The sequence below is a fragment of the Heyndrickxia sp. FSL W8-0496 genome (assembly GCF_038007825.1).
Lineage (GTDB): Bacteria > Bacillota > Bacilli > Bacillales > Bacillaceae_C > Heyndrickxia > Heyndrickxia oleronia.
In genome coordinates this window covers 1,615,398-1,673,068 of sequence record NZ_JBBOXX010000001.1, presented here as the reverse complement: position 1 = coordinate 1,673,068, position 57,671 = coordinate 1,615,398, and the positions used below count along the sequence as shown (strand labels likewise).

Genomic DNA, 57,671 nt, shown 5'->3' with positions numbered 1-57,671 from the left:
TAATAACGTAAAACACTAATAGTTATTAATGTTTTTTAGTGTAGTCGCGTTCACGAGGCTTAATAAGGGATACATCTACATCCTCGTAGCTAAATTTCGGAGTATTCGTAGAAGCATCGAAATCAGCCATAGTCGTTTTTAACCATTCTTCGTCATTACGTTTTGCGAATTCCGGTTTGTAATGAGCACCACGACTTTCATTACGATTTAATGCACCAATCGTAATGACACGAGCAAGATGAAGCATATTTTTTAACTGACGTGTAAATGTCGCGCCTTGGTTACTCCATTTTGCTGTATCATTTACGTTGATGTTATTATAACGCTCCATCAATTCAAGTATTTTATCATCAGTTTTTTGAAGACGGTCATTGTAACGTACAACCGTTACATTGTCAGTCATCCATTCCCCAAGTTCTTTGTGAAGAAGATATGCATTTTCATTACCATCTAATGATAAAATATCATTCCATTTTTCTTCTTCTTTTTTAATAGCCTGATCGAAAATCGAAGAAGATAAGCTATCCGTGCTCTTTTCTAATCCATTAATATAGTTTACTGCTTCAGGACCAGCAACCATACCACCATAAATTGCAGATAGTAAGGAGTTTGCTCCTAAACGGTTACCACCATGCTGAGAATAATCACATTCACCAGCAGCAAATAAGCCTTGGATCTTTGTATGTTGTTTATAGTCAACCCATAATCCACCCATTGAATAATGGACAGCAGGGAAGATTTTCATAGGTACTTTATGTGGGTCTTCACCAACAAATTTTTCATATATTTCAATGATACCACCAAGTTTTACATCAAGCTCATGTGGATCCTTATGGGATAAATCTAGATATACCATGTTTTCCCCATTAATTCCAAGTTTCATATCTACACAGACATTAAAAATTTCGCGAGTGGCGATATCTCGAGGTACTAGGTTTCCATAAGCAGGATATTTTTCTTCAAGGAAGTACCATGGTTTCCCATCTTTATATGTCCAAACTCGTCCACCTTCCCCACGTGCTGATTCACTCATGAGACGTAATTTGTCATCACCAGGAATAGCAGTTGGATGGATCTGAATAAACTCACCATTTGCATAAGTTGCACCTTGTTGGTAAACAATAGATGCAGCTGAACCAGTATTTATAATGGAGTTTGTGGATTTTCCAAAAATGATACCAGGACCACCTGATGCAATAATAACTGCGTCTGCCTCAAAAGCTTGAATTTCCATTGATGTCAAGTTTTGAGCAACAATTCCACGACAAACTCCCTCATCATCTTGAACAATCCCTAAAAATTCCCAGCCTTCAAATTTATTTACTAGACCTGCTACTTCATGGCGGCGAACTTGTTCATCGAGCGCGTATAATAACTGTTGACCAGTCGTTGCTCCTGCGAAAGCTGTACGGTGATGTTGAGTTCCACCGAAACGACGGAAGTCTAATAAACCTTCTGGTGTACGGTTAAACATTACACCCATACGATCGAATAAATGAATAATTCCTGGCGCTGCTTCACACATCGCTTTAACCGGAGGCTGATTAGCCAAAAAATCTCCGCCGTAAACGGTATCATCAAAGTGAATCCATGGTGAATCTCCTTCACCCTTTGTATTCACTGCACCGTTAATTCCACCTTGTGCACAAACAGAGTGAGAACGTTTGACTGGCACTAATGAAAATAAATCTACTTGTTTTCCTGCCTCTGCAATTTTTACTGTTGACATCAAGCCAGCTAATCCACCGCCGACTACGATGATTTTTCCTCTACTCACTGGAAGACTCACTCCTTCTCATAACATAATTCCTAAAAGAATGTTACTTATTGCTGTTTTACTCTTATACGAAAGCGAATATTGCACGAATTCCAATTATTGATAATACGACAAATACTACTAATACAACATAACTAGCAATTTGTTGTGAACGTGGAGATTGTGTAATTCCCCAGCTAACACAGAAAGACCATAAACCATTAGAGAAGTGGAAAGTAGTTGCAATTAATCCAACTATGTAGAACCCTATCATCCATGGGTTTGAAAATACATCTTCCATTAAGTTGAAATTAAGTTCTGCATTCCCTAAAGCTGCTTGAATTCGAGTTTCATATACGTGCCATGCAAGAAAGATTAACACGATTACTCCTGAAATTCGTTGGAACAGAAACATCCAATTTCGAAAATAACCCAATTTACTCGTATTGTTTTTTGCTGTAAACGCAATGTATAATCCATAAATTGCATGGAACAGCAAAGGTAAATAAATAACAATAATTTCAAGGAAAATAAGGAATGGTAGACTTTCCATGAAGCCTACAGCATTGTTGAATGATTCTTCTCCGCCTGTTGCAAAATGGTTCACAACTAGGTGGACAATTAAGAATATTCCAATTGGCACAACTCCTAGTAATGAATGCAATCTGCGATTTAAAAACTCACGATTTCCGGCCACATTATACCCCCCTTATTAATAAAAGCGTGTGTGCATAGCAAAGTAATTCAAAAAAATTTTTTTTTGAATATCCTACGCAAAAATATAGCATTTATGTGACATATCCATTTTACTCCCGCTCTTAGTGACCGTCAAGGAAACGTATACATTATTTCGACATAAATACGAATACTTTTTTGCTGTATTAATCATATAAATCATTGATAAAGTAAATTATTGCTAGCAGCACTAATCATTTTGAATTATTTAAATAATTTTTCATTGCATTCCTTTCCAAAATTTTTATTAAACTGAAATGAAATTTTGTATATAATAATAAACATAGAGAAAGAGGGGAATAACTTGAAATCTTCTGCAGAATTAGAAATGAACACAGAAAATTTGGATCTTAGCGTTCCTGCCTTTGGATACGAATTGATTCGTGATATATTGATACCAGATATACTTGGTAAAGAAACATCCGAAATATTATATTGGTCTGGGAAACATCTCGCAAGAAAATTTCCTCTTGTATCAATGGATGAGATAATATCCTTTTTTGAAGAAGCAGGCTGGGGATCTCTTCATTTGATAAAAGAAGATAAAAAGGGAATGGAGCTTGAACTCACAAGTTCCATTATAAGCCGACAATTTGATTTAAAAACTGAAAGTTGCTTTAAATTAGAAGCAGGTTTTATCGCTGAACAAATTCAAACACAACGCAAGCTAAGAACTGAGGCATATGAGGAAATCATTAAACGTCATAGAAAAATCAAATTAATTGTTCGTTGGGATGTCAAGGATACGGATATTTAAAAGAATGAAGGGTGACCGGCAAGGTCACCCTTCATTCTTTTATTTTATTGCGACTAAATCAAGACCAAAAGCAGTATGTAATGATTCTACTGCCTTAATCATCTGTTGTTCTTCGATAACTGTAGATACTTTTATTTCAGAAGTACTTACCATTTTAATCATTATATTTTGTTCAGCTAATGTGGAAAACATCTTTGCTGCTACACCAGGATTTGAGATCATCCCAGAACCAATGATCGATACTTTTGCAAGACCAGCTTCATATTCAAAATGATCAAAACCCAATGTTTCTTGATAATCTTCTAAAATTTTACTTGTATCATGTAGATCATCATTTTTTATCGAAAATGAAAGATAAGCATCCTCTCCGTCTGTTTGATTTTGTATAATGATGTCCACGTTTATATTATTATTTGCTAATGTAGTAAAAACGGATGAAAGATTTTGAAAACTATTTTTCAAACCAAAAATAGTAATTCTTGTAATATCTCCCTCAAATGCGACTCCACGGACAACTAAACTTTTTTCCACTGTAACTTCCTCCTCAATAACTGTACCGGCTACTCTTTCTAAACTTGAACATACTTCTAATGGAATTAGATAATTTTTAGCAAATTCAACAGCCCGCGAATGCAAGACTCCTGCACCTAAATTACTAAGCTCTAGCATTTCATCATAGGAAATGGCTTCAAGCTTTCTTGCTTGTGGTATAAATCTTGGATCAGAAGTATATACACCGGTTACATCCGTATATATTACACACTTTTCTGCTTCTAATGCGGCAGCCAGAGCTACTGCAGTTGTATCTGAACCCCCTCTACCCAAAGTTGTAATTTCTCCATCCGTTGATACACCTTGAAAGCCTGCAACAATCACAATATTCCCTTCAGCCAATTGGTTAATAATCCTTTTTTGATCAATATCAATAATACGAGCGTTACTATGTACCGATTCGGTTAATATACCTGCCTGCCAACCTGTAAATGAAATCGCTGAATGACCTTTTTCTGCTAATGCCATAGAGAGCAGTGATATTGTCACCTGTTCTCCGGTCGATAATAGCATATCCATTTCCCTTTTATTTGGATAGCTTGATAGTTCCTTTGCTAGAGTAACAAGTTGATCGGTTGTTTTACCCATTGCTGAAACAACAACGACCACTTGATTTCCCATCTTTTTTTCATCTAAAATTCGATTTGCAGTGTTTTTGATACGCTCAACATTTCCAACCGAGGTTCCACCAAATTTTAGTACTACAACTCCCAATGAATCCGCCCTCTTTCCTATGATATAAACTCCTATCCCTACAAAAAAAAGCAATGAGAACGATATCTCATTGCTTGTGATGACGTAATAATAAACATTACGAAAAAACACTTTGCGAGATAGCTCTCCAAGGTGATATACCTTGACAGTTCAGTATTTCTTAAACCCTGAACCAGCGAAAACAAAGAATGAGTCTGTTTTCACTTCGGCGAAACTCCCTTTCAAAGCTTTTCAACGAATCTCATCATTCTCCAAGCCTTTACTCTTTAGTTTCGCACCTCTACCACTAAATTAGTAATAAAAGTATTAAATTTTTTATCATTATAGCATAGTGCTCTATAGTTGACTACCTTAATTGTCTAATTTTTCTTTTAGTATTACTGCAACATTTTTTGGAATACCGAGCTTTATAAAGTCATCCACTGATGCCTCTTTCATATTCTTCATCGAGCCAAAATGGCGAAGAAGTTGCTTTTTGCGTTTTGGACCAATACCTGTTATCTCATCTAAAATCGATTGAAAAGCATTCTTCCCTCTTAATTGACGATGGAATGAAATAGCGAAACGATGGACTTCGTCTTGAATTCTTTGTAGTAAGTAAAACTCTTGGCTATTTCTTGCTAGAGGTACCATCTCTAAAGGATTTCCAGCCAATAATTGTGATGTTTTATGTTTTTCATCTTTTGCAAGTCCAGCAAGCGGTATTGATAATCCTAATTCGTTTTCAAGTATATCCCGTGCTGCTTCAATTTGTCCCTTTCCACCATCAATAATAATTAAATCCGGTAAAGGTAATTCTTCTCTTAATGCCCTACTATATCTTCTTCTAATTACTTCTCTCATTGATTCGTAATCATCGGGTCCTTGTACAGTTTTAATTTTATACTTCCGATATTCTTTTTTCGCGGATTTTCCATCAATAAATACAACCATCGCTGATACAGGATTTGTACCTTGGATATTTGAATTATCGAAAGCTTCAATACGATGTGGCGTATAAATTCCCATCGCTTCACCAAGATTTTCTACTGCTTTAATGGTCCGTTCTTCATCCCTTTCAATAAGTGCAAACTTTTCGTTTAAGGCAATAGAAGCATTTTTTTCAGCCATTTTGATTAAGTCTTTCTTTTGACCTTTTTTTGGCTGCAATACTTTGGTCTCCAGTAATTGTTCACAAATCTCAATATCTACTTTCTCTGGAAGCAATATCTCTTTTGGTTTAAAGTGATTAGGCTTTAAATAGAATTGTCCTAAAAAGGTTAAAAACTCTTCTTCAGGCTCATTGTATATTGGGAACATAGAAACATCACGTTCGATAAGTTTGCCTTGTCGAATAAAAAAGACTTGAACACACATCCAGCCCTTATCAACTGAAAAACCAAAAACATCTCTGTCAGTAAAATCAGTCATCGTTATTTTTTGCTTTTCCATTGTTGTTTCTATATTTAGAATCTGGTCTCGATACTCTTTTGCTCTTTCAAATTCTAAATTTTCAGCTGCCTCTTCCATTTTTCTTGAGAGTTCAAGCTTAATTTCCTTGTAGCCACCATTTAAAAATTTAGTTATATCATCAACGATGTTTTTATAGGTATCCTCTTTCACCTCATTAATACAGGGAGCTAAACACTGTCCAAGGTGATAATATAAGCATACTCTATCTGGAAGTGTGGAACATTTTCTAAGAGGATAGATTCGATCCAGGAGTTTTTTTGTTTCATTAGCTGCCTGTACATTTGGATACGGTCCGAAATATTTTCCCTTATCACGTTTTACTTTTCTAGTTGTAATTAATTTAGGATGTCTTTCATGGGTAAGCTTAATATATGGATAACTCTTGTCATCCTTTAACATGACATTATATTTGGGATCGTGTTTTTTTATAAGATTTATTTCTAGAATAAGAGCTTCTATATTGGAGGATGTGATAATGTATTCAAAATCTTCAATTTCACTTACTAACCTTTGTGTTTTCCCGTCATGAGAACCTGTAAAATAAGAGCGAACTCGGTTCTTTAATATCTTCGCCTTCCCAACATAAATGATGGTTCCTTGACGATCTTTCATTAAGTAGCAACCAGGCTGGTCAGGAAGAAGAGCTAACTTATTTTTGATAACATCATTCATATTCTTCTACCTTTCATAAAAGTCGAAAATGCGTTTCCTCTAAAAAATCCGAGTCAATATGACCCGGATTCTTATATTATAAATGTTTATTTACTAATTCAACTAATGCTTCTTTAGGTTGATAGCCAATAACTTTATCAATTTCTTGACCATCTTTCATTAAGATTAATGTTGGGATGCTCATTACACCGTACTTACTAGCTGTTTCTTGGTTTTCATCAACATCTAATTTTACGATTTTAACTTTATCTCCCATTTCAGCATCTAATTCTTCAAGTACTGGTGCAATCATCTTACATGGCCCACACCAAGTTGCCCAGAAATCTGTTAATACTAATCCTTCAGAAGTCTCTGAAGAGAAATTTTGATCAGTAACATGAGTAATTGCCATTTGTTTAATGACCTCCTATATATAACTGTAATTCTAACGCAAGTATAACATCCTTCATATTGAGATGCTAATAATTTGTTTCTACATTAAAATTCCCACTTATTTTTTTAGTTATTCTAATGGACAGATCATTTAAAATCTAATATTTTTTAAACGCAATGAATTTAAAACAACTGAAACGGAGCTAAATGCCATAGCTGCACTTGCAAACCAAGGTGGAAGCACACCTGTAATAGCAAGAGGGATACTAATTACATTGTAAATAAATGCCCAGATAAAATTTTGCTTAATATTTCTCATTGTTTTTTTACTGATGATCATAGCATCAGCAATTTTATTTAAATCATTATTTAATATCGTAATATCACCAGATTCAATGGCTATATCTGAGCCATTTCCCATTGCCATTCCTACATTAGCACTCGTTAATGCAGGAGCATCATTTATTCCATCTCCTACCATTATTACTTTTTTGCCTTCATTTTGTAGTTTTTTTATCCAGCTTGCTTTCATTTCTGGTGTCACTTCAGCCTCAACATGCTTAATACCAACCATTTCACCAATCATTTTAACCGAGTTTTTATTATCTCCTGAAAGGATCATGATTTTCAAACCCATTTGCTTTAATCGTTGCACTGCCCTTTTTGAAGAGTTCTTTACCTCATCTGCTACAGCTATTATTCCAACAAGTTGATCATCGATTGAAATAAGCATAACAGTCTTCCCTTGTCCTTCTAACTTATTTATTTTTTCTTCTACTCCAATAAGTGTATGGTTTGTCTGAGTTTTAAAATAGGAAGGGTTAGCAATAATAATCTTCTTACTTTCGACAATTCCTTTGACCCCATGTCCGGGCAGCGTAGTCACATTTATCGCTTTAGGTAAGTTATCAGTCCTTTTTTCTGCCTCACGTACAATTGCCCTTGCAATTGGATGATTCGTATTCATTTCAAGGGCACCGACTGATTGTAGAAAAAAATTTTCCTCAATATTTTGTATAAATATATCTGTTACTACAGGGTTCCCTTTTGTAATCGTCCCTGTCTTATCAAGAACAATCATATTGTTTTTGGATAAAAGTTCAATTAGTTTACCTTCTTTAAAAAGAATACCAATTTGAGCTGCCTTCCCACTTCCCACCATAATTGATGTTGGAGTAGCTAAGCCTAAAGCACATGGACAAGAAATAATTAAAACAGCGATTGTTTTTTCTAGGGCTTCATTAACTTGTCCTGGATTTAAATATCCATACCAAAGTATGAAGGTTGCCACTGCAATTAGCACTACAATTGGAACAAATATTGCAGTGAATTTATCTGCAATATGCTGGATAGGTGGTTTAGAAATTTGGGCTTCCTCTACGATTTCAATTATTTTTGAAAGAAAAGAATCATTTTCCTTTTTAGTCGCTTTAATCTTTAATAATCCGTTTTCATTCATCGTTCCTGAATAGACTGTATTTCCTATATTTTTTTCTACCGGGAGACTTTCACCTGTCAGCATCGATTCATTGACGGTTGAAATACCTTCAATTACTTGTCCATCGATTGGAATCCTTTCACCTGGTTTCACAATTACTATATCCCCGGGAATAATTTGATGGATAAAAGTCTTTGATTCTTTTCCATTCATATATTTAATAGCTGATTTTACTTGTAATTGATTTAATTTTTTAATGGCATCCATCGTTTTTCGTTTCGATTTAGCTTCCATTAGTTTTCCTAATAAAACAAAGGTAATAATTAATACACTTGTTTCATAATGCAGCCCATTTGTTCTTGATGATGAAAAAGTCAAATAATGGCTGTAGAAATAAGCAGCTGACGTACTTAGTACCACAAGTACATCCATGTTTGCACTTCTATTTTTTATTGCGCTCAAAGCGCCTTCGTAAAAGGGTAACGCGATGAAAAACTGAACAGGGGTCGCTAATGCCAATTGAAACCATGGATTTAAAAACAACTCTGGGACAGGTATAAACGAAATGTTTAAATGTGAAAACATTGTCCAAATGAATGGTAATGCCAAAATTGCTGAGATAAAAAACTTCCAAGCAAGTCCTCTCATTTCTCTTCGCTTCGACTCTATTAAATTCTGAGCATTTTTAGAAATGACTGCTTCGTAACCAATCTTTTTAATTCTGTTAAAAATCAATAGTTTACTCGTAAGATTCGGATCATATATGATTCGTCCTTTTTCAGTGGCTAGGTTTACATTAACCTTTAATACTCCATCCATTTTTGAAATAACCTTTTCAATCCGAGCAGAGCAGGCACTGCAATGCATTCCTTTAATATCTATTTGCATTGTTTCATTCATCATTTTCACCAGCTTTAAAAACATAGTTACTATAGTTTATTGCTACAAAAATTGGACTAGAACTTATGTTTAAAAAAGAAATCAAGTGAACATGTAGGATCATTGTTTTTTGAACTATGCTTTTCGGACCTATGAGCAAATACCATACCCATCTTATGCATAAGAAACATTAATAGTCCGGCTAATTGCTGATCGAGTTGAGGAGGAATAATCGGTTTAAACAGAGTCGAATCAACACCGGTTGGCAAACATAAATTTAACATGTCATTCAATAATGGATTAGTGGAATTAGAGGGTAGAATAATCAATATTAGACAGGATGGGGTGATCAACCAAATATTTACTTTTTTATAGCTAATTGAAAAACATTCATTTTTATTTATTCTTGCTGAAATAGAAGGAATCCATAGAAAAATAGATAATAAAATCATTATGAATAAAAATATTTCATGGTATCCTTTTTCTTCAGTAAGCATACTTAAAAATGCAGGTGTATGATAGAAATAAAGAAAAAGCGCAAATAGGATAATATTTAAATAAGGATCTATTTGTAACTTCATCATCTTTCGATTAAGGAAAAGACTTTTAGGAATTCCAAGTAACAGTAGAGGCGGGAATAGGAAAAATAGAAGACTAATATGCAACATATGCGTGATAAAAGATAAATGACTAAGAGTGTATAATGGGCTCCCTACTAACAAATAAAATAAAACTATACCACAAAAAAAGAAAACATATTGTTTCTTTTGCAATCTAATTTTTCTCATAGTAAGTATATAAATACTTAATAAAAATAAACTAATTAATCCTAAGGGTATATTCCATTCAAGTGATTGCCGAATAATCAAGAAGTAGGACAAAGGACCACCCCTAACATATTGCCTTTTCTCTATTGTATTAAATGGGCTATGTCCATTATGTAGTAAATAATAAAAGCTGTTACCACATAATTTATTGCTTCTGTAAAAGTTGCAGCCTGATTTTAAGCATCTATTATAGGAAACAGGGGGATTGCTATGGCTTGTAGCTCTTTTTTCAGTGAATTAAGGGTGACTTGTCTTCAATTTTTCCTAAAATAGCAAACATATATGATAGAAAAAAACATAAAAAAACGGAGAAAGATGAACTTTTCTCCGTAAACATTCAGATTATGAGGCAGATACTTTCAATTTTTTAAATTCTTCCGTTAACATTGGAACAACTTCAAATAAATCACCGACAATTCCATAGTCTGCTACTTTAAAGATATTTGCTTCTGGATCCTTATTAATAGCAACAATAACTTTTGAGTTAGACATACCAGCTAAATGCTGAATCGCTCCCGAAATTCCACAGGCAATATAAAGATCCGGTGTAACTACCTTCCCTGTTTGACCAATTTGCAAGGAATAATCACAGTAATCCGCATCACAAGCCCCCCGAGAAGCACCGACTGCACCACCTAATACTTCCGCTAATTCTTTTAAAGGTTCAAATCCGTCAGCACTTTTCACTCCACGTCCACCAGCAATAACAACTTTTGCCTCAGACAAATCCACTCCTTCACTTGCTTTACGTACCACTTCTTTTATGATTGTACGGAGATCTTTGATTTCAACAGAGATTGAACTAATATCACCTGTTTTCGCATCTTCTTTTTCCAATGGATTTATATTGTTAGGTCGGATTGTGGCAAATAGTATCCCATCTGTAACAATTTTCTTTTCAAATGCTTTTCCGGAATAAATTGGTCGAGTAAAAACTAAATTACCGCCTGATACGTCAACATGAGTTACATCTGAAATCAAACCTGTTTCGAGTTTACTTGCGATTTTAGGTGATAAATCTTTTCCTAGTGCGGTATGCCCCATAATGATTCCTTCCGGATTTTCTGCCTCTACGACTGCCATAAAGGCTTGTGAATAACCATCAGATGAATATTGGGCTAATTTCTCATCCTCAACAATTACCACGCGATCCGCCCCATATTGTATAAGCTCTTGTCCTAAAGCGTTTACATTATTGCCTATTAACACTCCAACTAGCTCTCCACCCTCAGCAACCGTCTTCCCTGCAGCAATTGCTTCAAATGAAACATTACGTAATGAACCATCACGAACTTCCCCTAATACTAACACTTTTCTTGCCATTTCAATTCCCTCCTGTATGTGAACAAAGTTTGATAAAATGGTAATGTACGAATCTATTTAGCTTCCCAATAGGAATAAATTTTAAATAACTTTTGCCTCTTTATGAAGAAGATTTACAAGCTCTACTACTTGGTCAGCTAACTCACCTGAAAGAATTTTTCCTGCTTCTTTTTGAGATGGTAAATACACTTCAATCGTTTTTGTTTTTGCTTCTACATCATCCTCATCAAGATCGAGATCATCTAATTCAAGTTCTTCTAAAGGCTTTTTCTTCGCTTTCATTATGCCTGGTAATGATGGATAGCGTGGTTCATTCAGTCCTTGCTGTGCAGTAACTAATAATGGTAAAGATGTTTCAATAACCTCAGAATCCCCTTCAACATCACGAACAACCGATACTTTTTCACCGGTAATATCTAGTTTTGTAATGGTCGTTACATATGGGATGCCCAATAGATCTGCAACACGTGGTCCTACTTGTCCTGAACCACCATCAATCGCTACATTTCCACCAATAATTAAATCTGCATCTTTATCTTTTAAATACTCTGCTAGAATCTTAGCAGTGGAAAATTGATCCGCATGATCTAAATCATCCTCTGTATTAATTAATACTGCCTTATCAGCTCCCATTGCAAGGGCAGTTCGCAATTGTTTTTCAGCTTCTTCATTGCCTACCGATACAACAGTAACTTCTCCACCATGTTCATCGCGAACTTGGATTGCTTCTTCAACAGCATATTCATCATAAGGATTAATAATAAATTCTGCACCATCCTCATTGATTGATCCATTAGTAATCGTTATTTTTTCCTCAGTATCAAAAGTTCTTTTTAAAAGTACGAAGATATTCATGAATGTCCCTCCTAGAATTTAAAAACATTTACTCAGTTTTAAAGATTTTGAATTTTTTAGTGATAGATCAGTTTAAGAAGTAGCTTCTTATACCATCTACTAATAATATAATTAAAAGAGCAAAGCTCTTTTACTCCCCTTTAAATTGCGGTTCACGCTTTTCAATAAACGCTTGTATTCCTTCTTGTCCATCTTTCGAAGCGAAAACTTTAGCAAATAGTTCTGCTTCCCGTTTTACACCCTCGTAAAATTCTTTCGTTTTTCCATAGTTTAATAATTCGATGGCAGCTTTTAATGCAATAGGACTCTTCTTTGCAATTTTATATGCCAATTCCTTGGCTTTTACTAATAATTCATCGTCTGAATAAGCATGATTTGCTAGACCATATGCAACGGCATCTTTACCGAAAATTGGTTCACTTGTAAATAACATTTCAGCCGCTTTTGCCATCCCTACATATCTAGGAAGCCTTTGTGTTCCAGCGAACCCAGGAACTAATCCCAATTGGAGCTCTGGCAGTCCTAATTTAGCTGTAGCCGTCACCAAACGAATATGACAAGCCATAGCTAATTCAAGTCCCCCTCCTAATGCTGCCCCATGTATAGCAGCTATAATTGGTTTTTCAAACTTTTCCATTCTTTCAAATAATCGCTGTCCTTTTTCTCCTAATCTACCAAATTCATCATCTGAACCGATAGTTGTGAATTCTTTAATATCCGCACCAGCTGAAAAAAAGCGACCGTCTCCATGTAGGAGTAATACTCGGATATCACGATCAGCTTCTAATTGATCGAGAAGCTCTGATAACTCATCAATGACTGCTGAACCTAAAGCATTAGCAGGTGGTCGATTAATCGCAATGAATGCAACTTGTTCTTCTTTTGTACAGGTTAGAAACTCCATGTCCATCCTCCTACCTCTATTTTCATCATGCACCCATACCGTTGATTAGTAATTGTTGAACGGCTGGAGCTTGTGCAACTAAATCATACTTTTCTTCATTCATTACCCATGTTGTTACCGTTTCGTCAATCGTTCCAAAAATCATTTGGCGGACAAGCCTTACTTCTGTGTCTTTTCTGAATTCGCCTGTATTCATACCATGTTCAATGATTCTATCGATTAATTTTAAATACCCTTTTAAAACCTCATTAATTTTCAAGCGAAGTTCCTTATTTGATTGACGCAATTCCAATTGTGTAACAATGGCTAATTGGTGATCACTTGATAAGATTTTATAATGGCTTTCTATCATTACTAATAATTTCTCCGCCGCCGTTTGTTTTCCTGCTATTTCTTCATCAATTTTATCAATGAAATTCCCCATTTTCTCTCGAAACAAAGAGATGAGAATATCTTCCTTATTTTTAAAATAAAGATAGATTGTTCCGTCTGCAACGCCAGCTTGTTTCGCAATCTTTGAAACTTGAGCTTGATGATATCCATTTTCTGCGATTACAATGACAGCAGCATCAATAATTTGCTTGTATTTCGGTTTATTAGTCTTCATATATATAACCATCACCTTTCGAATATTCAAAGCGAGAGATGAGGGCCAAAAATAAATTGTTCCAATTATTATTAAATCACACACTCGCTATTACTCAAGTAGAAATGAATGATTATTCATTCATATTCCTATAATATAAATAATCATAGATATTGTCAAGGTTCTTCTTTTGAAAAAAGAGCCACGCTCGGGCTCCACAAAATTAGTTGATTCTAATTTCTAACCGATTACCCGTGCTTTTTACGTTCTTCGTCAATTAATGAACGCCTTAAAATTTTACCCACTGCTGTTTTTGGTAATTCCTTTCGAAATTCATAAATTCTAGGAACCTTATATGCAGCTAAATATTTTCTTGTAAATGTATTTAATTCTTCTTTCGTTACGGTAGCATTTTCTTTTAACACGATGTATGCCTTTACTGTTTCGCCCCTATATGGATCGGGTACTCCTGCAACAACTGCTTCCTGGATATCCGGATGTTCATATAAAACCTCTTCAATTTCACGAGGATAAATATTATATCCGCCAGCAATAATCATATCTTTTTTCCGATCAACAATATAAAAATAGCCATTTTCATCCATATACCCTAAATCACCCGTATATAACCAGCCATTTTTTAAAACCTGATCTGTTTCCTCTGGTCTATTCCAATATCCTTTCATTACTTGCGGACCCTTTACGGCAAGCTCACCAATTTCTCCATATGGCAATGGGGTGCCATCTTCCATAGAAAAAATAGCTGCATCCGTATCTGGCCAAGGAACACCTATGCTTCCTTTTATACGCTTTTCTTCCCAAACAAAATTTGCATGGGTTACGGGTGACGATTCCGATAAACCATAACCTTCAACAAGCTTTCCACCTGTTACTTTTTCAAATTTCTGTTGTACTTCCACTGGTAGAGCAGCAGATCCGCTAATACAAGAATTAATGGATGAAAGGTCATATTTCTGAATATCTGGATGATTTAATAAACCTATATAGATCGTTGGTGCTCCTGGAAATAAAGTAGGACGCTGTTTTTCAATTGTCTTTAAGGTAGTTTCTGCATCAAACTTTGGTAACAACACCATTTTATATCCTTGCATGATCGATAATAATAAGACCGCTGTCATACCATATACATGAAAAAAGGGTAATAGCCCAAGAACAATTTCTTCCCCTTTTTTTGCTTTATATAACCAGGCATCACACATTGTTGCATTAGCAATAAGATTTTTATGTGTAAGCATAACTCCTTTTGGAAAACCTGTTGTACCGCCTGTGTATTGCAACAGTGCTAAATCATTTTCAAAATCAAAATCAATATTTAGTGGCACTGCCTCCGTTTCTGTAAGGATTTTTTTTAGAAGATGATGATTACCTTCGTGTGACACATTAACTGTCAAACCGGTTTGCTTTTTTTGGATAAAAGGATAAATAAGATTTTTCGGGAAAGGTAAGTAGTCTTTGATAGCGGTTACAATGATGTGCTCAATTTGCGTATTTTTCATCACTTTTGAAACTCTTGGAAAAAGGATATCTAACGTCAAAATCACCTTTGCACCAGAGTCGTCCATTTGGTATTCTAATTCTCTTTCTGTATATAAGGGATTCGTTTGAACAACAATTGCACCTGCATATAATACACCAAAATAACCAATAACAGATTGAGGTCCATTCGGTAACATTATAGCTACCCTATCTCCCTTTTCTACTCCTAGCTTTTTTAAGTAGTTTGCAAATTTCAAAGCAGATTCATAGATTTCCTGAAAAGTTAACTCTTTCCCCATAAAATGAATAGCCATTTTATTTGAATAGAGCCTTGCAGCTTCAGTTAAATAAGAATGTACCGGCTTTTCCTCATACGTTAATGTAGCTGGTATCTCTTCAGGATATTGACTTAACCATGGCTTATTATCCATATGTCCCCCTCCTACCCTTAGTGTTAGAAAATTTAAACTGTTCCCTCTTTATTATAGACCATTGGTATTCAAGTGACAATTTGAAAAAGACAAATAATTCATTTCCCTAAATATAAACAGGGCTGCATCGCAGCCCTTCATAACTTATGACATAACCATATATATAATACCGACAATTAAGAAACACGCACATACAGCGAGTAAAACTTTTGCTAATGTTTCCATTTTCCCTATTCACCTGTGTCCTTCCTGTTAAGAAATACTTTCTCCAATGACAAATGATAACCCAATTGAAATGACCATGGAAATAAAACCTACTGCGCGATTATCATTTTCAATTTCAACATCAATTTTAAACTTTGGCGTTAAAAATTCATAGATAAAATAACCAATTAACAATAAAACAAAACCATAGAATCCCCAGCCGATCATAATAAAAAGTGAATCATGATGCTGAATAGAATATCTAAAAATATTGGCAATCCCAAATATTTTACCACCCGTAGCCAATGCAACAGCAATATTTCCTTTTTTTATTTCGTCCCAGTTTTTATATTTTGTAACCAGCTCGAAAATGACTAAAAAAACAATCATACATAGGATAACAACGCTGTAGTACCCTGCTGTTTGTACAAATGGGTTTTCCCAAAAATTTATCCTCATACCCTTTGACTCCTTTATTTCATAGAATTAAGCGACAGTGAAGATAATGTATATATATATCTTGTTACAAATTAATATTTACTTAAATTCAACAACAGTTATACCGCTTCCACCTTCACCTGCATCACCTAATCTTATACGTTTGACAGAACGATGTTGTTTCAAATATTCTTGAACACCATGTCGAAGGGCACCTGTTCCTTTCCCGTGAATAATTGATACACGAGGATATCCCGCAAGAAGGGCATCATCTATATATTTCTCAACCCTTAATAAAGCATTTTCATACCTTTCTCCACGTAAATCAAGTTCAAGACTGACATGATAATCCTTACCTTTCACAGTAGCAAGTGGTTTGGTTTCCACTTTTTGCTGGGATTGGATAAATTCCATATCTGATTCCTTTACTTTCATTTTCATAATCCCCATTTGAACTTGCCATTCTTTATCACTTACTTTTTCAAGCAATTGCCCTTTTTGATTAAAGCTGATAACTTTCACCTCATCACCGGGGGCAAGTACACGTTTTTTATTCGCTGTTTTCTTTACATTCGATTTTTCGAAATTTGGTACCGCATCACTTAGTCGCTTTCTCGCTTCAATCAACTCATGTTCTTTTATTGAAGCATGATTTTCTAAACGCATTTTTCTTAATTCACGAATAATTTCTTCTGCTTCTTCCTGAGCCTTTTCAACGACATTTGCTGCTTTGGATTCTGCCTTTTCATACATCCGATCACGCTGTGTGTAAAATTCAGCCATTTGCTTCTGCAAATCCTTATGGAGCTTTTCAGCATCTTTTAAATAATCTTGAGCTTCCTGTCGTTCTCTTTCAGCATCTCGTTTACTTTTTTCTAAAGAAGCAATCATATTTTCGACTTTATTCGTATCTGTTCCAATATATGATCTCGCATGATGAATAATTGATTCTGAAAGGCCTAATCTTTTGGAAATTTCAAATGCATTACTTCGTCCGGGTACACCAATTAAGAGCTTATAGGTTGGGCTTAACGTTTCAACATTAAACTCAACACTTGCATTGATGACTCCTTCTCGATTATAGCCATATGCTTTTAACTCTGGATAATGGGTAGTCGCAACTACCCTTGCTCCTCGATGATAGACCTCATCTAAAATAGATATTGCTAAAGCAGCACCTTCTTGGGGATCTGTACCTGCCCCTAATTCATCAAATAATACAAGACTTTCATGGTTTACATGTTTCAATATATCAACAATATTCACCATATGGGAGGAAAACGTGCTTAAACTTTGTTCTATAGATTGTTCATCACCTATATCTGCAAAAACATCAGTAAATACTGCAAGCTCCGACCCATCCAATGCAGGAATTTGTAATCCTGCCTGAGCCATTAGCGTACAAATACCGATCGTTTTAAGAGTTATCGTTTTACCACCTGTATTTGGACCAGTTATAAGAATGGTGGTATAGTCCTTTCCTAAACTAATATCATTAGCAACCACTTCATTAATTGGTATTAAAGGATGTCTCGCCTTATATAAATTGACAATACCATTATTATTCATTATTGGTCTAGTTGCTTTCAAAGATTTTCCAAACAGAGCCTTGGCAAAAATAAAATCAAATTCACCTAATATCATAACAGTTGTAGTTAAATCCTCTCCGACATCCGCGACATCTGCGGAAAGTTCACTCAAGATTCTTTCAATCTCTTGCTGCTCTTTCATATGGAGTTCTCTCAATTGGTTATTTAATTCAACTACAGACTGTGGTTCAATAAATAATGTTTGTCCAGAGGAAGACTGATCATGAACAATCCCCCCATAGTTAGATCGATATTCCTGCTTAACAGGAATAACGTACCGATCATTTCTAATAGTAACAATTGCATCCGATAACATCTTTGATGCATTACGGGAACGAATTAAACTCTCTAATTTTTCACGAATTCGTCCCTCATTTGATCTCAATTTTTGGCGAATTTGTCTTAATGCTTCACTAGCTCCGTCAAGAATGTCCCCATTTTCATCTATAGCATTTTTAATCTTATGTTCAAGGGGAGTGAGAATGATAATTTGTTCTGCCTTTTGTTCTAAAATTGGAATTTCAACACTATTTTCAAGTAAACCTTCAATAAATCTTTTGATTGTTCGTCCAGCATAAATCGTACTAGCTGTATGGACTAATTCCATTGGACTTAAGATTCCACCTATTTGTGCTCTTTTAATATGTGGACGAATATCATGTATACCACTTAGCGGGATATGCCCTTTTAATCGTAAAACATGTACTGCCTCATCCGTTTCTGCCTGTAACTCTAACACTTCTTCAAACGAAGATGAAGGAACAAGTTGTTTAATTTTATCTTGACCAAGTGTTGAAGAAGCATGTTCTAATAGTAGTTCTTTAATTTTATTAAATTCTAACGTTTTGAGTATCTTATCTTGCATAAAAATTGCAAGCCTCCTATATTCTAGTGGTTTAAGGATTAAAACAAACATAGATTTGCCACGATAATTTAGTCTCATCCTAGAACCATATGTTTTAGTTGTTTTTCTTTCTTAAAAAATCGAGCAATTCATCCGGTTCCATAGTATTTAATACAGATTTTTTTTGTATCCAACCTTTTCTTGCTGTACCAACGCCGTATTCCATAAATTCCAAATCCTCTTTATGATGAGCATCGGTATTGATGACTATTTTGACGCCATTTTCTTGTGCTCTTCTAACATATGTCGATGTTAAGTCCAGACGATTAGGATTTGAATTTAATTCGAGAACAGTATTTGTTTCTTTTGCCAATTCAATTAATAACTCAATATCGACATCATATCCTTGCCGACGCCCAATTAATCGTCCTGTCGGATGTGCAATGATATCAACATGTGGATTCATTAATGCTGTTTTTAAACGATCCATTATTTTCGCTTTCGGCTGATTAAAGCTAGAATGAATAGATGCAATGACTATATCTAATTCTGCTAATAATTCATCCTCATAATCGAGTGTTCCATCCGGAAGAATATCCATTTCAATCCCTGACAAAATCAATATATCATCATATTTATCATTTAAGCGCTTAATTTCTTCATTTTGCTCTCTTAGTCTCTCAGGAGTAAGGCCATTTGCTACCGTTAAATAACGGGAATGATCTGTTATAGCCATATATTTATACCCTTTTTCCCTACAAGCATTAATCATATCTTCCAATGTATGAGCACCATCAGACCATGTCGTATGCATATGCAAGTCACCTTGAATATCCTTTAGTGTAAGCAATTCTTTCTCAAAAGTATACTCATCTACTTCCTTACCGTCCTCACGAATTTCAGGTGGAATAAATGGTAAATCAAAATGATGATAAAACTCTTCTTCACTTTCAAAAGTAAGCGTTTCACCAGTTTCAATCAATTCAACACCATACTCACTGATTTTTTCTCCGCGTTGCTTAGCAAGCTGCCTCATGCGGACATTATGTTGCTTTGAACCAGTGAAATGGTGTAATGCAGTAGCAAATTCCTCTGGTTTAACGAGTCTAAAATCCACATTCACATCATGTACATCTGAAATTGTAATGGAAACCTTTGTATTTCCACTAGCAATCGCTTCCTTTGCTTCATTGAGCCTTAAAAGCTGTTCTTTTACCAGTTTAGGCTCATGGGTTGAAATAACATAATCCAAATCTTTTAAAGTTTCCTGTACTCTTCTTAAGCTCCCAGCATGAGAAAACTGGATAATTCCATCCATATGTCTTAATTCCTCATCAAGTAATCGGATATGCTTTAACATATATGCCAGAGGAAAACGAGTAGGCTTTAGACTAAAAGTCTCAATGGCTTCCAAAATTTTTTCTTCAGTCTTTTTACCAAAGCCCTTTAATGTTTGTACTTTTCCTTCTTCACAAGCAGCTTTTAAAGATTGAACATCTATAATATCTAATTCATGATATAATTTTGAAATCTTTTTTCCACCTAAGCTGGGGAGCTGTAATAAAGGAATCAGCCCTTTAGGTACTTCATTTTGTAATTCCTTAAGAACACTAGATTGTCCACTTTGTATATATTCAATAATGACTTCATTCGTCCCTTTTCCAATTCCATTAATCGAAGTGAAATCTTCAATTTCCTCAAGGCTTCTAACATCTGTTTCTAACGCTGCTGCTGCCTTTCTAAATGCTGCTATTTTAAAGGCATTCTCGCCTTTTAATTCCATATAAGTAGCAATTTGCTCTAATAACCGAACAACTTCCTTTTTATTGGCCTTCATTTCAATCCCCTTCCTATCAAGGAACTTCCTAGTATATATATTAGCAAAAAAGATTGAAAAAGGCATTTTTCCCTTGTAAGAAAAAAACTCCTCTATAAAAGAGAAGTTAGGATATATTCGTAATCCACCATTCTTCAATTTGTTTTGAAAGAAAAGGTGTATTTTTAATGATACCTTTAGCAATGAAAGATTGGTCCAAAGATGTTTGGATTGAATCTATTGGTAATAAGGCAGCAATATATAATAAAATAAAGATAATTAAATATACTTCTACAAAACCTAAAATCCCACCAGCCCATATATTCAACGGCTTAATTATTGGTAAACGAGCAACAAAATCTAGTGCAGAACCGATAATATGTAAAATGATTTTTACTGCAAAGAAAATGATGGCAAATGCAATCGCTCGATAATAAGCTGTTTCTAAATTCATTCCTTTTAAAAGCATTGCTATTGAATTATTATCATCTAACGCAGGGTATGGAATCCATAACTTTAGATGCGGAGCTAAATCTTTAAAATACATGTATGCTATAATAAAAGCAATAATAAATCCTGTAATATGGATAAGCTGAAGGATAAATCCTCTCTTTAGACCAACAAAGAATCCAATTACTAAGATTAATAGAATCACTAAATTAATCATTTTTTCATTCCTTTAATTATTGAAGTTTTTAATCAGAAGCTCGTATTGCTCCTTTAATTTAAGATATTCATTTACTGTATTGACAGCAGTTAAAACAGCAAGTTTACTTGTATCCAATGAGGGGTTATTGGAACGAATTTCACGCATTTTAGCATCAACGATTGAGGCAACTTCACGTATATGACTTGTTGACTCTGTACCAATAATGGTATATTGCTGTCCATATATTCCAACTGTTGTTCGATTTTTCTCAGTCAAATTCATTGCCCCCCTAAAAACAATCCTATTTTATATAATAGCATGAATTTACAGGGTTGGGAAGAAATTGTCCAGTAATGTCGAATAAGATATTGATAGAAAAACATTGTTCTAATAAGATTTGGAGGATTGTTCATGTCAAATACTGTAATTAAAGTTTCACCTCAAACAATTCAAGTAATGAACGAACATTATACTCATTCATTACTTGAAAAAAAACCACCAGGTGCTATTTTTACTGCAAAGCATAATGGGTGTACGATCACCGCCTATCGTTCAGGTAAAGTAATGTTTCAAGGCAATAATCATTCTGAAGAAGCAAGTAACTGGGGAAATCCAGTAGTAAAACAGGGAGACCCGATTAAATACCAAACATCAGGAAATCCTTTACCTCGGAACCTAAGTTCACTTTCAATCATTGGTTCAGATGAAGTTGGAACTGGAGATTATTTCGGTCCTATCACAGTCGTAAGCGCGTATGTTGATAAAGAACAAATACCTTTATTAAAAGAACTAGGTGTAAAGGATTCTAAAAACCTTACTGATACACAAATTATCACAATTGCTAAGGATTTACTTCATATTATTCCATACAGCTTGCTTACATTACATAATGAAAAATATAATGAATTACAATCATCCGGTATGACCCAAGGTAAAATGAAAGCAATATTACATAACCAGGCAATTAGTAAGTTATTGAAGAAAATATCTCCAATAACACCTGAAGCCATATTGATTGATCAATTTGTTGAAGCGGATACATATTACCGACACCTTAAGGGACAAAAAGAAATCATTCAAGAGAATGTATTATTTAGTACAAAAGGTGAAAGCGTGCATTTAGCTGTAGCTGCTGCCTCTATTTTAGCTAGATATGCTTTTGTTAAAGCTTTTGATGAATTAAGCAAGAAAGTCGGGATTTCTTTACCAAAAGGAGCCGGACACAAAGTTGATCAAGTAGCAGCTCAATTGATTAAACAAAATGGGAAATCAAGTTTAAAGCATTTAGCAAAACTCCATTTTGCTAATACTGAGAAAGCGATAAAGCTAATATAAGATACTCCCTGAAGCATCGTTGGTCAAAATTTTGGAAACATAGGGATATTACCATTGGAAGATATAGAAATATATTAGCAATTTGATCAAAAGCAGTTTAACTTTATAAATAGTATGGAAATTTATTTCCTAATTTTTTTAAAATAGCCTATTTTCGTAGTGGAAAGAAGGGAACTTTCAGTATATCTATTTTTATTAGTTAAAACATTAGCTAATTAACAATATGGTATTAAGAAAAAAATCCTAAAAAATGAAACCTTGTTGAATAAATTTCCGTATATATAATAGTATGTAAATATATGATAGAATACAGTAAAAAAAGGAGAAGTGAGATAATAATGCAAGAGGTATATTCGACAAGTAGTAAGCGTGACCTAATGGGTTCCGTGCTTAAGGCTTTTGCTTTATCCCTACTCGTAGCAGTTGTCGGGATGTTAATTGGAACAATGGTTCCTCCAGCACTATTTATGCCTTTAATGATCGTAGAATTCGTAATGCTATTAGCTGCATTTTTCGTTCGTAAGCGGAAAAGTGTTGGTTACGCATTTTTATTTGCCTTTACTTTTATTTCAGGTATTACAACCTATCCAATTGTTGCTTATTATGCAGCTACATCAGGAGCACAAGTACTAATATCCGCTTTCACTGGAACACTAGTTATATTTGCAGTAATGAGTTTCGTTGGTACAAAAACGAAAAAAGATTTATCGTTTTTAAGCGGATTTCTATTAACTGCCTTACTAGCTCTTGTTGTGATAGGATTAATCAATATTTTTGTTCCTTTTTCATCAACAGCACTATTTGTAGCTTCAATAATCGGAACAGTCGTATTTTCACTATACATTATGTACGATTTTAATCGTATGAAAAATATGGACTTCACTGATGAAGCAGTTCCATTATTAGCTCTTAATCTGTACTTAGATTTCATTAATTTATTCCTTAATCTATTAAGATTTTTCGGATTTCTTAGCAGGGACTAGTTCTCCATTAACTTTCACAAAAAAAAGAATCTAATTTAAGTGTTTACACTTTAATTAGATTCTTTTTTAGTCTTCAAACTTTCTCGATGACACATAGTGGTGTGTCTATATAGCATGAAATCAAAAAATTATCCCAATGTATTCCTTGGATAAGCTTAACCCCTTAACTCCGCACCTGCCTGCTGCTTCACTGCCTCGAGTACTTTGTCATGCGCCTTAACTACTTCTTCATCTGTTAATGTTCGTTCTGGATCAAAATATTTTAATGAGAAAGCAATGGATTTCTTTCCTGGCTCCATGTGCTCACCTTCATAAAGATCAAAAATAGATACCTCTTTTAATAAAGAGCCTCCTGCATGGACAATAATTTGTTGAAGAGTGCCAGCTTCTACATTGCGATCAACAACAAGTGCAATATCCCTTGTCATTGAAGGGAAACGTGGAATTGATGTATAGTGCAGTGGTTGAACTTCATTTGCAAAAATAGATGCTGTTTTTAATTCAAATACATAAGTTTCTTTTAAATCCATATCTTTTTGTACTTGAGGATGAATTTGCCCAACAAATCCAATCACTTCATCATTCCATACGATTTCTGCTGTTCTACCTGGATGCATTCCTTCGATAGCAGCCGCTCTATAAACAATTGAATGACTAACACCAAGTTTATCAAATAATCCTTCAAGAATTCCTTTAGCGACAAAGAAATCAACCGATTTTTTTTCACCTTGCCAAAGCTGAGAATGCCATATACCAGTAATTGCACCAGCTAAATGCTCAAATTCCTCTGGTTGCTCCTGATCTGTTGTTTTTAAAAATACAGAACCAACTTCATATAAAGCTACCGATTCATTTTTTCTAGCTAGATTATATGAAACAACATCTAATAAACCTGGAAGAATGCTTAAACGTAAATGGCTTCTTTCCTCACTCATTGGCATTGCTAGACGTATCGGCTCACGTTTGTCTAATGCATACATTGTTGATTTATCTTCATTAGTTAATGAATAGGTAATTGCTTGATATAATCCTGCACCTTCCAGGTATCTTTTTGCCGCACGTCGTTTACTCTGAACATCTGTTAATCCACCAGGTGTTGTTGAACCTGTAGGTAAAGTTGTTGGTAGATGATCATATCCATAAAGTCTAGCTACCTCTTCGATAAGATCCTCTTGAATCGTAATATCCCCACGTCTAGTTGGTACAGTTACTATAAAAGTTGTATCTTCTGTTTTCACTTCAAATTGAAGTCTAGTAAATATATCTAAAACTTGTGTTTCAGTAATTTCCGTTCCAAGCACTCGGTTTATTTTCTCTAATGAAATTTCAATAACTGCTGGTTCAATTTTCATTGTATTCACTTCAACTATACCTTCAAGAATTTCACCATTTGCATATTCAGCTATTAACTTCGCTGCACGCTCCGCGGCATCATGAATACGATTTGGATCAACTCCTTTTTCAAAACGAGCACTAGCTTCACTGCGTAAGCCATGATCCTTTGATGCATTACGAACAGTTTGACCATTGAAATAAGCTGATTCAAGTAAAACCGTTGTCGTTGTATCACCAACTTCTGAGTTCGCTCCACCCATCACACCAGCCATTGCCACTGGTTCTTTCCCATTCGTAATAACTAAATGATTTGCTTTTAATGTTCTCTTAGTATCATCAAGCGTAATGATCGTTTCACCTTCATGTGCAAGACGTACGATTATTTCCTTTGAACCTAGCTTATCATAGTCAAATGCATGAAGGGGTTGACCATATTCAAGTAATATATAATTCGTAATATCAACGACATTATTATGTGGGCGAATACCTGCTGCCATTAATCTAGTTTGCATCCATAATGGAGACGGCCCTATGTTAACATTTTTAATAACCTTTGCTACATATAGTGGATTTTCTTCTGGTGCTTCGACCTTAATCGATACATAGTCAGAAGCTTTTTCCACTGAAGATTCTCCCTTTGTATTTGGTAATGTCACATCAGTGCCAAGGATAGCAGCCACTTCATATGCCACACCTAACATACTTAAACAATCAGAACGGTTTGGAGTTAAGCCTAATTCTAGAATCTTATCATCTAGATTCAGTAACGCAATAGCGTCAGACCCAACTTCTACATCGCTAGGAAATACATAAATCCCTTCAGCGAAATCTTTAGGGATTAATTTTCCCTCAATCCCAAGTTCTTGTAGGGAACAGATCATACCATTAGACTCTTCACCACGAAGTTTTGACTTTTTAATCTTGAAATTACCCGGCAAAACAGCTCCAACTGTGGCAACTGCAACTTTTTGCCCTTTCGCCACGTTCTTCGCTCCACAAATGATTTGTACAGGTGCTTCCCCACCTAGATCCACTAAACATTTGTTCAATTTATCAGCATTTGGATGTTTTTCACATTCCATTACGTAGCCAACAACGACTCCTTTAATTGAAGAAGCTTTATGTTCTACTCCTTCTACCTCAATACCACTTCTAGTAATCTTTTCTGCTAATTCTTCAGCGGTAGTATCTTTTAAATCAATATATTCCTTTAACCATTTATATGAAACAAACATGTTTTTTCCTCCCTACCTTTTATTCATGTGTGGAAAATTGTTTTAAGAATCGAGTATCATTGGTGTACATATGGCGAATATCATCAATACCATATTTTAGCATTGCAATTCTCTCTGCCCCGATCCCGAAAGCAAAACCGGTATATTTATTTGCATCAAATCCTGCCATTTGTAAAACATTAGGATGAACCATCCCTGCTCCAAGCATTTCAATCCAGCCTGTTTTTTTACAAACATTACAGCCTTTTCCTCCACATGAGAAACAAGAGACATCTACCTCTACTGAAGGTTCAGTAAATGGGAAGAAACTTGGACGTAAGCGAATTTCACGCTCTTCACCAAACATTTTTTTCGCAAATAATTCTAATGTTCCCTTTAAATCACCCATTGTTATGTTTTCATCAACCACAAGTCCTTCGATTTGCATAAATTGATGAGAATGGGTTGCATCATCATTATCACGACGATAGACTTTACCTGGGCAAATAATTTTCACTGGCCCTTTGCCTTCATGCTTTTCCATTGTTCTTGCTTGGACTGGTGATGTATGTGTACGAAGAAGAAGATCTTCTGTAATGTAAAAAGAATCTTGCATATCTCGAGCAGGATGCCCTTTTGGTAAATTTAATGCCTCAAAATTATAGTAATCCTTTTCCACTTCAGGTCCTTCGGCAATTTTATAACCCATGCCAATAAAGAAATCTTCTATTTCCTCAACTACCCTTGTTAATGGATGATGATTTCCACTCTTGACAGGACGTCCAGGCAAGGTGATATCAATTGTCTCCGCGGCTAATTGTTTCTCAACTGCTTCCGTCTCTAATGATGTGTGCTTTGCTTCAATCTTTTGACTAATGGATTCCCTCACCTCATTTGCAAGAGCTCCCATTTTTGGACGTTCATCAGCAGATAACTGTCCCATTCCTCTTAAAACCTCTGTTATCGGTCCTTTTTTACCTAAATAAGCAACACGAATTTCATTTAATGCTTTCAAGTCTTCAGCTTGTTCGATTTTCGCTAATGCTTCCGTTTGCAAATCTTTTAATTTTTGCTCCATTATTTTACCTCCTCTTAATGATGAGCTGACAAAAAAGCCTAAATAGACTTTTTACCCACTCATAAAAAAACATAAAAAAACCTCATCCTACAAAGGGACGAGGTTATCATCGCGGTACCACCCTAATTAGCATCTTTTTCATGCTCATCTTCATTTCATAACGGCTTTTCACCGAGGCATCTTTACGTTATTAGCAACGGTCCCGATGCTGACTCCAGGGGTGAACTTCACTTAATTTTTCCATAAAAATGCTCTCAGTCAAAGGCATTTTCTCCCTTAATGGTGACATTAAGTTACTTTTCCCTTTCAGTGTCTTTTATTTTATGCAATTGTTTATATTATAGTATTTTATGGAATGAATATCAAATTTTATTTTAAGCCTTTAAATAATACATTAATATGCCAGCTGCTACGGCTACGTTTAATGATTCTGCTTGCCCAATGATAGGGATATATAAATTATTCTTCGTTAGGCTAAGTAAATCCATAGACACACCATGTCCTTCATTGCCAACCAATAAAGCGAATTCAGAATTAGGTTCTACTTGTTTGTAAGATACTCCATTTTCCAATGATGTTCCATACACTGGTATTTGGTTTTGATTAAATTTTTGAATCCAATCATCCAGCCTACCAAAAAGAACAGGAATATGAAAATGACTTCCTTGAGCAGAACGTAGAACTTTAGGATTGAATAAGTCCACAGTCCCTTCACCTAGGATAACAGCATCCATCCCTGCTGCATCCGCAGTTCGGATGATTGTCCCTAAATTTCCTGGATCCTGAACGGCATCGATTAATAAATAGGATTTTCCCTTTAATGTTTGAAAGCTCGGTTGCTTCATCTTACATATTGCAAATACACCTTGTGTTGTTTCAGTATCTGATATTGCTTTACCAATTTCCGAAGTAATTTTAGTCAATGATAATTGCTGAATATCCCAAGTTACTGGAATCTCAACATCTTCACTTAATATAATTTCAATGATATTATTTTTATCTTTTAAAGCCTCTTCAACAAGATGAAATCCTTCTACTAAATAGGTCTGTGTTTTTTCACGCTCTTTTTTAGTTAATAATTTTTTCCATTGCTTTACTTGTTGATTTTTTATTGACTCAATAAACTTCACCTTTTGTACTCCCTTTCCATTTCTCAATATCTCATTATAACCTAATATTTATACATATAACATTGGTTTAAGTGACATCCTAACAATGATTAATTTGAAAAAAGGAGTGTATTACATGAATTTAAATCTCCGTAATGCAATCATTCATAATGTTTCTGGTAACAATCAGGAACAACTTAAAGATACCATTGTGGATGCAATTCAAAGAGGCGAGGAAAAAATGCTTCCAGGCTTAGGAGTATTATTTGAAGTCATTTGGAATCATGCAGATGACCAAGAAAAGCATATGATGCTAGAAACATTAGAAGAAGGATTGAAGGGGTAAACTTCAATGTAAAGGACTGTCCTAAGACAGTCCTTCTCTTTATATAAAAAAATTCAGTTTCTTATTAGGTCAAAACACTTAAGGATCTTATTCAAATGTTAATTTATTTACTGTTTCACGGTCTAAGCGTTTGATCACCTCAGTAATGAGCTTCACAGCATTTTCATAGTCATCTCGATGCAACATAGCTGCATGAGAATGAATATAACGTGTAGCAATTGTAATTGCAAGTGATGGTACACCATTAGCTGTTAAGTGGATAGATCCCGCGTCTGTTCCTCCACCAGCAATTGAATCAAATTGATATGGAATATCTAATTCTTCAGCAACCCCTACAACTAAATCTCGTAAGCCTTTATGGGAGACCATTGAAGCATCATAAAGAATAATTTGTGGTCCTTTCCCCATTTTACTTAAAGCTTCTTTTTCAGTAATTCCTGGTGTATCTCCAGCAATTCCTACATCAACACCGAAGCCGATATCAGGTTCAATTTTCGCTGCAGCTGTTTTCGCTCCACGAAGTCCGACTTCCTCTTGAACATTTCCTACTCCGTAAACAATGTTAGGGTGCTTTTCATTTTTTAAATTCTTTAAAACATCAATTGCAATAGCACAGCCAATACGGTTATCCCAAGCTTTCGCTAATAGCATTTTTTCATTGTTCATCACAGTGAACTCGAAGTACGGTACAACCATATCACCAGGAAGCACGCCCCACTCCATTGCCTCTTCTCTGCTTGATGCACCGATATCAATAAACATATCTTTTATTTCATAAGGCTTTTTACGAGCTTCGGGAGATAAAATATGTGGTGGCTTGGAACCAATGACCCCAGTTAAATCACCCTTTTTCGTCACAATTGTAACTCGCTGAGCAAGCATGACTTGTGACCACCAGCCACCTACCGTTTGGAAGCGTAAGAAGCCCTTATCATCAATTTGTGTGACCATAAAGCCAACTTCATCTAAATGACCGGCAACCATAATTTTCGGACCATTTGCATCGCCAATTTTTTGGGCAATTAAACTGCCTAAACCATCATACTCAATTTCATCTGCATAAGATTCAATGTATTTTTTCATTACCTCTCTAGGTTCATGTTCATTGCCCGGAATACCTTTTGCATCAGTTAGGTCTTTCAGCATTATTAGTGTTTCATCAAGCTTTGCCATTTGTCTGACCTCCAATAATAGTGTATATGTACAGCTATTATTATAATAGATATAATCAAAAAAATACAAAAATTAAATTTCATAAAAAAATATTAAAAAAATGAATCCTTTTCCAAACTTAATCGTATGCATTGAAAAGATTACAATATTGGAGGCTAAAACCATGCTTTGGTTCGTAAGACTAGCAATTTTCTTTTTAATCCTTTACCTTATCGTTAAAATGATAAAATATCTTTTTAATCCAAAGCGGAAATTGGAGTTAGCACATGAAGAAAAACGGTATTTCTTTTTTGATGACTCAGAAAATATTCGAAAAAACTTTCTCATTACTTACAATGGCGTTCTATTTGAGGGAGAAAAGTATTTAGGAACAACAGACCAATCCTTTGAGGTTATTTCAATTTTTGTATGGCCTCATAATGTAAATGCATTAAACGGATTAACCTATCAAGACTTTCTTTTTTTAGAAAAGGAAATCACCTTAAGGTATCCTAATGCTACTATTGATTGGAAAAGTCCAATTAAAGAACTAGTAACAAAAAACAAAAACTGCTGATAGGATCAGCAGTTTTTTTTATGCTTCAGGGAAAAATTCCCTCCATTTAATTACGACCACTTTTTCTCGTAAAATAAAAAATAGGATGGATAATGCAAAGAGAATGATAATAATAATTGTAGGGGTAAAGCGTGAGATAAATTGGCCAAATACGGTATAAAAAACGACTAGTGGGATATTTGAAAGAACAGAGCCCTTTAAGTAGCCTCTAAAGTCTGGGTGTCTTTCAAGTAAACAAATATTTAATAAATGATAATGAAAGAATGGTATTAGTCGTAAAACTGCAATTTGTCCTGTAGTTAATTTTGCGTGATGACCAAAACATTTTAATTTTATTTTCAATAGCTTTTCATATGTTTTTGGCATTCTCTTAATACAGGCATAAAACATAGCAGACAAAAGTAATAATCCAATTAAAGAGTATATAATTCCTAGCATACTGCCAAATAATATTCCCCCAGCCATGCAAACCACTGCTACAGGGATAAATAAAAACTGCCGAAGTAAATGAAATAGAATAAACATAAAGGGTGCCAATACGATGCTACCCTCCACAAAAGAGAATAGCATTAATAATCTCTCATCCATCTTATTTCACCCCACCACTGTTGATTTACTCAAGATGCTGTACTCTATTTAAACATATTTAATAAAATCAGTGGTTATGACTATCTTAAGAGAATTATAAAAATAACAAGATCAACAATTGCAAGGAATGGAAAACCCACTTTAAATAGAAGATGACTTGTTTTATGATGAAATACATTCATGGCAATTGTCATTCCAATAGCTCCTCCAATGACAGCCAATCCCCAAAGAGTTTTTTCTTGAATTCTCCATTTATGTGCTTTGGCTAATTTTTTATCCCTGCCCATAACGATAAATCCAATAACATTTACAATAAAGCTGTAGCCTATTAATAGTCCTTTTAACATTTTTCATCCCTCATAAATAAGAAAAGTCACCCTCATTCAAAACAAGGATGACTAAATTCTAAAAAAATTATTTTGCAAATTGAGATTTTGCTTGGTTAGCAAGTTCTGTAAATGCTTTTTCATCATGAATAGCTAAATCAGCAAGCATTTTACGGTTTACTTCGATACCAGCAAGCTTTAATCCATGCATTAAACGGCTGTAAGAAAGACCGTTCATACGTGCAGCTGCATTAATACGAGTAATCCAAAGCTTACGGAAGTCGCGTTTTTTCTGACGACGGTCACGGTAAGCATACATATAAGATTTCATTACTTGCTCATTGGCAGTTTTATATAATGTATGTTTTGAACCAAAATAACCTTTTGCTAATTTAAGAACTTTTTTACGACGTCTGCGGCTAACAATTCCGCCTTTTACACGTGGCATATTATTTCCCTCCTATATAAATCGCTCATTACTTAAGATTGTCAAGCATATGACGAATACGTTTAAAATCACCTTTTGATACAAGTGTTGCTTTACGAAGTTTACGTTTTTGTTTCGTTACTTTATTTGCAAATAAATGGCTTCTGTAAGCATGAGAACGTTTTAGTTTGCCAGAACCTGTTCTTTTGAAACGCTTTGCTGAGCCGCGGTGAGTTTTCATTTTTGGCATAGGATATTTCCTCCTTCAGACATTACTTTTCAGTTTTTGGTGCTAATACTAAGAACATACTACGACCGTCCATTTTTGGCTTAGATTCTATTGTGCCAAGGTCATCACATTCATTTGCAAAACGATCAAGAACTTTTTGACCAATTTCTTTATGTGTAATGGCACGACCTTTGAAACGAATAGAAGCTTTTACTTTATCGCCCTTTTCAAGAAACTTACGTGCATTGCGAAGCTTAGTATTGAAGTCATGTTCATCAATCGTAGGGCTCAAACGAACCTCTTTTAAATTGATGACTTTTTGGTTTTTACGTGCTTCTTTTTCTTTCTTTTGTTGTTCAAATCGATATTTACCATAGTCCATAATTTTGGCTACTGGCGGTTTTGCATTTGGAGCAACTAGAACAAGATCAAGATTCACTCGTGATGCGATCTCTATTGCTTCGTTTCGAGATTTAACACCTAGCTGTTCGCCATTTTGACCAATAAGACGAACTTCTCGGGCACGAATGCCATCATTAACCATCATATCTTTGCTAATAATTAGCCACCTCCAAGGTTTTTTGCGAGGATCAGATTTTCTGATCGCATAAAGCAACTTTAGTCGAATACATGATTTGGGTTAAGAATTCCTGCCTGATCTCATTTGAACACAATTTTTATCGTTAACATAGGTTTCATAAACAAGAAAAGTGCAGGCCGTAAAAAGGACCCGCACTTTACATTCGCATGAATAGTTAGAATGTGATGAATTTCGAAACCTGCCAACTGCAAACTTGCGTCAATCAGGCGAGAAGCGGGTGCTTCTTCTTTTCCTCAAATAAATATTCAATTTACCTTAGATAATATATCATACATCATAATTTGATGTCAAATGGCTTTTAATCATTAGAATTTCTTTTTGCAACATCATCTATATTAGCAAAATCCTAACTAATCTGCAATAGTTTTTTTAAGATAAGAAAATATAGCATGTACTACCAAAGTCAGTCCAGCTTTGACGAGCTCCAGTGCATAACTAACACTAGACTTTTTTTATTTTACAACTTCTTTTTTTAAATCTGCGACAAATTGTTCAAAAGATACTGTTTCAGATTTTTGTTCGCCATACTTACGTACATTAACGGCATTGTCGCTTACCTCATTATCTCCAACGACAAGCATGTATGGAATTTTTTGCATTTGATGCTCACGAATTTTATAACCAATTTTTTCATCCCGTGAGTCTAATTCAACCCTAAATCCTTCAGCACGAAGTTTTTCCTCGACTTGTTTCGCATAATCAATATGAACTTCAGGTGATACTGGGATAACTACAGCTTGTACAGGAGCTAACCAAGTAGGGAAAGCACCTTTGTATTCTTCGATTAAATAAGCGACAAAGCGTTCCATTGTTGATACAACTCCACGATGGATAACGACTGGACGATGCGGTTTCCCATCCTCACCTACATATGTTAAATCAAAGCGTTCAGGTAATAAGAAATCAAGTTGAACTGTAGAAAGAGTTTCGTCTTTTCCTAATGCTGTACGAACTTGAACATCTAATTTTGGACCATAGAAAGCTGCTTCACCATCTGCTTCAAAGTATTCAAGTCCTAATCCATCCATCGCTTCTTTTAACATGCTTTGTGCTTTATTCCACATCTCATCATCATCAAAGTACTTTTCTTTATCTTCCGGATCACGATAGGATAAACGGAAGGAATAGTCAGTGATATCAAAATCTTTGTAGACGGCAATAATTAATTCAACTACACGTTGGAATTCCTCTTTTATTTGGTCAGGACGTACAAATATATGTGCATCATTCAAAGTCATTCCGCGAACACGTTGTAATCCTGAAAGTGCACCTGACATTTCATAACGGTGCATTGTACCTAGCTCAGCAATTCGAATTGGCAATTCTCGATAACTATGAATGCCATTTTTATAAATCATCATATGGTGCGGACAGTTCATTGGACGAAGAACTAATTGTTCATTATCCATCTCCATTACAGGGAACATATCTTCTTGGTAATGATCCCAGTGTCCACTTGTTTTATATAAGTCAACACTACCCATAATTGGTGTATACACATGATTATAGCCAAGACGTTCTTCCTTATCGACAATATAACGCTCAACAATACGACGGATTGTTGCTCCCTTTGGTAGCCACATTGGAAGACCTTGTCCCACTTTTTGGGAAGTTGTAAATAAATTTAATTCTTTCCCGATTTTACGATGATCTCTTTCCTTCGCTTCTTCTAGAAATTTTAAATGCTGTTCTAAGTCCTCTTTTTTAAAGAAGGCTGTTCCATATACACGTTGAAGCATTTTATTATCGCTATTGCCGCGCCAGTATGCTCCCGCAATGCTTAATAATTTAAATTCTTTAATTTTACCTGTAGAAGGAACATGTACTCCACGACATAGATCAAAGAATTCACCTTGTTCGTAAATCGTTACTTTTTCATCCGCAGGAATTGCATCAATGAGTTCTTGCTTATATTCATCACCAGCAAAAAGTTCTTTTGCTTCATCACGAGAAACTTCCTTTCGTACAATTTCAAGATTTTCGCTAATAATTTTCTTCATTTCTTTTTCTATTTTCGGTAAATCCTCAGGTGTGATAGATACTTCAAGGTCCATATCATAATAAAATCCACCTTCGATAACTGGCCCTACTCCTAATTTCACATTTCCAAAAATTCTCCGAACAGCTTGTGCCATTAAATGAGCTGTACTATGACGTAGTACCTCTAATGCATCTTTATGGTCGGGTGTAACGATTTCAATAGATCCATCAAACGTAATTGGTGTACGAAGATCAATTAATTTTTCATTCACTTTCCCTGCAATTGCTTTTTTCTTTAATCCAGGACTAATAGATGCTGCAATATCTTCAGTAGTTGTTCCATTAGGAAATTCCTTTACAGCACCATCTGGAAAAGTCATTTTAATCACTTCTGACATTCTGTACCACTCCTTCATTAATGCGTGAGTACCTTATTTGGTACTACAGCAGATTATATTATGTAGACTCTTTTTGCGTTTTTACTACATTTTTTAGTTGTAATCAATAGCATTCATTATACTCACTTGCTACAAAACTTTTTAAAGAGCCAAAAAATAAAAAAACTCGTTCCCTATGAAAGGGACGAGTTATATACACGTGGTTCCACCCTAAGTTTTCATATCAACGTGATGATATGACTTCGGATCATTATAACGGAATGTGTCCGTCAACTACTAATAGTCTAAACGTTCGCAGTTGAAGTTTAGAGGTGGTAAGTACTCAATTCGTGTTGGAAAGCTTTCACCATTTCTTTCCTCTCTGGGAACCGTAAAGGAATACTCTTGTCCTCATCAATACATTTAACTATTTTGATTGAATATGTACGTAATTATAGATGGTTCACCCGAGAAAATCAAGAGGTGTGTCAATAAATTTTTTAGTGATTAATAGGATACATGTTTTTTTCTTTCCAAAATTGTTCTTTCTCTAAAAGGATAACTCTTTCTTCAAAAATATTTTGAATGGTTCGGATCAATCCATTATCTGCAGAATCAGCGTATAAATATATATTTTTGGGCGCAATGGACAGTAAAGGAGCAATTGTAACAGAATCAATATAGACCGGATGATTCGTCATTAATCTTCTATCAATCATTTCTGAAATCTGCTCTTTTGATAATTCCTGATATTCTTTACTATAAAACTTCCCATACTCACCAAAATAAATACGAACAGTGTCCATACATGCCTTACGATTAGCCAAATAATCTCTTAACATTTGAATAAATACTTGATACTCTTGTTCCATTTTATATTCATCTATCGCCATTTCAACATATTGAATCAATTGTTCAAAATATTTTTTTAAGCGAAACTTGATTAATGAGTCAAAAGAAATCGATTTATGATCATCAAATAAAGAGAGAATTGCCTCTCGTATCATCACTTCATCATTCATTACACCAACCATTTTCATAAGTTCTGGACGTTCGCCATCAAACATTTCCGTTACAATGTCCAAAATATTATCTTGTTCGGACTCCTCTTTATAATAAAAATACTCTTTGAGAATATCTCGAGCCCAATCCATTCGTTTTTTTATTAGAATAAATTGAATAAATCCAGATTGTATTTCTTGTATTGGAACCTGATGATTATCAATCGTTAAAATATATTGCTTTTGATTTTGGAAAGTTGTTTCATAAAATGTTATCGTTTGATTTTTCTTGATAAAATATTCATGTAGCCAAATTGCATCAGATAATTCTTTAAAAACAAAATCCAAGCATATCCCCCCTCTACATGGAATCATCCATGATATATATATATGGGATGCTTGGACGATTTAGAAGTAGTAGTTACTTAAATGTATCTAGACTAGTGTCGCATATTGGGTCCATCTACACGTATTGGAATCGATAAGTATTTAATTCTTTCCATGATTCGGGCAGCTTTTATTTTTTCTTCTTCTCCTCTTTGAGAATAAGTAAGATGATGTTGTAGTTCCCCATAATCAAAATTGGATGAAAAAAAGGTAGGTAAGTTTTCTTGCATACGAAATTGCATAATCGATCCTAATATTTCGTCACGTGTCCAACTTGTCATTACTTCTGCACCAATATCATCCAGCATTAATAGAGGGGCTTTTTTTACAACCTCTAGTTTTTCATTTGTAGAATGATCACTTAATGATTGCTTCATCTCTCGGAAAAACTCTGGCACATAAACAATCAAGGAGGAAATTTGTTTATTTTCCGCTAAATGATTAGCAATAGCCCCTAATAAATAGGATTTCCCAACACCAAATTTCCCATAAAGATAGAGCCCCTTCATTTTTTTACCTAGTTCATATTCTCGAGCAAATCGCTCTGCATACTCATATGCCGTTAACCGTCCATCCGATTCCAATGAAAAATCACCAAATGAAGCTTGTAATATTTCCTTTGGTACATAAATGCTTTGAATTAATTCTCTTGATTTCTTTCTTTCGTCAGCTATTCGTTTCTTTTTACATGGACGATAGTGGAGATCAATCGAGTCTCTTCGCAAAATAATTTCTGGTTCAAAACCTTTCATCATATTTACACAAGAATCTAAACTAGGACAGTCCCTACAATCCTTTGATTGATCCTTATACTCATATAGCTTCATTAAACTTTTTTCAATCATTGATGTAGTAATCTCATCTTGGTGCTTTCTAAGAAACTCACGTATATCCGGGTGATTGATCACTTCTCTTTTTATATCATTCATTTGTTGTTGAAAACGACTATTCATAGTAAATCTCTTTAATGTATCATTTATATTTTCCATCTATACTTCACCTCCGATTTTTATATTGATTTTGAATTGATTCTAATCTTCGGCGCTTTTCCTCCATCGACTCTTTCTCTTTCAGTTGATTTTTTTCTTCGGTCTGATTATTTTCTTCATTAAACCAATCAGGTAATTTTTCTTTGCGAATCGGTTGTTTTCTTTGTGTTTTTTGATCCTTGTTTTTAGCCCATTGCTGATACTGTCGGTGCTCATTTTTTGCAAGATCCATTGCCTCTTTCACCGTCTTGACTTTTTTTCTTGCCCAATGAGAGGCTATTTTTTCTATATAATTTTTAGTGAGTTTCATATCTGTCTTAAGCATAACATAATGAATTAATACATTGACAACTCCTGGAGGAAGCTGCTGTTGAAACATTATCTCTTCGATTGCAACAAGGTCGCCTTTGGAAGGTTCTGCACCGTCCGAAATATCAATTAATAATTGACGCGGCGAGGTTGTTTCCAAATAATGGACTAATTGTTCTTCCTGTGTCATCGTATCATTTACACCAGCTTGACGTTGCAATCCCGGTTGAATTCGGTCAACTAATTGCGGGATCCCATCTGCATGTTCCAGTTGATACCAATCTCTCGCTGCTTTTCTCAAATCATTAATATCAATTTCCTGTTCTGCATTTAATGAACTCAGTAATAAACTTTTCATCTCAATCGCGTTAATACTATATAAGAATGCAAGGTTGGATATTGCTTCCTTCACTTGACGAGTGATAGCTTTCCTTGGAATTAGATATTCATTTAATCCAGCAAACAATAATTCAAAATCAAAATTCGCTACCTCTATTTGTATTTTACTCGTTTCATTTCTTGAGATATATTGACTATTGTTTTCAATAAGACTTGCGTTTTGAGCATCCATATCCTGGATAAAAGGATCATTATTCGTAGTAAATACATCCTGAAATGATCGAGTAATTTCTTTATGTGAATCTCTGTCAATCACATGGTCCGAGAAAAACTTTTTCATACGTTGAAAATGACTATGCCCTAATTGTCTATATAAAAAAACATTTAACATCCCATCCGTAAAAAATTGTTCAGGGGATAAGGGTGGCTGGAGCTCATAAATAAAACCCCGTTCTTCCCCATCTTTTTTCATATATGTTTTCAATAGTCCGATTCCCTCAAGCTTTAAACGGGCTTCATAGATCTCTCTCAAATTTAATCCTAAAAAATTCATTAAATGATAATGTGTCCAATCATCCGACCATATCCTATTGATTTCAATTTCGTTCCAAAGAGTCGAATACAAGCTATAACAATTAGTTCCAATTAATGGTTGATAAAGAAACGAGATGACCTTCCGATCATATTCATGTAGGATTCCATTTGAAGTTACCTGGTACCGATCAACAGGCTGTACCTCATTCCACATCTGATTCATGTCTACACTTCCTCAAAACACATTGATTTGAAAAGGTGACCCTAAGTGTAAAACACTCATTAGTTGGGTCACCCTCCATTTGCTAATCTTTTTTTATTAGTTCTTTCAATTCCTCAAGAAAAACATTGATATCCTTAAACTGCCTATAAACCGAAGCAAACCGGACATATGCAACCTCATCTACTTTTGCTAACTTGTCCATAACCAGTTCACCAATTAACTCCGAGTTAACCTCAGAATATCCTTGATTTCTTAAGTGCTGCTCTATATCTAACGTTATTTTTTCTAATTCCGCAAGAGCCACAGGTCTTTTTTCACAAGCTTTTATTAAACCTCGTAATATTTTATCACGACTAAACTCCTCGCGTACCCCTTCCTTTTTCACGACGATAAGAGGAGATTCTTCGACCTTTTCGAATGTTGTAAAACGATAGTTACATATTTCGCATTCTCTTCTTCTCCGTATAGAGCGGCCTTCATCAATAGGGCGTGAATCAACTACGCGAGTTCCATTATGTGAGCATGACGGACATTTCATATGATCAACTCCGTTCAAAGATCATTAATATCTTCATGATATAGAAAACTTGTGAAAATCACAAGAAAAAAAACGAGGTGTATGTCGATACACCTCGTTGCTCTTTTTTTATATTATTTTTTCATACATTTACTTGTTCTTTGCTAATTTGTACGGCTCCCATGCCACGAGGTAATTCAATCGTTTCCCTCTTTTCAGCATGTAAACTTTCTGCTATATAATCTGCGGCAATATTTGGATCTAAATTCCCGCATGTGTAAACATCAATACTAGCATATCCATGTTCGGGAAAGCTGTGAATAGTTAAATGTGACTCAGAAATAATAACTACACCGCTCACACCTTGTGGAGCAAATTTATGAAAAGCCACCTCGCGAATTTCAGCACCAGATTTTAATGCTGCATCAACAAACGTTTTTTCAATAAAATCCATATTGTTTAACTTTTCAAAATCGCAACCCCATAATTCAGAAATTACATGACGACCCATAGTTTCCATTGATCGTTCCCCCTTCAAACTTAATATTTTTGCCGTTAAAAAACATTGTGAAAAGCACAAATGTAACTACCACGGGGGAAAGTTAGTCCAAAGAGGTCCTAACCCTTTAAGTAGCCACAAATATTAAATTTTTAACTTCACGAAAAATAGTATACTTTGTTTAAATTCTTTTTGCAATAGAATGATAAAAAAAGCTTGCTATCCATGGATAGCAAGCTCATATATTTTATCCTATGTTTACTTTTGACTTTGTATTCATTTCTTTGGCAACAAATTTAGTTAAATCTACAACTCGACAGGAATATCCCCACTCATTATCATACCATGCAAGAACTTTCACTTTTCGTCCATCCATCACTATGGTCGATAAACCATCAATAATAGTTGAATGTGGATTCGTATTAAAATCAACTGATACTAGTGGCTCTGTCGTAAATTCTAGGATTCCATGCAAGGAGCCTGAGGCAGCTGTCATAAACGCCTCATTTACCTCTTCAACTGTTACTTCTTTCTTCAAATCTACAACTAAATCAACTAAGGATACATTTGGAGTTGGTACCCTTAAAGCCATTCCGTGAAGCTTCCCCTTCAGTTCTGGTAGAACGAGGGCTAACGCTTTAGCAGCACCTGTTGTTGTAGGTATAATGGATTGCGCACATGCACGGGCACGACGTAAATCTTTATGCGGATTATCTATATTATTTTGGTCATTCGTATAGGCATGGACAGTAGTCATTAATCCGTTTTCAATGCCAAATTGCTCATTTAATACTTTGGCGACTGGTGCTAAGCAGTTTGTTGTACATGATGCATTTGAAATGATGTCATGTTCATCAATTTTTAATGCGCTTTCATTTACTCCCATGACAATAGTTACATCTTCATTTTTCCCAGGGGCAGTTAAGATCACTTTTTTGGCACCGGCTTGTAAATGAAGTTCAGCCTTTTCTCGTGAATTAAATTTACCAGTTGCCTCAATTACAATATCTATATTCATATCTTTCCACGGAAGTTCTCCTGGATTCCGTTGATTTAGGAGTTTAATGCGATGTCCATTAACAATTAATGCTTCTTCAGTTGACAGAATATCTGCCTCAAATTTCCCATGTGTTGTATCATACTTAATTAAATGTGCTAAGCTTTCTGCAGGATAACTTGCATTGATCGCTACTATATCTAATTCATTCTCTAATATCGCTTTTCGGAATACCATTCGTCCAATTCGACCAAATCCATTAATTGCTATTCTTGTTTTCATCAATGTTAGCCTCCAATATTAAAGTTATACTCATTAAGTGGATTTTCTAAAAATAGTATAACACATTAATCGAATTATGTAAGTACAAATATGTTTCTATTTATAAATTCCAAATAAAAATAGGGAGATTCCTAATATTTATAGGAATCTCCCTTATTTGTGTTATTCTATTTACCTTATAAATTTAAGGTTTAAGGAACCATTTTGTAATGATTTCATTTAATTGTTGTTCTGTCTCATCAATCGTTCCATTATTATTAATTACAGCATCAGATTTCTCAATTTTTTCTTCAAGTGGCATTTGTGATTGAATTCTTGCCATCGCCTCTGTCTCCGTGAATTGATTTCTATCCATCAGTCTTTGTAATTGGATGGATTGCTCAACATAGACAAGGATCGTTTGATCTACCATATAACCGAGATTACTTTCAAACAATAATGGAATGTCCATAATAACCGTCTCTTTCCCCTGTTTAAGAGCTGTTTCTTTTTCTTTTTGCATGTATTCTCTAACAGCGGGATGAACAATTTGATTTAGCATTAGCCGTTTTTCTTCATCATGAAAAACAATGGTTCCTAGTTTTTTTCTGTCCAGATTCTGATCTTGTTGTAAAATCTCTGGACCAAAAGCTTCAACTATTTGTTTATAGGCATCTTCACCAATTTCAACAACTTTTCTAGCAGCAATATCTGCATCCACAATAGCAAAGCCTTTTCTTCTTAATAAGTTAGAAACTGTACTTTTTCCACTCGCAATACCACCGGTTAGTCCTATAATCTTTGCCATATTTATAACCTCACTAAAATTTAAATACTCCGATTAATATTAGTAATACACCCGGTAAAAAAGAAATTTTTTGCATCCAATTAAGATGGGAGAACATTTTTCCTAATTTTAATCCACCTGTTACAAATAAAAAGCTCATTAACGCAACTAGAATACTTAAGTAGGTTGGAGAATATCCAAGCATAGCTGCTCCAATTCCAGCTCCAAAGGCATCTAAAGACAAAGCAAATCCAAGCATAAACGCTTCAATTCCATTTATGGCTCCAGAATTGTCAAAATCCGCACTCGTTGGCTTTTTTAATATATTTATGACTACACCGAGTGAACGAATTTCAACATTTAATACTACTTTTTCATCCTCTTTTGTTGATACCTTTTCTGGCTTAAAAAATTGATACAAGACCCAAATGCCAATCAAAATTAATATGATTCCACCCAATCGATTGGCGAGATTAGGATCGATAAACGACTGTAGAATCCTCCCAAAGACACATGCAATTCCCAATGAAAGTCCGGAACAAATCGCTATAATCAATATAGATTTTATCGGGATTTTCATTTTTCTTAAACCATAAGTAAAACCTGCACTAAAATTATCTAAACTAACAGCAAAAGCCATTAAAAAGAGTGATAACTGAAAGCCCATGATAAAGCTCCTTCCTGTTCTCACATCACTAACTATAATATATGGAAGGAGCTTATCAGATGTTAAAATTTAATTAAGGCTTATTCTTTTGACAGTTTGGACAAAAATGAGTTCCTCGACCCGCGGTGACAATTTTCTCTATAGGGGTTCCGCATCGTTTACACTCTTCCCCTTTACGCCCATATGCGAGTAATTGCAATTGGAACATACCAATTTCTCCTTGGGAATTTACATAGGAACGAATGGTACTCCCACCTTTTTCTACAGCTTCAGATAAGGTAGCGATAATTTCTTGATGAAGATTTGTTAATTCATCGCTATTCAAGGTGTTGGCCTTTCGTTCAGGATGTATCTTTGCTCTAAACAATGCTTCATCCACATAAATATTGCCAAGTCCTGTAACAATTGTTTGGTCTAAAAGTACAGGTTTTATCTTTCGTTCAGTTTTCTTAAGCTTTCCCTGCAAATATTGGTTAGTAAATGCGCTTGAAAACGGTTCAGGACCTAATTGTGATAATGGAAGGTCGTTGTTTTCTTCACCCTTCAAAAATAAATGCATTGTCCCAAATTTTCGGACATCGCGATAACGCAGCTCTGTTCCATCGGTAAAATGAAATATGACATGTGTATGCTTATCATATGGTTCGTCAGTATTAAATAAACCATATTTTCCTTCCATACGTAGATGGGAAACGAGAGCGTAAGTATTTAGATTAATAATTAGAAACTTCCCTCTTCGATTAATATCTGTAATTGTTTCCCCGATCAATGCATCCTTAAATTGTTCAACCTCAACCGGCTTTTTTACGATTTTAGGCCAATGCACCTGTACATTATCAATCGTTTTCCCTACTACAAGATTCTGTAATGTTCTTCTAATCGTTTCTACTTCCGGTAATTCAGGCATCATAAATCTCCTCTTTTATTACTTATTTTGCATCAAACCAAGTAGGACCGTATGCATAGTCAACCTTAAGAGGTACAACTAATTGAACTGCATTTTCCATCACTTCAGGTACAATTTTTTTTAAAATATCAATTTCATTACTAGGAGCTTCAAAAATCAATTCATCGTGTACCTGTAAAAGAAGACGCGCTTGTAGGTTTTCTTGTTTTAATCTAGCCGCCATATCAATCATTGCTTTCTTAATAATATCAGCGGCACTTCCTTGAATCGGTGTATTCATTGCAGTTCTCTCGGCAAAGCTACGAATATTAAAGTTTCTGCTAGTTATTTCAGGTATATATCTTCTTCTTTTTAGAATTGTTGAAACATAACCCTTTTGTTTTGCATCCTGAACAATATCCGTCATAAAATCTTTTACCCCAGGATAACTCGCAAAATAGCGTTCAATAAAATTCCCTGCTTCCTTCCTTGTAATACCTAAATTTTGTGATAACCCATAATCACTAATTCCATAAACTATTCCAAAGTTAACTGCTTTTGCTTGCCGACGCATATTATTGGTTACTTCATCTTTTTTCACATGGAATACATCCATCGCTGTCTTCGTATGAATATCCATATCTTCGTTAAAAGCTTCGATAAGCTTTTTATCAAAAGCAATATGAGCTAATACACGCAACTCTACTTGTGAGTAATCAGCAGAGAAAATGAACCAATCCTCTTCAGTTGGGATAAAGGCTTGTCTTAATTTACGTCCCTCCTCTAGTCGAATGGGGATATTTTGAAGATTAGGGTCAACCGAGCTTAGTCTTCCTGTTTGAGCAAGAACTTGATTATATCTTGTATGAATCCTACTATTGTCTAAATGAACAACTTTTAATAAACCTTCAATATAGGTTGATTGTAATTTACCTAATTGACGATAGTGGAGGATTTCCTTAACAATCTCATGTTCAGATTCAAGCTTTTCAAGTACATCTGCAGATGTTGAATAACCCGTTTTAGTTTTCTTATACACAGGTAATCCTAGTTTTTCAAATAATATAACACCTAATTGCTTTGGAGAATTAATATTAAATGACTCACCAGCTAATTCGAACACTTTTTCTTCTATTGATTGTAAACGTTCAGTCAATTCTTCCCCCATCTGTTTTAAACGGTCAATATTCACCATAATTCCAGTTGATTCCATATCTGCTAAAATAAATGAAAGAGGTAGCTCAAGCTCTGTAAAGAGTTCTAGCTGATCATTTTTCTCAAGCTCCTCTAAGCAAGAAATAACCAAGCTAGCAATTCCAACAGCCTTTCTCACTACATGGTCAGCAAGGATGTTCTCTTCTGGAACTTTTCGCTTCACCCCTTTACCGAACACCTCTTCATCACTATGAACTATGTTATACCCGTGACGTTTCGCAACGGATGCAAAATCTTCCACAGTTTCCGAAGGATTGAGTAAATAAGAAGCAATTAATAAGTCAAAATCTATTCCTTTCAGCTCCACACCAAAACGTCTTAAAGCAACAACTGCAGCTTTTCCATCATATACAAATTTTTTCTTTGTTTCGTCTTGCGCCCATGTTTTAAATGCACTAGAATTCAAAGCAGTCTTTACCGGTAAATAAAATACTCCATTTTCATTACAAATACTTAGACCAATTATTTCACCCGTATGATAATTCTCTTCAAAGATTTCCAAATAAAGAGCACTCTCGTTCGTAAACAGTTCATCTGTGATTTCTTCAATTATTTGATATTCGAGCTTGTCGAACTCTTCCTTTTGATCAGGGTTATGTTTGACATCTAATTTATCTATTAATGAATTAAAACCTAGCTCTTTGAAAAGAGTAACTAGTTTTTCATCATTACTATTTTCATATGCTGTTTCATCCACTGATATAGTTACAGGAGCTTCACGAGTAATTGTTGCAAGCTTTTTACTCATGATTGCTTGTTCTTGATATTCCTCGATTTTTTCTTTTAATTTCTTCCCACTAACTTGATCAATAGATTGTAATAAGTTTTCTACTGTTTCATATTCCTTTAATAGTTTAATGGCTGTTTTCTCTCCGACTCCAGGAATTCCAGGAATATTATCCGATGAATCACCCATTAATCCCTTCATATCAATAATTTGCTCTGGAGTTAAACCATATTTTTCTTTAATGTGCTCTGGTGTATACTCCTCTATTTCTGTGATCCCTTTTTTAGTAATGCATACTGTTGTATGTTCTGAGCTTAGCTGTGTTAAATCCTTATCTCCAGATATTACCTTCACTTCAAAACCATCTTTTTCAGCCTGAAGAGAGAGTGTCCCAATAATATCATCAGCTTCATAGTTTTCTAATTCATACCTTTTAATCCCATAGGCATCTAGTAGCTCTCTAATAAATGGAAATTGTTCCGAAAGCTCAGGTGGTGTTTTCTGCCTCGTTCCTTTATATTCTTTAAATGTGTTATGACGAAAAGTCGTCTTCCCTGCGTCAAAAGCCACTAATAAATGAGAAGGCTTTTCTTCATTCAAAATTTTCATTAGCATCGTTGTAAAACCGTAAATGGCATTGGTATGGATCCCTTTATCATTGTTTAATAATGGTAAGGCAAAAAATGCCCGATAGGCGATACTATTTCCATCAATTAATATTAGCTTTTTTTCCAATCGTTTCCCCTCCAGATTTATCGTATCCGAGTAGTTACCTTACCCCATTTTATCATGTACACGCCTGAAAAGGAAAATGGCCAGCATCGTTGCTGACCATATCAGTCTATTATTTTGTATAGCCCATTAATAATTTTGCATATGGTGAATCTGATGGGAGAATGATCATTGTTTGGTCACCAATTGTCTTTTTGTATGATTCTAATGTTCTAAAAAGATGGTAAAACTCTTTATCTTTCGAGAAAGCTTCATTATAGATTTTAGCTGCCTCTCCTTCTCCTTCGGATCGGATTACTTCTGCATCCGCTTGAGCTTTTGAAAGCATTTCTTTTACTACTTTATCCGTTTTGGCCTCGATCGTATTTTTCTCAGCATCACCCTTAGACAAATATTCTTGTGCCTTCGTTTCTCTTTCAGAAATCATTCGAGTATAAACGGATTGCTCATTTTCCTCAGGTAAGTCGGTTCTTTTTGTCCGAACATCAGTTACGACGATGCCGTAGTTATCCTTAGCTAAAAGATCGTTAACCATATCAGTAACCTTATCATTTAAACTTCCTCTCGATGATACTTCATCATTAATAATTTCTTCATAATTTAAGTTTCCTAATTCGGCACGGACAACTGAATAAATAAACTCTTCCATTCTATTTTCAGCATTATCAACATTTCTAGCATTCGTAATCATTTTTTTAGGGTCTACTATTTTCCAAATAGCATAATTATCTATAATCATTCGTTTCTTATCTTTTGTATTAATTTCTGCTTTCGAGACATCATAGGTCATTTGATATTTTGGAAGTGTTGTCACACTTTGAATAAATGGCAGCTTAAAGCCCAATCCTGGTTCACTTTTGATTTTTACCACTTCACCAAATTGCCGGATGACCTTATATTCTCCCTCTTTAACAATAAAGATATTTGATAGGATTAGCCCGAAAATAATGATTAAAATAATAAAAAATATCCCAATCTTTGTATACTTTCTCCAGTTCATTTCCCCAAGCTTTGTCTCTTTCATATTAATGACGTTATCATCCTTCATTATTTTGGTCGCCTCCCTCTTCTTTCTTTTCTGTTATTGGTGTTTCTTTTTCTAACGGAGGGATCGGCAGGTATTTCATCGTATTCCCGTCATCATTCATAATGTAGATTTCTGCCCCAGGAAGAACCTGCTCAAGAGTTTCAATGACTAGGCGCTCTTTAGTAATTTCAGGATTTTTTTTGTATTCATTATAAAGTTTATTGAATACTGCAACATCCCCACGAGCTATTTGAATTCTGGATGCTTTTTCCCCTTCGGCTCTAGATATTAGTGCTTCCTTCTCTCCTTCTGCTTCATTCATTCGCTTATTTTCGTATTTCTTTGCTTCATTAATTTTCGTATTCATTGTTTCTCTCGCATCCGTGACATCTGTAAAGGCTTTTCGGACATCTGTATTCGGGAGCTCAACATCCTGTAATTTTACCGCCATTATTGAAATACCAATGTCATATTTTTCAATTAATGAAGTCAATAATTCACGGACACCTGCCTCTATTTCAGCTTTCCCAGATGTAAGTGCATCATCAATTTTCGAGCTTCCTATAATACTTCTCAAAGAAGATGATGTAGCGTTATATAAAATTTGATTCGGCTGCTCAGAATTAAATAGATATTTCTCCGGATTAGTTATTTTCCATTGTACAACTAAATCAGCCATGAGGATGTTTTCATCCCCAGTAATCATTTTTGTTTCATCAGGGTAATCTTTCACCTTATTTTTCTTTTGATCATAACCAAATTGCAAACTAAAAGTCTCTCGTGAAAGCTTTTCAACCGATTGGACTGGCCAAGGTAACTTAAAATGGAGTCCTGGTTCCTGGATAGCTTCCTCTGCTTTACCAAATGTTAGTATCACTGCTTGCTCTGATTCATCCACAGTATACCAAGAAGAAACAAGCACAATCCCAAGGATAATGATTGCTATAATGAATCCTGTAATTGTATAAATTCTTTTTAAACTCAATCAAACCACCCTTTCTCCCCCTATTTATCTATCTTTATGTACGTATTTATTTGTAAAAGGTTCCGAAAAAAATAAAAACGATCCGATTATTGGATCGTTTCAAAAATTATCTAATACTTTTTCATTTAATGTTTCTATTCTATGTGGTGGACATACAGTTAAAAAACCTTGAATAACTGTTTCGTTTGCATCATTGGTTGCTTGAATTTGAATATCTATCAAATGTTTATCTGGATGTACATCTACTACTTCGAATAGGAAATGAATCGAGCTATAATGATAGATAGGTTTTAAAAATTCTAATTTCTGAGTAACCACATGTGACCCCGGACCTGGTAAATACTTGGATATAGCCGACGTAATCATACCTGTTAGCATGATTGTTGGTACAATTGGCTTTTCGAATGGAGTTTGGGCAGCATAATCATGTTGTATGTATAATGGATTTGCATCATTTGTCAATCCTAAATATAGAAGGAGGTCCTTATCCTCAACTGTTTCAGTTAAGGTTAATTTTTCTCCAATAGATATTTCTTCAATTTTTCTCCCAATCTTTCTCCTTTTTCCTAAAAGCATTACAACATCCCCCTTTGTTTTTGAAAACGATTACATTTATTATATCATAATATTTAATAAGTACTTCGATAGAAAAAGGGATTTTTCAAAAGAATCAAATCCTTTCGAAAAATCCCTTTTTCTATTTATTTAAGCTAATACATTCATTACATTTTTAACAGATTCAGCCGATTTATCAAGCGCAGCTTTTTCCTCTGCTGTCAATTCTAGTTCGATTATTTTTTCAATACCATTAGCACCTAGTACCGTTGGAACTCCAAGATAGATCCCATCATATCCATATTCACCTTCTAAATAAGCGATGGAAGGCAGAACCCTACGTTGATCTTTTACAAGTGCCTCAACCATTTCCACTAAAGAAGCTGCAGGTGCATAATAAGCACTACCATTACCTAGTAAGTTTACAATTTCTCCACCACCAGTACGTGTACGTGCAACAATAGCATCTAACCGCTCCTTTGGGATTAATGTTTCCAAAGGAATGCCGCCAGCATAAGAATAGCGCACTAACGGTACCATATCATCCCCATGGCCACCAAGAACAAATCCTGTTATATCCTTTACGGATAAATTCAATTCCTGTGCAACAAATGTACGGAAGCGAGCAGTATCAAGTACACCTGATTGACCGATTACACGGTTTTTAGGGAATCCGGACTCTTTGAATACTGTGTATGTCATTGCATCAACTGGATTGGTTAATACGATAATGAAGCAGTTTGGAGAATACTTAACCACTTCCTGTGTTACACTTTTCATTACTTTTTGGTTTGTTTGTACTAAGTCATCACGACTCATACCTGGTTTACGAGCAATACCTGCTGTAATGACAACTACATCAGAATCTTTTGTATCTGCATAATTAGACGTTCCGATAATATTAGCATCAAACCCTTGAACAGGACCAGCTTCTAACATATCAAGTGCCTTCCCTTTTGTAGGATTTTCTGCTTGAGGAATATCAACAAGTACAATATCTCCAAGCTCTTTTTGTGCTAAAAGGAATGCTGTAGTTGCACCAGTAAAACCGCCACCAATAACTGAGATTTTTTTTCTGTTCATAGTCATTTAAAAAATCCTCCTTGAATGGTTAGTCATGTAATGATTCTGTACAGATCTATATTAAAACTGCCGGCGATAAGTATCAACCGGCATTTTTTTGTCACCTGTTGCCAGGCTCCCTTATTATATTTCCATATTTTTGATTAGCTCTGTTCCAAATTCAGAACATTTCACTTCTGTAGCCCCATCCATTAGACGAGCAAAATCATAAGTGACAACTTTTGAAGCAATTGTTTTTTCCATAGATTTAGTAATTAAGTTAGCAGCTTCATTCCAACCTAAGTGTTCAAGTAAAAGAACACCAGAAAGGATTACTGAAGATGGATTTACTTTATCTAATCCAGCATATTTAGGTGCTGTTCCGTGTGTTGCTTCAAAAATAGCATGACCAGTTTCATAGTTGATGTTTGCTCCTGGAGCAATACCAATTCCACCTACTTGAGCAGCAAGTGCATCAGAAATATAGTCACCATTTAAGTTCATTGTTGCAACCACATCAAATTCACGTGGACGAGTTAATATTTGTTGTAAGAAGATATCAGCGATTGAATCCTTTACAAGAATTTTTCCAGCAGCTAAAGCTTCATCTTGTGCTTTATTCGCAGCATCTAAACCTTGTTCTTCTTTAATTTTATCATACTGTGCCCAAGTGAATACTTTATCGCCGAATTCTTGTTCTGCTAGCTCATAACCCCAGTTTTTAAAAGCTCCTTCTGTAAACTTCATAATATTTCCTTTATGTACAAGAGTTACAGATTTGCGTCCTTCTTTAATAGCATAGTTAATTGCTGCGCGTACCAAACGCTTCGTTCCTTCTGCAGATACCGGCTTAATACCGATTCCAGAAGTTTCAGGGAAGCGAATTTTATTCACACCCATTTCGTTTTGTAAAAATTCAATGACTTTCTTCACTTCTGCAGAACCTTCTTGATATTCAATACCTGCATAAATGTCCTCAGTGTTTTCACGGAAGATTACCATATCAGTATCTTCAGGACGTTTTACAGGAGATGGAACACCCTCAAAATAACGAACTGGGCGTAAACATACAAATAAGTCTAATTCTTGACGTAAAGCTACATTTAATGAACGAATACCGCCTCCAACAGGAGTAGTAAGTGGTCCCTTAATTGCTATTAAATATTCACGAATTACGTCTAGAGTCTCAGAAGGAAGCCATTCACCAGTTTTATCGAATGCTTTTTGACCAGCATAAACTTCTTTCCACTCAATTTTACGCTCACCTTTGTATGCTTTTTCAACAGCTGCATCTAGCACTCTTTGTGATGCTGCCCAAATATCAGGTCCTGTACCGTCACCTTCAATAAATGGGATAATTGGATTATTTGGTGTGTTTAACACGCCATTTTCTACTCTGATTTTTTCACCTTGTGACATTTCTTTCCCTCCAATTCATTTTAAAAGCTCAAGCACCTCGATGGACTTTAAAAAACTTTTTAAATCTCGAGGGTGAGACATTAATGCAAAAACAGTATCAAAGGTTAGAAGAGCAAACTTCTAACCCGAAGATTACATGTATATTAGACCAATTTTTTTTAAATTTGTAAATAATTTGTCTTAACGATTTTCAATTGGTACATACGTTTGCATTCCGGGACCCACATATTCAGCACGTGGTCGGATCAAACGGTTATTTGAATATTGTTCAAGGATATGTGCCAACCAGCCAGAAACACGACTAACCGCAAAAATTGGTGTAAATAAATCATGATCGATTCCTAAGCTATGGTAGACAGATGCAGAATAGAAATCAACATTTGGTGGAAGAGCCTTTTCTGAAGTAACGATTTCTTCAATTTTTGTAGACATTTCATAGTATTGAGGCTCACCAGTTAATTTAGTTAATTTTTCTGACATTGCTTTCAAATGTTTAGCACGAGGGTCCCCTTGGCGATAAACACGATGTCCAAATCCCATAATCTTCTCTTTATTTGAAAGCTTGCCGTGAATATAGGAATCAACATTTTCTACGGAGCCAATTTCACTTAGCATTTTCATTACTTGCTCATTCGCACCACCATGAAGAGGTCCTTTTAATGCACCAATTGCTGCTGTTACACCTGAGTAAACATCTGACAATGTAGCAACACAAACACGTGCAGTAAATGTAGAAGCATTAAGTTCATGATCAGCATGAAGAACGAGAGCTTTGTTGAATGCCTCAATCGCAATTGCTTCTGGTTCTTCTCCAGTTAGCATATAAAGAAAGTTAGCAGCAAAACCGAAGTCGGTTCTTGGTGCAATTGGTTCCAGCCCTTTACGAATACGTGCAAATGCTGCTACAATGGCAGGCATTTTTGCTTGAAGACGAACAGCTTTACGGAAATTTGCTGCTTCTTCCATTACATCTGCTTCTTCATCGTAAAGTCCTAAAGTTGAAACAGCTGTACGCAATGCAGCCATTGGATGAATATTTTTTACTGGGTATGCTTTCATTGCATTAATTACTTCTTGAGGTAACTCCATATTATTCGCTAATTGTTGTTTTAAATCATTTAGTTCTTCTTTGTTAGGTAGTTTAAGATGCCATAATAAATAAATTACTTCTTCAAAGCTAGCATTTTCTGCTAAATCATCAATGTTATAACCTACATATGTAAGGGTATCATCGATGATTGAACTGATTGAAGTACTAGCTGCAACAATTCCTTCTAGACCTTTCGTTGCTGTCATGATCATCTCTCCTTTTTATCCTTCTATTATCCTAATTAAGGATGCTGATATGATAATAATACTTTAGTTATTTCTATACCCGAAAATCTTCGGGATTAACACGTTTGCCCCACTATGTACTAACGAATGCAAGCGGTCACATATCCTATTATAATATAATTAAAATTCTTGTCTATTTTGGGGCATTGTTAATTCGCTTACATTTCTATTATAAACAAAGAAGGTAAGTATGTGTAATAATTTTCTACATTTTTTGCAATTAATTTTGCTAATATTATTTTCTGAATGAAACAATTTCTAGTCATTAATTTTCACCTTGTTAATTATGTGTATTTTTCTATCTTTAAATTCGTTATTATCTGTTTTATGCAGATATCACAATTTGTGTTAACCGCACATTATTATATTAAAATAATTTTATTTCATTTAATATAGATTGATTAATAATTAGAGTTTTCTCTGTATATCTTTATTACTTTTTTTTTAACTTTACACGTTGTAAAATATACATATTAAAACGATTGGGGGCTGTAAATTGAATCCCGTTTATGTCAATCGTACCATTCGATTTTTAATAGTTTTAGGAATCGTTTTAGGTGGTGCGTTTATCTTTTATTTCGTATCAAAGGTTACTTATCCATTTCTCATCGCCATAGTGATTGCACTACTTATTAATCCTTTAGTCAATTTCTTGGAGAAAAAAGCAAGGTTTCCTCGTGCACTTGCAGTGATTGTATCTATCATTTTAATCATCAGTATTTTCATTGGATTGATAACTTTATTAATTGCTGAAATTGTATCAGGAACGAATTATTTAGCTGATGTTGTGCCAAAACATGTGAATACATTGGTTGAATATATTGAGGATTTTATTGCTGGACAGGTTTTACCTATATATAATCAAGCAGCGAGTTTATTTAAAAATTTAGATGCTGGTCAACAAGATACTATTATGACTAATATTCAAACAGCTGGTCAAAAAATCGCTTCTAGTGCTGGTAACTTTTTGCAAAACTTTTTCCTCAAACTACCAGCACTAGTTTCCTGGATTCCAAATGCTGCAACTGTTTTAGTTTTTTCTTTATTAGCCACATTTTTTATAAGCAAAGATTGGAATAGACTATCTAGATTTAGTGGAAAGCTTCTTCCAGAACGGGCGATGAAAAGTTTTCGAACAGTGATAACCGATCTAAAAAAGGCATTATTTGGTTTTGTTCGTGCCCAGCTTACTTTGATTTCAATAACTTTGGTAATCGTACTAATTGGGTTATTAATTTTAAGGGTAGACTACGCAATTACGATTGCTTTAGTTAGTGGAATTGTTGATATTCTTCCCTATTTAGGAACTGGAGTTGTATTTATTCCTTGGATTATCTATGAAGCAATTGTAGGTAATATTCCTCTAGCAATAGGACTAGGAGTTCTGTACACCGTTGTCGTTGTACAGAGACAATTAATGGAACCAAAAATTTTATCTTCAAGTATTGGTTTAAATCCACTTGCAACACTAATTGCGTTATTTGTCGGCTTTAAGCTTGTGGGATTCCTAGGATTGATACTTGGGCCTGTTACCTTAGTAATCATCACAACCTTGCATAGAGCTAATGTTTTTCAAGATATTTGGAATTTCATTTTAGGGAAACCAAATGTAATTAAAAAATGACGTGAACATAGTCTCACGTCATTTTTTTTACTAAAGCTGGTTCCTTATAGTTTGTTACTTTTGTAAAAGCCCAACTACCTGCTTTTACTCCAAATAAAGGATGCCAGCGGTTCTTATAAAGATTGCAGCTCTTTGCTCAGTAAATTGAAACATATAGCCATCCTCGGTTGATATTTATTAGTTATAGCTTTACTTAAATAGCAATAAATTTGAAAAAAGAGCCTTCACTAATTATATAAATTTCAAATTATAGCACACTTGCATGGCCATTATAAATTACTCCACGAGATGGATCAACCGTGATTTCCTGACCTTCTACCAATAAGCTTGTAGCTTTTTCAACCCCTACAATAACTGGTATTCCTAAATTGATTCCTACTACTGCAGCATCGCTTGTTAATCCACCTTCTTCAGTAATTAACGCACTACATTTTTTTACGATTGGAACCATTTCTTTATCTACTCCATGAGTAACTAAAATAGAACCTGGTTCAACCTTGGCTTGAGCTTCCGCTGCACTTTTTGCTATAACTACTTTTCCATAGGCAGATTTTCTTCCTACGCCTTGACCTTTTGCAACAACATCCCCTACTACATGAACTTTCATTAGATTCGTGGTTCCAGCTTCACCTACTGGCACTCCCGCAGTAATAACTACTAAATCTCCATGCTTAACAATATCTGTGTTTAGGCTTTCCTGTACGGCAAGTTCTAACATTTCATCTGTTGTTTCAACTTTTTGACCAATTCGTGGCGTAACTCCCCAAACTAAGGCAAGATTTAAATATACCTTTTCATTAGATGTTACAGCAACAATCGGAGCTTTTGGACGGTATTTAGAAATCATCCTAGCTGTATGACCACTCTCAGTAGGAGTAATGATCGCATTAACATCCAGATTGATGGCCGTATGAGCAACCGATTGACAAATGGCATCAGTCATATTGTGTTCACTGTTTTTACTATGATAAGAAAGTATTTCATCATGATTCAATGCTTGCTCTGCATGAATAGCTATTTTATACATTGTTTGTACAGCTTCAACTGGATAAGAGCCAGCAGCAGTTTCACCTGAAAGCATGATTGCATCTGTACCATCAAAAATAGCGTTAGCAACATCACTAGCTTCTGCTCTTGTAGGTCTTGGATTTCTTTGCATAGAATCCAACATTTGAGTAGCTGTAATAACCGGTTTACCTTGTTCATTACATTTTTTAATTAAGCTTTTTTGAACAAGCGGAACAGCTTCCGTAGGAATTTCCACACCTAAATCTCCACGCGCTACCATTAACCCGTCTGATACTGCTAATATTTCATCGATATTATCGACACCTTCTTGATTCTCAATCTTTGGTATGATTTGAATATGTGTCGCATTATTTTCTTCTAATAATTGTCTAATTTCTAGTACATCTGAGGATCTACGTACAAAGGATGCAGCAATAAAATTAACTCCTTGTTGTATCCCAAATAGAATATCACTAGCATCCTTTTCTGTAATACCAGGTAGATTTACGGATACACCAGGAACATTGACACCTTTTTTATTTTTTAATATTCCACTGTTCAAAATTAAAGTATGTATTTCTTGTTTATTCATATCTACGGAAGTAACTTCCAATTCAATTAGTCCATCGTCTAATAAAATTTTAGAGCCAACACTAATATCATGAATCAATCCATCATATGTCACAGAGAACTTTTCAGTTGTTCCTAATACCTCACTCATCGAGATAATGATTTGATTGCCTTCACGTAATTCAATCGCACCATCCACCATATCATTTGTACGAATTTCAGGTCCTTTTGTATCAAGTAAAATAGCAACCGTTTTATTAGTATTTTTGGCTGCCTGACGAATATTTTTAATTCTTGCCTCATGTTCTTCGTGGCTACCATGTGAGAAATTCAAACGGGCAACATCCATACCTGATTCCATGAGTTTTTCTAGCATTTCAATACTTTCACTAGCTGGTCCAATTGTACAGACAATTTTCGTTTTTTTCATTTTGCTTCTCCTTCTTCATATTTCTATATTGATAGTTCTTTTGACAATCGATACATATCAAGATCAACTTTATGAGGTGTACCTAATATCTCCAGTATATCATAATCCACTAATTGGTTATTTTGAATTCCTACTGCTCTTCCACCTTTTCCTTCAATTAGTAACTCCACAGCTCGTGCACCTAGACGACTAGCTAATACTCTATCACTAGCTGTCGGAGAACCTCCCCGCTGAATATGTCCAAGAACAGAAATTCGTGTATCAAAATGACTTGCTGCCTCTAATTCTTTTGCAAAGTCATGAGCACTTTTAACTCCTTCAGCGACTACAATAATACTATGTTTTTTTCCACGCTCATTTCCTTTTCGAAGACGATCTGCAATTTCTTCCATATCATATGGATCCTCTGGAATTAATATTGTTTCGGCTCCGCCTGCTAATCCAGACCAAAGAGCAATATCTCCAGCATTTCTTCCCATCACTTCAATAATAAATGTTCTCTCATGTGATGAAGCAGTATCTCGAATTTTATCAATGGAATCTAATACAGTATTTAATGCAGTGTCAAAACCGATGGTAAAATCAGTTCCTGGAATATCATTATCAATCGTACCTGGAACACCGATACATGGAAATCCATGTTCTGTTAATGCTTTAGCTCCTTGATACGAACCGTCCCCTCCAATTACTACTAAACCTTCAATTCCAAATTTATTCAGTTGTTCAATACCTTTTTGTTGTCCTTCTTTAGTTTTAAATTCTTCACAACGTGCAGAATGAAGCATTGTACCACCACGATGTATAATATCACCTACGGATCCTACTTCTAGTCTTTCTATTTTTCCATTTATAAGACCACTATAACCGTTATAAACTCCATATACCTCTAAATCATGATAAATCGCTTTACGCACTACCGCACGAATAGCTGCATTCATTCCAGGTGCATCTCCACCACTTGTTAAAATACCAATACGTTTCATGATAACCACCTCTAATTTTATCTCACATTTAATAGTAGATTGTGAAAAGGTAAAAACCTTCATAATGAATACCTTTTAATATTTCTAAAATACCACTTTATATTCTTGTTCTCAAACTTTTAGAAGACGAGAAAACGTTATCATAAAAAATTTTTTTATGAAAAGGCTCTTTTCCCAAACATTGTTGCTATTAAAGTAAAATTTTAACTAAAAACATCAATTGAAAACCGCTACACGTTTCATTTCACCTGTGGAAGGACAGGTAAACTTTGGATAAAAATAATGTAAGCAATCGGTTCAACGATTGCTTACATTTCTAATTATCTATTATTTACTACTAACATAATCCTTTAATTCTGTAAATTCACCAATAACACGATATTTATTATAGCGCTGTTCAATAAGAACTTCAGATGATAAACCTACTAAATCCTTTAACGATTTTGCTAACACTTTATCAATTGCTTCTGCTTGAGATGCAATGTCCTTATGTGCTCCACCTTTTACCTCAGGGATTACTTCATCGATAACGCCCAATTGTTTAAGGTCAGGGGCAGTAATTTTCATAATTTCCGCAGCACGTTTGGCTTGACTTGCATCCTTCCAGAGTATTGTTGCAGCAGACTCAGGAGCAATGACGGAAAACCAAGAATTTT

General features: G+C 34.9%; 52 protein-coding genes, 1 riboswitch and 3 other annotated features (1 of these 56 only partly in view). Of the genes, 6 read left to right on the top strand and 46 right to left on the bottom strand.

Annotated features, from left to right (window positions below):
• Nucleotides 1–25 precede the first annotated feature (25 nt).
• Both sdhA and NST63_RS08310 read right to left on the bottom strand, forming a co-directional pair.
• Entirely contained in the window at nucleotides 26–1,777 is a 1,752-nt protein-coding gene (gene sdhA, locus NST63_RS08315; protein ID WP_058006597.1) for a succinate dehydrogenase flavoprotein subunit, read from the bottom strand.
• A gap of 64 nt (nucleotides 1,778–1,841) precedes the next feature.
• Nucleotides 1,842–2,453: a succinate dehydrogenase cytochrome b558 subunit gene (locus NST63_RS08310; RefSeq protein ID WP_058006598.1), complete on the bottom strand. Its 612-nt coding sequence runs from the start codon at nucleotides 2,451–2,453 to the stop codon at nucleotides 1,842–1,844.
• A gap of 342 nt (nucleotides 2,454–2,795) precedes the next feature.
• Between NST63_RS08310 and NST63_RS08305 the strand changes: the two genes are divergently transcribed.
• Entirely contained in the window at nucleotides 2,796–3,248 is a 453-nt protein-coding gene (locus NST63_RS08305; RefSeq protein ID WP_306420360.1) for a YslB family protein, read from the top strand.
• 39 nt (nucleotides 3,249–3,287) lie between these two features.
• Here the strand turns inward: NST63_RS08305 and NST63_RS08300 are convergent, their stop codons facing one another.
• From NST63_RS08300 to zapA, 15 genes are all read right to left on the bottom strand, one after another.
• Nucleotides 3,288–4,514: an aspartate kinase gene (locus tag NST63_RS08300; RefSeq protein WP_212943400.1), complete on the bottom strand. Its 1,227-nt coding sequence runs from the start codon at nucleotides 4,512–4,514 to the stop codon at nucleotides 3,288–3,290.
• Between the two features lie 112 nt (nucleotides 4,515–4,626).
• A riboswitch (Lysine riboswitch) is annotated at nucleotides 4,627–4,805 on the bottom strand.
• 60 nt (nucleotides 4,806–4,865) lie between these two features.
• Nucleotides 4,866–6,638 carry an excinuclease ABC subunit UvrC gene (gene uvrC / locus NST63_RS08295; protein WP_341041799.1) on the bottom strand — a complete coding sequence of 591 codons (1,773 nt, stop codon included), beginning with the start codon at nucleotides 6,636–6,638 and terminating at the stop codon, nucleotides 4,866–4,868.
• 76 nt (nucleotides 6,639–6,714) lie between these two features.
• The gene (gene trxA / locus NST63_RS08290; RefSeq protein WP_058006600.1) at nucleotides 6,715–7,029 is read right to left on the bottom strand and encodes a thioredoxin; all 315 of its coding nucleotides are present in this window, start codon (nucleotides 7,027–7,029) and stop codon (nucleotides 6,715–6,717) included.
• A gap of 132 nt (nucleotides 7,030–7,161) precedes the next feature.
• Complete coding sequence (locus tag NST63_RS08285; RefSeq protein WP_341041798.1) at nucleotides 7,162–9,348, bottom strand: heavy metal translocating P-type ATPase; 2,187 nt, start codon at nucleotides 9,346–9,348, stop codon at nucleotides 7,162–7,164.
• Nucleotides 9,349–9,404: 56 nt separating this feature from the next.
• The gene (locus NST63_RS08280; protein WP_341041797.1) at nucleotides 9,405–10,208 is read right to left on the bottom strand and encodes a cytochrome c oxidase assembly protein; all 804 of its coding nucleotides are present in this window, start codon (nucleotides 10,206–10,208) and stop codon (nucleotides 9,405–9,407) included.
• A gap of 288 nt (nucleotides 10,209–10,496) precedes the next feature.
• Nucleotides 10,497–11,477, bottom strand: coding sequence for an electron transfer flavoprotein subunit alpha/FixB family protein (locus NST63_RS08275; RefSeq protein ID WP_058006603.1), 981 nt, complete (start codon nucleotides 11,475–11,477; stop codon nucleotides 10,497–10,499).
• A gap of 81 nt (nucleotides 11,478–11,558) precedes the next feature.
• Nucleotides 11,559–12,332, bottom strand: a complete 774-nt coding sequence (locus tag NST63_RS08270) for an electron transfer flavoprotein subunit beta/FixA family protein (protein ID WP_341041796.1) — start codon at nucleotides 12,330–12,332, stop codon at nucleotides 11,559–11,561.
• 130 nt (nucleotides 12,333–12,462) lie between these two features.
• Entirely contained in the window at nucleotides 12,463–13,236 is a 774-nt protein-coding gene (locus NST63_RS08265) for an enoyl-CoA hydratase (RefSeq protein ID WP_341041795.1), read from the bottom strand.
• A gap of 25 nt (nucleotides 13,237–13,261) precedes the next feature.
• Nucleotides 13,262–13,843, bottom strand: coding sequence for a TetR/AcrR family transcriptional regulator (locus NST63_RS08260; RefSeq protein ID WP_058006606.1), 582 nt, complete (start codon nucleotides 13,841–13,843; stop codon nucleotides 13,262–13,264).
• Between the two features lie 227 nt (nucleotides 13,844–14,070).
• A complete protein-coding gene (locus NST63_RS08255) occupies nucleotides 14,071–15,750 on the bottom strand; it encodes a long-chain-fatty-acid--CoA ligase (RefSeq protein ID WP_212943411.1) in 1,680 nt (559 codons plus the stop codon).
• Between the two features lie 252 nt (nucleotides 15,751–16,002).
• Nucleotides 16,003–16,413, bottom strand: a complete 411-nt coding sequence (locus NST63_RS08250; protein ID WP_058006608.1) for a DUF350 domain-containing protein — start codon at nucleotides 16,411–16,413, stop codon at nucleotides 16,003–16,005.
• A 78-nt stretch (nucleotides 16,414–16,491) separates the two neighbouring features.
• The gene (locus NST63_RS08245) at nucleotides 16,492–18,846 is read right to left on the bottom strand and encodes an endonuclease MutS2 (protein ID WP_341041793.1); all 2,355 of its coding nucleotides are present in this window, start codon (nucleotides 18,844–18,846) and stop codon (nucleotides 16,492–16,494) included.
• Between the two features lie 94 nt (nucleotides 18,847–18,940).
• Nucleotides 18,941–20,662 carry a DNA polymerase/3'-5' exonuclease PolX gene (polX, locus tag NST63_RS08240; protein WP_341041792.1) on the bottom strand — a complete coding sequence of 574 codons (1,722 nt, stop codon included), beginning with the start codon at nucleotides 20,660–20,662 and terminating at the stop codon, nucleotides 18,941–18,943.
• 106 nt (nucleotides 20,663–20,768) lie between these two features.
• Nucleotides 20,769–21,308: a CvpA family protein gene (locus NST63_RS08235; RefSeq protein WP_212943414.1), complete on the bottom strand. Its 540-nt coding sequence runs from the start codon at nucleotides 21,306–21,308 to the stop codon at nucleotides 20,769–20,771.
• Between the two features lie 12 nt (nucleotides 21,309–21,320).
• Nucleotides 21,321–21,572: a cell division protein ZapA gene (gene zapA / locus NST63_RS08230; RefSeq protein ID WP_058006612.1), complete on the bottom strand. Its 252-nt coding sequence runs from the start codon at nucleotides 21,570–21,572 to the stop codon at nucleotides 21,321–21,323.
• Nucleotides 21,573–21,701: 129 nt separating this feature from the next.
• Here zapA and rnhC point away from each other — a divergent pair, with 129 nt between their 5' ends.
• Nucleotides 21,702–22,625: a ribonuclease HIII gene (gene rnhC, locus NST63_RS08225; RefSeq protein ID WP_341041791.1), complete on the top strand. Its 924-nt coding sequence runs from the start codon at nucleotides 21,702–21,704 to the stop codon at nucleotides 22,623–22,625.
• Nucleotides 22,626–22,963: 338 nt separating this feature from the next.
• Complete coding sequence (locus NST63_RS08220) at nucleotides 22,964–23,608, top strand: Bax inhibitor-1/YccA family protein (RefSeq protein ID WP_058006614.1); 645 nt, start codon at nucleotides 22,964–22,966, stop codon at nucleotides 23,606–23,608.
• A gap of 155 nt (nucleotides 23,609–23,763) precedes the next feature.
• Here NST63_RS08220 and pheT read toward each other — a convergent pair whose 3' ends face one another.
• The 3 genes from pheT to NST63_RS08205 all read right to left on the bottom strand — a co-directional run bounded on the left by pheT (nucleotide 23,764) and on the right by NST63_RS08205 (nucleotide 28,365).
• On the bottom strand, nucleotides 23,764–26,178 hold the full coding sequence (pheT, locus tag NST63_RS08215; protein ID WP_341041790.1) for a phenylalanine--tRNA ligase subunit beta: 2,415 nt from the start codon (nucleotides 26,176–26,178) through the stop codon (nucleotides 23,764–23,766).
• 19 nt (nucleotides 26,179–26,197) lie between these two features.
• A complete protein-coding gene (gene pheS / locus NST63_RS08210) occupies nucleotides 26,198–27,235 on the bottom strand; it encodes a phenylalanine--tRNA ligase subunit alpha (RefSeq protein WP_212943417.1) in 1,038 nt (345 codons plus the stop codon).
• Nucleotides 27,236–27,325: 90 nt separating this feature from the next.
• Nucleotides 27,326–27,554, bottom strand: a binding site (T-box leader).
• 55 nt (nucleotides 27,555–27,609) lie between these two features.
• Nucleotides 27,610–28,365, bottom strand: a complete 756-nt coding sequence (locus NST63_RS08205; RefSeq protein WP_341041788.1) for a TrmH family RNA methyltransferase — start codon at nucleotides 28,363–28,365, stop codon at nucleotides 27,610–27,612.
• Between the two features lie 115 nt (nucleotides 28,366–28,480).
• Between NST63_RS08205 and sspI the strand changes: the two genes are divergently transcribed.
• Nucleotides 28,481–28,690: a small acid-soluble spore protein SspI gene (gene sspI / locus NST63_RS08200; protein ID WP_058006618.1), complete on the top strand. Its 210-nt coding sequence runs from the start codon at nucleotides 28,481–28,483 to the stop codon at nucleotides 28,688–28,690.
• Between the two features lie 87 nt (nucleotides 28,691–28,777).
• On the opposite strand, the gene NST63_RS08195 is transcribed toward sspI, so the two are convergent.
• On the bottom strand, nucleotides 28,778–29,863 hold the full coding sequence (locus NST63_RS08195; protein ID WP_341041786.1) for a M42 family metallopeptidase: 1,086 nt from the start codon (nucleotides 29,861–29,863) through the stop codon (nucleotides 28,778–28,780).
• A 163-nt stretch (nucleotides 29,864–30,026) separates the two neighbouring features.
• Here NST63_RS08195 and NST63_RS08190 point away from each other — a divergent pair, with 163 nt between their 5' ends.
• On the top strand, nucleotides 30,027–30,419 hold the full coding sequence (locus NST63_RS08190; protein ID WP_058006622.1) for a hypothetical protein: 393 nt from the start codon (nucleotides 30,027–30,029) through the stop codon (nucleotides 30,417–30,419).
• 18 nt (nucleotides 30,420–30,437) lie between these two features.
• Here the strand turns inward: NST63_RS08190 and NST63_RS08185 are convergent, their stop codons facing one another.
• From NST63_RS08185 to citZ, 22 genes are all read right to left on the bottom strand, one after another.
• On the bottom strand, nucleotides 30,438–31,007 hold the full coding sequence (locus NST63_RS08185; protein WP_071976975.1) for a TVP38/TMEM64 family protein: 570 nt from the start codon (nucleotides 31,005–31,007) through the stop codon (nucleotides 30,438–30,440).
• Between the two features lie 80 nt (nucleotides 31,008–31,087).
• Nucleotides 31,088–31,354: a DUF1294 domain-containing protein gene (locus NST63_RS08180; RefSeq protein WP_212943421.1), complete on the bottom strand. Its 267-nt coding sequence runs from the start codon at nucleotides 31,352–31,354 to the stop codon at nucleotides 31,088–31,090.
• 67 nt (nucleotides 31,355–31,421) lie between these two features.
• A complete protein-coding gene (gene rplT / locus NST63_RS08175) occupies nucleotides 31,422–31,781 on the bottom strand; it encodes a 50S ribosomal protein L20 (protein WP_058006625.1) in 360 nt (119 codons plus the stop codon).
• A gap of 28 nt (nucleotides 31,782–31,809) precedes the next feature.
• Nucleotides 31,810–32,010, bottom strand: a complete 201-nt coding sequence (gene rpmI, locus NST63_RS08170) for a 50S ribosomal protein L35 (RefSeq protein ID WP_058006626.1) — start codon at nucleotides 32,008–32,010, stop codon at nucleotides 31,810–31,812.
• Nucleotides 32,011–32,032: 22 nt separating this feature from the next.
• Nucleotides 32,033–32,533 (bottom strand): translation initiation factor IF-3, encoded by a 501-nt coding sequence (infC, locus tag NST63_RS08165; protein WP_235813426.1) that lies wholly within the window; start codon nucleotides 32,531–32,533, stop codon nucleotides 32,033–32,035.
• Nucleotides 32,534–32,687: 154 nt separating this feature from the next.
• Nucleotides 32,688–32,825: a sequence feature (ribosomal protein L20 leader region), on the bottom strand.
• Nucleotides 32,826–33,042: 217 nt separating this feature from the next.
• Complete coding sequence (gene thrS / locus NST63_RS08160) at nucleotides 33,043–34,968, bottom strand: threonine--tRNA ligase (protein ID WP_341041783.1); 1,926 nt, start codon at nucleotides 34,966–34,968, stop codon at nucleotides 33,043–33,045.
• A gap of 177 nt (nucleotides 34,969–35,145) precedes the next feature.
• Nucleotides 35,146–35,374, bottom strand: a binding site (T-box leader).
• 73 nt (nucleotides 35,375–35,447) lie between these two features.
• Complete coding sequence (locus NST63_RS08155) at nucleotides 35,448–36,296, bottom strand: putative sporulation protein YtxC (protein ID WP_341041782.1); 849 nt, start codon at nucleotides 36,294–36,296, stop codon at nucleotides 35,448–35,450.
• A gap of 92 nt (nucleotides 36,297–36,388) precedes the next feature.
• Nucleotides 36,389–37,324 carry a primosomal protein DnaI gene (gene dnaI, locus NST63_RS08150; protein WP_058006630.1) on the bottom strand — a complete coding sequence of 312 codons (936 nt, stop codon included), beginning with the start codon at nucleotides 37,322–37,324 and terminating at the stop codon, nucleotides 36,389–36,391.
• A 7-nt stretch (nucleotides 37,325–37,331) separates the two neighbouring features.
• A complete protein-coding gene (locus tag NST63_RS08145; RefSeq protein ID WP_212943426.1) occupies nucleotides 37,332–38,729 on the bottom strand; it encodes a replication initiation and membrane attachment family protein in 1,398 nt (465 codons plus the stop codon).
• Between the two features lie 82 nt (nucleotides 38,730–38,811).
• Complete coding sequence (nrdR, locus tag NST63_RS08140; RefSeq protein WP_058006632.1) at nucleotides 38,812–39,267, bottom strand: transcriptional regulator NrdR; 456 nt, start codon at nucleotides 39,265–39,267, stop codon at nucleotides 38,812–38,814.
• A 121-nt stretch (nucleotides 39,268–39,388) separates the two neighbouring features.
• On the bottom strand, nucleotides 39,389–39,766 hold the full coding sequence (speD, locus tag NST63_RS08135; RefSeq protein ID WP_058006633.1) for an adenosylmethionine decarboxylase: 378 nt from the start codon (nucleotides 39,764–39,766) through the stop codon (nucleotides 39,389–39,391).
• A 226-nt stretch (nucleotides 39,767–39,992) separates the two neighbouring features.
• Nucleotides 39,993–41,024 carry a glyceraldehyde-3-phosphate dehydrogenase gene (locus NST63_RS08130; RefSeq protein ID WP_071976972.1) on the bottom strand — a complete coding sequence of 344 codons (1,032 nt, stop codon included), beginning with the start codon at nucleotides 41,022–41,024 and terminating at the stop codon, nucleotides 39,993–39,995.
• A gap of 184 nt (nucleotides 41,025–41,208) precedes the next feature.
• Nucleotides 41,209–41,811: a dephospho-CoA kinase gene (gene coaE, locus NST63_RS08125; protein ID WP_212943429.1), complete on the bottom strand. Its 603-nt coding sequence runs from the start codon at nucleotides 41,809–41,811 to the stop codon at nucleotides 41,209–41,211.
• Nucleotides 41,812–41,824: 13 nt separating this feature from the next.
• Nucleotides 41,825–42,457: a sporulation membrane protein YtaF gene (gene ytaF, locus NST63_RS08120; protein ID WP_058006636.1), complete on the bottom strand. Its 633-nt coding sequence runs from the start codon at nucleotides 42,455–42,457 to the stop codon at nucleotides 41,825–41,827.
• Nucleotides 42,458–42,530: 73 nt separating this feature from the next.
• Nucleotides 42,531–43,364 (bottom strand): DNA-formamidopyrimidine glycosylase, encoded by an 834-nt coding sequence (gene mutM, locus NST63_RS08115; protein ID WP_212943431.1) that lies wholly within the window; start codon nucleotides 43,362–43,364, stop codon nucleotides 42,531–42,533.
• Nucleotides 43,365–43,386: 22 nt separating this feature from the next.
• Nucleotides 43,387–46,020, bottom strand: a complete 2,634-nt coding sequence (gene polA, locus NST63_RS08110) for a DNA polymerase I (protein WP_341041781.1) — start codon at nucleotides 46,018–46,020, stop codon at nucleotides 43,387–43,389.
• Between the two features lie 109 nt (nucleotides 46,021–46,129).
• On the bottom strand, nucleotides 46,130–47,065 hold the full coding sequence (gene hflC / locus NST63_RS08105; RefSeq protein ID WP_212943435.1) for a protease modulator HflC: 936 nt from the start codon (nucleotides 47,063–47,065) through the stop codon (nucleotides 46,130–46,132).
• Nucleotides 47,055–48,029: an FtsH protease activity modulator HflK gene (hflK, locus tag NST63_RS08100; RefSeq protein ID WP_341041780.1), complete on the bottom strand. Its 975-nt coding sequence runs from the start codon at nucleotides 48,027–48,029 to the stop codon at nucleotides 47,055–47,057. Before hflK ends, hflC begins: the two co-directional genes overlap by 11 nt.
• 99 nt (nucleotides 48,030–48,128) lie before the next feature.
• Nucleotides 48,129–48,605, bottom strand: a complete 477-nt coding sequence (locus tag NST63_RS08095) for a MaoC/PaaZ C-terminal domain-containing protein (RefSeq protein ID WP_058006641.1) — start codon at nucleotides 48,603–48,605, stop codon at nucleotides 48,129–48,131.
• A 129-nt stretch (nucleotides 48,606–48,734) separates the two neighbouring features.
• Entirely contained in the window at nucleotides 48,735–49,673 is a 939-nt protein-coding gene (mdh, locus tag NST63_RS08090) for a malate dehydrogenase (RefSeq protein WP_212943439.1), read from the bottom strand.
• Between the two features lie 117 nt (nucleotides 49,674–49,790).
• Nucleotides 49,791–51,065, bottom strand: a complete 1,275-nt coding sequence (gene icd, locus NST63_RS08085; RefSeq protein WP_212943441.1) for an NADP-dependent isocitrate dehydrogenase — start codon at nucleotides 51,063–51,065, stop codon at nucleotides 49,791–49,793.
• Between the two features lie 180 nt (nucleotides 51,066–51,245).
• Nucleotides 51,246–52,361 (bottom strand): citrate synthase, encoded by a 1,116-nt coding sequence (citZ, locus tag NST63_RS08080; RefSeq protein WP_058006644.1) that lies wholly within the window; start codon nucleotides 52,359–52,361, stop codon nucleotides 51,246–51,248.
• A 535-nt stretch (nucleotides 52,362–52,896) separates the two neighbouring features.
• Between citZ and ytvI the strand changes: the two genes are divergently transcribed.
• Nucleotides 52,897–54,024, top strand: a complete 1,128-nt coding sequence (gene ytvI / locus NST63_RS08075; RefSeq protein ID WP_212943443.1) for a sporulation integral membrane protein YtvI — start codon at nucleotides 52,897–52,899, stop codon at nucleotides 54,022–54,024.
• Nucleotides 54,025–54,271: 247 nt separating this feature from the next.
• On the opposite strand, the gene pyk is transcribed toward ytvI, so the two are convergent.
• The 3 genes from pyk to accA form a co-directional block, all read right to left on the bottom strand.
• Nucleotides 54,272–56,032: a pyruvate kinase gene (pyk, locus tag NST63_RS08070; RefSeq protein WP_071976969.1), complete on the bottom strand. Its 1,761-nt coding sequence runs from the start codon at nucleotides 56,030–56,032 to the stop codon at nucleotides 54,272–54,274.
• Nucleotides 56,033–56,055: 23 nt separating this feature from the next.
• Nucleotides 56,056–57,015 carry a 6-phosphofructokinase gene (gene pfkA, locus NST63_RS08065; RefSeq protein WP_071976968.1) on the bottom strand — a complete coding sequence of 320 codons (960 nt, stop codon included), beginning with the start codon at nucleotides 57,013–57,015 and terminating at the stop codon, nucleotides 56,056–56,058.
• 327 nt (nucleotides 57,016–57,342) lie between these two features.
• On the bottom strand, nucleotides 57,343–57,671 hold the 3' portion of the coding sequence (gene accA, locus NST63_RS08060) for an acetyl-CoA carboxylase carboxyl transferase subunit alpha (RefSeq protein ID WP_058006012.1). 649 nt of this gene lie beyond the right edge of the window; 329 of the gene's 978 nt are visible here — the last part of the coding sequence; its start codon lies off the right edge, out of view — the gene reads right to left on this strand; its stop codon occupies nucleotides 57,343–57,345.

Coding starts and splice junctions, on each gene's coding strand:
- uvrC (WP_341041799.1), bottom strand. CDS start 6,638: ATGAATGATGTTATCAAAAATAAGTTAGCTCTTCTTCCTGACCAGCCT.
- trxA (WP_058006600.1), bottom strand. CDS start 7,029: ATGGCAATTACTCATGTTACTGATCAAAATTTCTCTTCAGAGACTTCT.
- NST63_RS08285 (WP_341041798.1), bottom strand. CDS start 9,348: ATGAATGAAACAATGCAAATAGATATTAAAGGAATGCATTGCAGTGCC.
- NST63_RS08275 (WP_058006603.1), bottom strand. CDS start 11,477: ATGGCAAGAAAAGTGTTAGTATTAGGGGAAGTTCGTGATGGTTCATTA.
- NST63_RS08270 (WP_341041796.1), bottom strand. CDS start 12,332: ATGAATATCTTCGTACTTTTAAAAAGAACTTTTGATACTGAGGAAAAA.
- NST63_RS08265 (WP_341041795.1), bottom strand. CDS start 13,236: ATGGAGTTTCTAACCTGTACAAAAGAAGAACAAGTTGCATTCATTGCG.
- NST63_RS08260 (WP_058006606.1), bottom strand. CDS start 13,843: ATGAAGACTAATAAACCGAAATACAAGCAAATTATTGATGCTGCTGTC.
- NST63_RS08255 (WP_212943411.1), bottom strand. CDS start 15,750: ATGGATAATAAGCCATGGTTAAGTCAATATCCTGAAGAGATACCAGCT.
- NST63_RS08250 (WP_058006608.1), bottom strand. CDS start 16,413: ATGAGGATAAATTTTTGGGAAAACCCATTTGTACAAACAGCAGGGTAC.
- NST63_RS08245 (WP_341041793.1), bottom strand. CDS start 18,846: ATGCAAGATAAGATACTCAAAACGTTAGAATTTAATAAAATTAAAGAA.
- polX (WP_341041792.1), bottom strand. CDS start 20,662: ATGAAGGCCAATAAAAAGGAAGTTGTTCGGTTATTAGAGCAAATTGCT.
- NST63_RS08235 (WP_212943414.1), bottom strand. CDS start 21,308: ATGATTAATTTAGTGATTCTATTAATCTTAGTAATTGGATTCTTTGTT.
- zapA (WP_058006612.1), bottom strand. CDS start 21,572: ATGAATTTGACTGAGAAAAATCGAACAACAGTTGGAATATATGGACAG.
- rnhC (WP_341041791.1), top strand. CDS start 21,702: ATGTCAAATACTGTAATTAAAGTTTCACCTCAAACAATTCAAGTAATG.
- NST63_RS08220 (WP_058006614.1), top strand. CDS start 22,964: ATGCAAGAGGTATATTCGACAAGTAGTAAGCGTGACCTAATGGGTTCC.
- pheT (WP_341041790.1), bottom strand. CDS start 26,178: ATGTTTGTTTCATATAAATGGTTAAAGGAATATATTGATTTAAAAGAT.
- pheS (WP_212943417.1), bottom strand. CDS start 27,235: ATGGAGCAAAAATTAAAAGATTTGCAAACGGAAGCATTAGCGAAAATC.
- sspI (WP_058006618.1), top strand. CDS start 28,481: ATGAATTTAAATCTCCGTAATGCAATCATTCATAATGTTTCTGGTAAC.
- NST63_RS08195 (WP_341041786.1), bottom strand. CDS start 29,863: ATGGCAAAGCTTGATGAAACACTAATAATGCTGAAAGACCTAACTGAT.
- NST63_RS08190 (WP_058006622.1), top strand. CDS start 30,027: ATGCTTTGGTTCGTAAGACTAGCAATTTTCTTTTTAATCCTTTACCTT.
- NST63_RS08185 (WP_071976975.1), bottom strand. CDS start 31,007: ATGGATGAGAGATTATTAATGCTATTCTCTTTTGTGGAGGGTAGCATC.
- NST63_RS08180 (WP_212943421.1), bottom strand. CDS start 31,354: ATGTTAAAAGGACTATTAATAGGCTACAGCTTTATTGTAAATGTTATT.
- rplT (WP_058006625.1), bottom strand. CDS start 31,781: ATGCCACGTGTAAAAGGCGGAATTGTTAGCCGCAGACGTCGTAAAAAA.
- rpmI (WP_058006626.1), bottom strand. CDS start 32,010: ATGCCAAAAATGAAAACTCACCGCGGCTCAGCAAAGCGTTTCAAAAGA.
- infC (WP_235813426.1), bottom strand. CDS start 32,533: ATGGTTAATGATGGCATTCGTGCCCGAGAAGTTCGTCTTATTGGTCAA.
- thrS (WP_341041783.1), bottom strand. CDS start 34,968: ATGTCAGAAGTGATTAAAATGACTTTTCCAGATGGTGCTGTAAAGGAA.
- dnaI (WP_058006630.1), bottom strand. CDS start 37,324: ATGGAAAATATAAATGATACATTAAAGAGATTTACTATGAATAGTCGT.
- NST63_RS08145 (WP_212943426.1), bottom strand. CDS start 38,729: ATGAATCAGATGTGGAATGAGGTACAGCCTGTTGATCGGTACCAGGTA.
- nrdR (WP_058006632.1), bottom strand. CDS start 39,267: ATGAAATGTCCGTCATGCTCACATAATGGAACTCGCGTAGTTGATTCA.
- speD (WP_058006633.1), bottom strand. CDS start 39,766: ATGGAAACTATGGGTCGTCATGTAATTTCTGAATTATGGGGTTGCGAT.
- NST63_RS08130 (WP_071976972.1), bottom strand. CDS start 41,024: ATGAAAACAAGAATAGCAATTAATGGATTTGGTCGAATTGGACGAATG.
- coaE (WP_212943429.1), bottom strand. CDS start 41,811: ATGGCAAAGATTATAGGACTAACCGGTGGTATTGCGAGTGGAAAAAGT.
- ytaF (WP_058006636.1), bottom strand. CDS start 42,457: ATGGGCTTTCAGTTATCACTCTTTTTAATGGCTTTTGCTGTTAGTTTA.
- mutM (WP_212943431.1), bottom strand. CDS start 43,364: ATGCCTGAATTACCGGAAGTAGAAACGATTAGAAGAACATTACAGAAT.
- hflC (WP_212943435.1), bottom strand. CDS start 47,065: ATGAAGGATGATAACGTCATTAATATGAAAGAGACAAAGCTTGGGGAA.
- NST63_RS08095 (WP_058006641.1), bottom strand. CDS start 48,605: ATGCTTTTAGGAAAAAGGAGAAAGATTGGGAGAAAAATTGAAGAAATA.
- mdh (WP_212943439.1), bottom strand. CDS start 49,673: ATGACTATGAACAGAAAAAAAATCTCAGTTATTGGTGGCGGTTTTACT.
- icd (WP_212943441.1), bottom strand. CDS start 51,065: ATGTCACAAGGTGAAAAAATCAGAGTAGAAAATGGCGTGTTAAACACA.
- citZ (WP_058006644.1), bottom strand. CDS start 52,361: ATGACAGCAACGAAAGGTCTAGAAGGAATTGTTGCAGCTAGTACTTCA.
- pyk (WP_071976969.1), bottom strand. CDS start 56,032: ATGAAAAAAACGAAAATTGTCTGTACAATTGGACCAGCTAGTGAAAGT.
- pfkA (WP_071976968.1), bottom strand. CDS start 57,015: ATGAAACGTATTGGTATTTTAACAAGTGGTGGAGATGCACCTGGAATG.